Origin of the sequence: Effusibacillus lacus, from assembly GCF_002335525.1 — a bacterium.
Lineage (GTDB): Bacteria > Bacillota > Bacilli > Tumebacillales > Effusibacillaceae > Effusibacillus > Effusibacillus lacus.
On the sequence record NZ_BDUF01000086.1, the window covers coordinates 114,000 to 169,436 of the forward strand.

Genomic DNA, 55,437 nt, shown 5'->3' on the forward strand with positions numbered 1-55,437 from the left:
GGAGTGGGCCCGAGTTCCCCATTTTTACAATGCGTTCTATGTGTACAAATACGCTACCGGTTTCTCAGCCGCGACCGCCCTGTCCCAACAGATTCTGAAGGAGGGCAAGCCCGCTGTTGAACGCTACATTAATTTCCTGAAGAGCGGCAGTTCCGATTCCTCCATCAACCTGCTGAAAAATGCCGGTGTGGATATGACCTCGCCAAAGCCAGTCCGTGACGCCCTGGAGGTGTTCAAAAAGCTCCTGGATGAGATGGAGCAATTGGCGGATCGGGCATAAAGGGCATGAAGTTTCTAACTAATATCCCGTACCACTTTAGGAGAGGTGCGGGATTTTTATTTTGGGTTGAAGGTCATGAAAAAATATTTTTCGACTTCTACAAATTTCGACAACATAGTAACGAGGTTTATAGTATGATCGTATCAGATAGTAGAGTTTAATGAATATATATAATTAAACTCTATTTTATCTTAAAAAATTACATATTGTGGGGATAAAGGGGTGAAAGGAAATGAAAAAGGCAATTGGTTTTGCAATTCTGGCAACGATGTTTGCTATGAGTGCGGTTTCCATGTTTAAGATTACAGGTAGCAGTATCCGCTTCTTCTAAAGAAGAATTTCTTCCAGAAGGCCGGGGAAACCCGGCTTTACAACTGTGAGGAGTGAATGAATATTTGATGAACGACGGCTTTATTATTGGGATCCTAGTTGCGTTGTTTCGAGGTGGAAAACTGAGAGACTTGTTAGATGTAAAACTAAACTCCTTGTGGTTAATTGTGCTGGCATTTACCGTACAATATGCTATTATTAATCTATATCCATTTTATCTATTTATGGGGGTAATAGTAAGCTATTTTTCACTCTTGCTCTTTTGCTTATTCAATCGTAAACAGCCAGGCTTTTATATAATGATGGCGGGAATTGCTATGAATCTGCTGGTAATGATTTCAAATGGCGGTAGAATGCCCGTTGACATTGAAATCATTAGACAAATTGCACCTAATCAAGTTGAACAACTGGTTGCAGGGACTATCGGAAAACATGTGGCTATGACAGAACAAACAAATTTGAATTTGCTTGGAGATATTTTTTATCTTCATGCTCCGTATCCAAGGGAAGCATTAGTGAGTTTGGGGGACATATTGTTTAGCGTAGGGGTGTTTTACTTTATCCAAAAGACCATGGTCAAGAGGAGATCTCCCATTCAAGGGAGTGTCATCCATGAAGTTTAATCAAAAGACCTTGTTAAATATTTATGTTATTAGTTGCTTCATGTCTTTGGTGTACCTGTTCTATGACAATTTCAGGCCATTAAATAAACACGAGTGGGTGACAATTGTTACATTAGCTGGCATTGCCACCCTATTTGAGTTGAGATCATTTATCTTACCTTCCGGTGAGTCTTTCACATTAGTAGCACCGCTAATACTTACTGTTGGTATTCTCTATGGTAACCTACCGGTTATTTGCTTTATCTTTCTGTTAGGTGTTGCTTTATTACTCCAACGTCCAAAGAATTGGTATGTTCACCTATTTAACATCAGTCAGTATGGATTAACTGGGTACCTTGCCTTGCTGGCCTATAAAGCAACTGGAGGTTCTTATGGTGAACTTAATTTGGAAGATTCTGCAGGCTATTTAGCTTTTGTTATAAGCTTTTTTTTGGCAAATGTTATATTTGTCAGCGCTTATATGTCAATTCGGGGTAAAATTTCTCTTTTTTCGACATTAAAGGTACTCTTGGATCGGCAAGCAACGCTGATTTATGTTACAGTGATGGGATTTGGGCTTATATTAGCCATCGTCCTACAGGCTGAAGGTTTGGCTGGAGCCATTTTATTTTGCGCAATATTATGGTTTCTAGGGGAAACATATCGACATTACTACGAAATGTATAACCACTTCCGCTCTCTTTCGATTAAAGACGAACTGACCGGGCTTTATAACCATCGATATTTTCAAGAGAAGCTGCAGGAATTGACCGCCAAAGGCGAAACGCTTTCGCTTTTGTTGCTGGATCTGGACCATTTTAAGATTTACAACGATATGTACGGGCACCCGCAAGGTGACAAGCTCTTGCAGGAACTTGCCAAAGTGATTTCCGGAAACATTCCCGAACAGGGGACCGTATACCGGTATGGCGGGGAGGAATTTGCCGTACTGCTTCCGGGGACCGATTCGGAGACCGCTTTGACCGTTGCGGAAAGCATCCGCAAGGCGGTTTCGGAACACGAATTCGAAGGCATGAAACACATGCCTGCCAAGCGGATTACTGTGTCCATCGGGGTTTCCACTTTCCCGCACATGGCGACAAGCAAGGAAAATCTGCTGATGTTGGCTGACGAAGCCTTGTATAAAATCAAGTACACAAGCCGCAACAAGGTTCAACTGTACACTTCCGTAGTGGATGAACTGAAATCCCATTTTGATTTCGGTTCCAGGGAAATGGAACTGATTCAAATGATCAAGACGTTCCTGACCATTATCAACTCCAAAGATCGGTACACTTATGGACATACTGAAAGGGATATGGAATATGCCGAAGCATTGGCCCGCAAGATCGGCCTGCCGGAGGACGAGATCAAAATCATCCGTTACGGTGCCTTGCTGCACGATATCGGCAAAGTGGAAGTCCCTACGGAAATCCTGAACAAGAAGACGAAATTGACCGAACAAGAATGGGAAACAATGAAAATGCACGTCATCTGGGGAGAAGAAATTGTCAAGCCCATCAAGGAATTGGCGCCTTGTCTCCCCATCATCCGCCATCATCATGAGCGCTATGATGGCAAAGGATACCCGGACGGTCTGCAAGGGACCGCTATTCCATTAGCAGCCCGCATCCTGACCATTGTTGACAGTTTTGACGCCATGACGACAAACCGTCCCTATCAAAAGACCAAGACGATTCCGCAAGCGATCGAAGAGATCCGGAGATGCTCCGGAACCCAATTTGACCCTCACCTGGTGGAACCTTTTATCGAAGTGATAAAAGAAATCCGCAACGCCAAAATTCAGCAGGATGTGTCCTAACCCCGTTGAAGTTCCGCAAGTGGGGTTTTTTTTATTTGTGTGTCTCATGATATAATGTCTCAAACGGAACGACAGTGGAGCAACAGGGTGAAATCTGCATGAGAATAAGAGGCAAGCAGAAGAAGCGTCAACGATTTCGCGAAATGCAGGGTGAGTTTGTTCAAAAGCCTCAGGAATACAAAGGCCATTGGAATGAGAAATACTTCAAGCGTTCCGCTCCGCTGCATATAGAAATCGGTACAGGACGGGGGCAATTCCTGGCAACAATGGCCAGCCTTCATCCGGAAATCAATTACGTTGGAATTGAGAAATTCCCGGAGGTGATTATCCGGGCCCATGAGAAGAAGGTCGCCCAAAATGCCTCCAATGAAGCACTGGTCTGTTTTGATGCAACGAACATTCTGGAGATATTCGGGGAGAGTGAGGTCGACCGGATTTACCTCAACTTCAGCGATCCATGGCCGAAGAAGAAACATGCCGACCAAAGGCTCACTTCCAGAGTGTTTTTGGCAAAGTACCGGCAGATCTTGAAGCCTGGCGGTGAGATTCATTTCAAAACCGACAACAGGCAGTTGTTCGAGTTCTCGTTGAACACGTTTGCTGAAATGGATTGGAAGCTCCGCAACGTTACGTTGGACTTGCATAACAGCGGTTTTGAAGGAAATGTAATGACTGAATACGAAGCCAAATTCGCGGAACAGGGCCTGCCAATCTACCGGTTGGAGGCTTTGCGCAGATAAGATCTAAATCATGCCTGACTAAACCGGGTCCTCAAAAGGGGATACAACAGCCAAGGCGGGGTGTCTGAGATGAAGTTTGTCGACCAACTGTACGAGTTGTATAAGAACCAGCTGACTGGCGATGAAGAAGACGTAGTCATTATCGTTTCAGGCATTTTATCCGAGTTGAACCGTGACGAAATGTTGTCGTTGATCAATGATATGGAGCAGGAAGAGATCTATCAGATGCTCGGTTCCTATATGGTCGACAAGTTGCGAGTCAAACTGATTGAAAAAGGGGCCGGGGTACCCGCGGAAGCGCCCCCTCCCGACGGATACACTCATTGATTCAGCCAGTTGCTTTAGGCATGTCTTGCAGAAGACATGCTTTATTATTTTTGTCACAAAGTACACAGTTTTGTCATTTTTATACCCCGTAGGGTATTGTAAGATGAAGGTGTAAAGATCATTTCTATAATCCACTGGAGGGATAGAGTATGGAAAATCAACATGCGCAGAAGATGTCGGTAATTCTTATTTCGCCGGATCTGGAGAAACTTCACGCGGGGGCGCTGGTCGGTTCCGTTGCGGCAGCGGCCGGCATGGAGGTCAACTTGTTCGTCACCATGGGGGCACTTCAAAGCTTCCTCAAAACTGCGGTTGCGAACAAAAACTTCACCCGGGGTTCCATCGGGCAAACCATGCTGGACAAGGAAGTTCCTCTCTTTTACAACCTGCTGCAGGACGGGAAAGACATAGGAGAGCTTAGTGTCTATGCCTGTGCCATGGCGATGGATCTGATGGAATGGGAGAAAGGGGATCTGCTGGAGATTGTAGACGATGTGATCGGGATTACGGCGTTTTTGAACATGTCTCAAAACAGCCAGGTTATCGTAATGTAATAAAAATTGGCTTGGGGAGGAGTAAAAAATGGAAGATGTCAAAGTTGACAAAACCGTAGACGCTCGAGGTTCCTTTTGCCCGGGACCGCTGATGGAATTAATCAAGGCTGTGAAAGCACAGCCGGTAGGGGCAGTCATCGAAGTACTGTCCAGCGACAAGGGATCAGCCAACGACATACCTGTATGGGCAAAGAAAGTCGGGCATGAATTGATATACAGCGACCAAGTCGGCGATCATTGGAAGATAGCGATCCGGAAGACGAAATGATTTCGGGCAGGAGAGATCATCATGGATAAAAGAGTAGTGGTGCTCGGCGGCGGTGTAGGCGGTACAATGGTTGCCAACAGCCTTGCCCGTTCAATTCCCGATGAAGTGCGCCGCGGCAATGTCAAAATTACGCTGTTGAGCAACGAAGAAAAGCATACCTACCAGCCCGGTTTTCTCTTTATGGCATTGAACGAGGGCAGGTTGGAGCAGTTCCAACGGAAAGAAAAAACTATGTTGCACCCGGGGGTTGACCTGGTATTGGACAACATCGTAAAGATTGATCGGGATGGAAAACGGCTGATCGGTGAAAAAGGCACCGTATATCCCTACGATTTCCTGGTCATTTCCACCGGTTCATTCCCCGACTTTGATTCGGTTCCCGGGCTGGCGGAAGGAAGCTATAACTTCTATACAGCCGAGGGAGCGGTCAAACTGCGGGAGGCACTCGCCAATTTTCGGAGAGGCAGAATCTTGATCACAATTGACGTTCCTCACAAGTGCCCGGCTGCACCCCTGGAAATGACATTGATGCTGGACGATTATTTCAGGACAAGAGAACTGCGCGATCAGGTGGATATTCTCTATACGTATCCGATAGGTCGGGTGCATGCACTGCAGTCGATAGCAGATTGGGCCCAGGAGGAGTTTGAGAGTCGAGACATAAAATATGAAACTTTTTTCAATCTGACGGAGGTGAACCCTCAACTCAAGGTTGCCACCAGCCTGGAAGGTTCGGAAGTGCAGTATGATCTGTTGATTTCCGTCCCGGCACACAAAGGAGCCCAAGTGATCCGGGACTCGGGATTTGGCGACGAGCAAGGGTTTATCCCCACCGACCGACATTCACTGAAAATGCTTGGTGAAGATTCGATATTCGTCCTGGGTGACGCCACCAATCTTCCGATCAGCAAAGCGGGTTCCACTGCCCACTACCAAGCGGATGTTGTGGTGCAGAATCTGATCTCTGAATTGAACGGACTGCCTTCGACCGCCATGTATGACGGCAAAGTGTTCTGTTTTGTCGAATCGAGCATGAATCAGGCGAGTTACGTGGAGTTTAACTACACACATCCGCCTCAACCGGCCGAGCCATCCAAAATGCTTCACTGGTTCAAACTGGCGTACAACGAAGTCTATTGGCTGTCTGCCCGTGGGCTGTTGTAGGGGGTGAGGAATGTGGAAGATGCAATCAGCAAACCGGATGCAGCAGATCTATTGCAAGAATTAACAAAGGTAAACGAACGGCTAGCCCAATTGTCCGACAGGCTGGAAAAATTGGAGTCAAACGGAACCTTGGAAACTTTGGCTGAGCTTGCGGGTGTAATAAAAGCGGCCAAGGATTCAATGACAGCCTCTGTGACAGCGAAAAGCCTCAAAACAGGAGTCAGTGCCATCAGCTTGCTGGATGAAATGGTTCAATGGGAAGGGGACAGACTGATGTCTGTCATCCTTAGGGCATCATATGAAACCAGGGAAGAGATGCGAAAGCTTGACCATGCTTCGGACAGGATCAATCTTTGGAAATTGAGACGACTGGTCAAAAACCCGGACATGCAAAAGAGCCTGTGGTTCATGGTGTTGATGACAAAAAAACTCTCCAGATACCTGGAGGAGTAAAACATGGAAGGTAAGGTGTGCAGTCATTTGCGCGCCTTTTTGTATGCTGGTAATTTATTGATGGAGGCAATGGATTCCGCTATAATATAAACCTGAATTGTCAGAAAAAGAAACGTGAGGGGTATTCTATGGCAACCATCGAAGATTTTTTGAAATTGGACATTCGGATTGGGACGGTGATTGCAGCGGAACCCTTCCCGGAAGCGCGGGTTCCGGCCATCAAGCTCAAAATTGATTTTGGCCCTGTAGGAATCAAACGTTCCAGCGCCCAAATCACAAAGCGGTATACTCCGGAAGACCTGATAGGGAGGCAAGTGGTGGCTGTGGTCAATTTTCCGCCGCGCAGAATTGCAGGCTTTGAGTCAGAGGTTCTGGTGCTGGGAGGGGTGCCGGATCAAGGAGACGTGATTCTGTTGAAACCCGATACAGAGACCCCCAATGGAACTTCCATCGCCTAGGGGAAATCAATCCGAACCAACTTCGGGAACTTGCATCCGGAAACTGGGTTATTGTCCATGACCCAGACAATCTGTTGGCTGTGGTGTCCAATCCTGCAATTACGAAGACACCTATGACCGGAGGTTGCGGAGATCGCTGATGGAAACAGACCGTACCGAGTTGGAAGAATTGCGCTTCGGAGCTGATCGGGCATCCCGGATAGAGACTTGGCATCAATTCCTGCTTTGCTTTGAGAGAGGGGCCCGTGAGTTATGCAAGCAATATCGGTTGGTTTTTCCCGAGGAGTTTTTCAACCGGGTAGGATATGTATGTGGAGATGAAGCGTGAACATGTTTGATCCAACGATATTTGACAATCTCAAGACCGTCTTGGAGGGCGGTCTTTACGATTTGGACCGGGAGAACCGGATTCGGATTACCGGCAGACAGGATCTGTTGGATTTGGCCGCCATGTCCCGGGCATTCCGGATGGAATTCGTTTTGACAAACGGGCAAGATGGAATTACAGAAATTGAACTGTCAAGTGAATTGTCCGATTTTGCTGCGGAGTTGTCCCGAATCCGAATTGTCGAACAGGAGCCGCCAGGCTGCCGGATCCGAATCCGACATCATTTTCCCGACTGGGAGAGTGTTGAGGCGCACTTGGACACTGTCCGGGCCTCTCTCCGAGAATTGTGGGGGGAAGAAGTTCATATCAAGCAGGTTATTGAGATCGTTCTTGGTGAAGAGCCCGCTCAGCAGAACCTTGGCAAACAATTTACTGCCGAATTGACCTTTCTCAGGAAGATTGATGAACGTCACATTGGAGAACTGCCAAGGTTGCTGATGCATACGGTCCGCTCATTTGAAAAGTTAAGGAATCTGCTGAGATAATTGGATGAATCCAACAAAACGCTGGTGATATCGATCTGCGTGCTGTCAAAAAAAGTTCATTAAATTGTAAAATTTTAAAGCCCCTCCTGCGGTTTCATAAAACTGCAATTTTTTATCGACAAAATTCTGCTGGAAGAGGACACCTGTCGAACGTTGACGAAATAGATTAATGCCTATGTATTGGGAGGGAGTTTTCAAACCATGAGATACGTGCCAATCGATTCAGTCGAACCGGGAAATGTTCTCGCCAGAAGCATCTATACAAGCGACGGCATGGCTTTGCTCAATGCAGGGGTGCAGCTGACAATCGGCATGCTTTCAAATCTTCGCAGACTTGGGGTAACGGCAGTTTACATCCAAGACGAACGGTTTTCGGATGTCGTTGTGGAAGAGGTTGTTTCCGAACAAACCAGAAGAGAGGCGTTATCTTCATTTTCCATGACGGTGCAATGCATTCAGACGGGAAAAAATGTTTCTTCCAAGTCCATCTATGATTCCACCTCCAATCTGATTGACGAGATTACCCGTAATCAAAAGGTGTTGTTGAACCTGACGGATATTCGGACCAAAGACAACGCCATGTTCATCCATGCCCTTCAAGTATGCACATTGTCTGCGGTTATCGGGGTCAAGCTGGGACTTCCCAAAGTCCAGCTTCAGGAGTTGGCCATCGGTGCCCTGCTGCATGATATTGGAAAATGTGATGTGCCTGAGAAGGAAAAAAAGCAGGAAGACACAGAACTGGAAGGAAATCTGAACGACTATAACCAACATACCTGGCGCGGGTACAAACGACTGCGAAAGATCAAGGAGTTCAGTATCACAATTCCGCATGTGGCCCTGCAGCATCATGAGAACGTGGATGGAACGGGGTTTCCCAGGCAATTGCAGGGGGAAGATATCCATCGCTACGCAAAAATCGTTGCCGTTGCCAATTTTTTTGACAATCTGGTTGCAGGTTCGGGGTTTAACGGAAAGCGGTTGCTCCCACATGAAGCGACAGAGTGTCTCATGGGGTTTTCAGGCAAAAGGTTTGACCTGGAAACGGTGATTACGTTCCTCAAATGTATTGCTATCTATCCAAACGGAACTTCGGTGAAACTGAACACCGGCCAAATAGGGGTGGTTGTGGGGCAGCATTCCGGGCTGCCTGCCCGTCCCATAGTCCGTCTGTTTAAAAAAGACTGGGATGAACACAACGTTCGAGAGGTGGATCTGGCTAAGGAAACAACTGTGTTTATCACACAGGTTCTCAATGAGTAACCGTGTCAAAAGCCCACTTTTCCGCATATAGAATCGAGAGAGCTATTTGAGGAGGGTGGATATGAGAACCGTCAGTTTGAAAAATGGCGAAACCGTGACGATTCGTCGTTGGGAAGAGCAAGACATTCCAAAACTGTATCAACTTATGGACGAAGTAGGCAAGGAAGGCCAGGTTATGCTTGGCGCTAAACTTCCTTTTGGCATGGAACAACTGTATCAACAATATTTCTACAACGTGTCCGGCAACCATTTGACATTGGTGGCCGTCAAACCGAACGGAAATGTTTGCGGTTGGATTCGCTGCGACCGTTCCATGGTGCCATGGATGGGCCATAATGCAACAATCTGGATGGGCATCGATCCGGCTCACCGCGGTCAAGGGATCGGGCAAAACTTAATTCGGGAAGCGTTTCAATGGGCGGCGGAACAAGGGATTGAAAGGGTCGAACTGGGTGTCAGAGGATCCAACAAGCCGGCGCTGGCACTCTATCAAAAAATGGGGTTCCATGAAGAAGGACGCAAGCTGAGAGCTATTAAATCGGAACAGGGTTATGACGACGATATCTGGATGGGGGTCTTTCTTGACAAAAACGGTCAACCCAAGCGACTCAAACAAGCGGTGAAAACGAAAAAACGCAGCTTGAAATCAAAAGTGTCCCGAATCTAGCGGTTGTTAAAAATTGTCGAGCCTGCTGTCGAATTGGCGTAATTTGTCGACAAAATACTGTGCGGACAGCACTTGCAATAAGGCCTTGAAAATACAGGAGTTGTCAAGTTTACCTTACAACTAAGACGGTATTTTTAAGGCTTTTTTGGTGCGTGGAAATTAAAATATCCGATAACGGTAAATGAAAATTAACTTCTGGAAAATAGGTGTTGATAATTTAAAAAATTATGATGTAAGATGTTGAGCATAGACAATGTTTGCCTTTGGAGTGGGGGTAAGACCATGAAACAGGAAGAACCTGTGAGGGGGTATTCAGTCGAGATCAAAACAGCCAATCTTACATACGAGTTAGAAGCACTAAAGAACCTGTTGGCCGGTTGGGACAGGCAATTCGGTTGCCTGCTCCAGGAGAGTTCAAACTCCATCACGCTCATTGCGGGGAAATCATGCGGATTGCAGTTGGTTCTCCACGGGAGAAAGGGCAGGAAGTATGCATCCTTTCAATCGGCCGAGGTGCTTGGACAAAGCTTGGATGAAGAGAGACTGCTTGATTTCTTGGCCTGCATTTGCAGCTTGCAGACACATCCGTGTGCCACAATTGGGGTCATCTTACAAAAAGAAGGCCATCACCCCAGGCCCCTTGTCATCAGAAACGGAGAGTTCTACGACGAGGGACGGATGATGGACATCTTGTGGAACCATTACTCGGCTACTCGTGTAAGGGAATCAAAGCGAATGGAAGATATTTATTACTTTTTGCGCGATGTTCCCCAAGGGTGGTAGTCGTTGTCTGTCATTTGTGTCCGCGTGAACGATAGGAGATTCTTTGCTCCTGGATGCAGCGGATAAGAATTGGCAAGGGAACCCGGTAAGTATCACCAAACTTCAACGCCGGAAATTCTCCTTTTGCCGCTTTCCTTAGAACAGTTGAATAGACCATGGGACCAATCTTTTCGGCGAGGAGATCCCGTACCTCGTACAATGTAAGGAACGGCGTGTCCAGATCGATCTGCATGGGTTCGGGCGTGGTCTTGTGAAGATTCACCACTTCCGACAGTACATACCGGTTAAATTTTTTGACTTGAGGATGATTCTTCGCGTCTTGATGAAGCATCCCCAGCAGCGACGAGTAATCAACCTTGAACAAAGCGGATAGTTGCTCAATCGTACAATAAACCGGAGTCATCATTTACCCCTCCAGATTTCAGCTATGACAAGTCTTTGCGCAGGATTTCGGTTGGAATATAGTAGGTGCCGCCAAGATTGTAAGCCTTGATTTGTCCGCTTTGCACCCATCGTTTTAACGTTCTCTGCTCGATTTCGATCCCATACTCCCTTAAAATTTCAAGAGCTCCTTGGACCTTCACAAACTGCGGCTTGATCGGGCGCTTGCAACCCCTGTACAAGGACCATTCCGGAATGCGGAAGTCCCAGCAGCGGTTCGCTTCCAGATAATTTTCAAAGTCTGTTGTCGAAACGGCCATTTTACCATTCCGCAGGGTGGAAGGCATTTCGCCAATCCGGATCTTTTGCCGGAGTGCGGCATCTGTAATTCCTAAAACCGTTGCAAGTTCCACCACATTGTAATACTCCATTCAATCGACCTCTTTACAGGAATACGATTTTAGAACCATATTTTTGTCTTATCTTAAGTATATCGAATGCTTAAGAAAAGCGCCAGAAAGGGGTGAGAAAAAATATATTGCATATACAACGATATTTATGTATATTATTTAGTAGACTATCGTATCGAAACTGGAGGGGACCCAATGTTAAAGCAACTTTGGAAAACCGCGTTATTGGCTTTACTTGCCGGCGGGGTCATGATTGGATTTGCTTCAGCCAATCCGAACGGCGCTTTCATCCTGAAGGCGAAAACAGTTATCTCCAAAGGACAGGTGTTGACGGAAGAAATGTTTGAAACCGTTGAGGTGAACCGGGAAGAAGCATGGATGATCAAAGCTGGCACAGACATCAAGGGGCTCATTGCAAAGCATGAGATTGCTCCCAACGAATACCTGTCAAAGCAGGATCTGACCTCGAAGAAAGTGATCACCTTTGAGCCGGCAGACAGAGAATTCACTGTACAGACCGACTTGAGCCGCTGTGTAGGGGGTGACCTGAAAGAGGGGGATCTGGCAGACATTCTTTTTTTCGATAAGAGTACATTTCAGGCACACCCCTTGTTTACCGCAGTCATACTCGAAGTAATGAACCGTACGGGACACAACATCCGTGACAAAGAGGCCCGGGATACCGTTCCTGCGACTGTCAAGATTAAAGTCACAACGGAACAAGCCGCTGAACTACTTGAATTTGAACAAAAAGGGCTGGTAGCCTTCGCCAAGGTTCCGGAAGATGTGGCATCCAAGGTGATGGATCAATGAAAAAAACAGTCTTGGTGGCAATGGGCAATCCAAATGAGTTTCGCGGTTTAGTTGAGTTCCTGGAGAATGCCGAGTCCGACACTGAACTCGAGATCAGCCAGAACATTGGAAGCCAGGCAATGCTTTTGTACTTTCTTCCCAAGATCAAACCTCATGCAGTCGTGCTGGGTGAAGATTTGCAAGGAGAACTGTCCCAGGAAGATCTCATTGCCAGATGCAAAGAATTGTCCCCGGAAACCGAACTCATTGTGTATCAGGGCGATTTGGAAGCAATAGGCGACAGTCTGGTCGGCAAGCGCGAACTGTTGGGAAAGATTGTGGCTGTCTGGTCACCCAGCGGCGGGGTCGGTAAAACGGAAATTGCCAAAAATCTGGCCCTGACGGCAGGGCAAACATACAGAGTGATCCTGTTGGACGCGAATCTGTGCAATCCGGATATTGCAGAACATTTGGGACTTTATTATGAACAAGGGAAAACTTTATCTGCCGCTCTGCAACTGTGGAATGAAAAAAGGCTCACTCCAGGCGCTTTAAGGAAGATCTTACAGCCGTACCAAAAGATCTCAGTCCTGGTCGGCAGTGAAGACACTATCGAACAGACAGACTACAGCCCCGTTTTTTTCCGTGACCTGTTGCGAACACTGTCGCAGCTTGCGGACTTCGTGATTGCGGATATGGATTCGGATATTACGAGTCCGGCTGGCATCAGCATCCTCTTGGCCTCCCATCATGTAATTACCCCATTTAGTACCGTTCCCTCCACTTTGGGCCATGGAAAAGTCTACATGGATTTGCTCAAGGAAAGCTATCAGATGAATCCCCATAAATTTGATCCTGTCCTGAATCGGGCGGGGGAAGGAGGAAGTGTATCGGAAACGGATATTGAAATCTGTATGAAGCGACCTGTGATCGCTACCATTCCCTACAGGAAGGAATATTTGCAATCTGCATGCAAAGGGTCTCCGTTGGTGCTGGAGAAACGGCTCTTGTCAAAAAAATTGAGCCGGACCTTGCAAAACGTGGTTCGAAAATATGCACAAAAGGACGTGAGCCTTGGATGAGACAATCGGTCCGCGTTCATTTGCGGGAATTGAAACAGAACTTGCACCAAACAGATCTTACCGGGAATGGACGATATTCCGAGTACGTGAAGATTGTTTTGCTGGAATTGGCCCACAACCCCGCCGGGATCGAGCGAACAAAGGAAAAATCGGCCCTGCTGCGTCAACGGGTTGCACAGATTATCGACGAGCATAAGCTGTACTTGCCGGGAGTCCCCCGTGACCTGCTGATTGAATCCTATTGTGATGCGTACATTGGCTATGGGATCCTCCACCCTTTCATCCTTGATCCAACTGTAACGGACATAACGGTTCGCGGATTCGACCGAATTCACATCAAACGGAAAGGGAGGTGGGAACGGGTGCAAAGCGTTGCTTTTGAATCGGATCGGGAACTGCACTCTTATATCATGCAAAGGTTCAGTTTGCTTGGGAGCAAACTGAATTTTCAACATCCGTTTGCAGATGCCGCAGACGATACATGGAAGCTGCGGTTGAACGCATCGGTTGCCGACATCAATCTGACCGGTCCCGCTTTAACCATCCGCAAACACCGGGAAGAAAAGTTCTCGGTGGAAGAATTAAGACAATCGGGGGCATTCGACAAGAGAATCCAGCAGCTGATTCATTGTTATGTTCAATCCCTCCACAACATCGGGTGGATTGGCCCTGCAGGTTCCGGTAAGACCACCCTCTTCTCGGCATTTGCTGAAATGATCCCGGAGGACTACCAAACGGTTTCTTTCGAAGATACCTCTGAACTAAACATCAGGAGAAAGAATCATCTTTCTCACCTAACCCGTCCGGAAACCGGTGAAGGCGGTGCAGCGGTAACGATGGACATGCTGGCCCGAAACCTGTTGCGTGAATCGGGAGACATTCCTCTGGTGGGGGAGATACGGGACGGTGTGGCGCTTACACTCCTAAAGCTGTTTGGAATCGGACACGACGGTGGACAGTTCACCATGCATGCCAATAATTGCCAGGATGCGGTCAAGAGGTACGCGGATTTGGCAATGGAAGCCCGATCCCGTTATTCCCTGACCGAATTGCGGGAACTGTTTGCCGAAAGAATTCATTTGTTTGTATACATGCGAAAGCGGAAAGTGCTGGATCTTTACGAAGTGTTGGGATGGGATTCCCGTCAGAAGAAAGAAATCCTCCATCCTGTTTGTGTGTTCTCGGTCGAAGAGGAAACAAAGGACAGCATTCAAGGGAGCTGGAATCTCTACCGCCCGAGCCAAAGGTTTTTTGACAGGTGCAAGTGGCATGGTGTGGAAATCCCGAGTTTCCTGGGGGAATTGAAAGCATGAGCGGGAGACTGTTGATTCTATGGTGTCTTGCAAGTCTTGGTTTCTATTTGGCAATGGATTGGATCCGTCGGCAGGTTGAACGTCAAGGTATCGTTGACCGCCGTTCCAACAGGTTTCTTGCCTACTATTATTCTGCAAGGATTCCCCTGCGGGCGGAGACATTCTGCTTTACAGTTCTGTTTGCAGCCGCAGGGGCAGCCATAATAGGTTCCAAATTATTGGGACACTGGATTCTTGGCGGCCTTACAGGCGGCATCCTGGTTGGCATTGTGCTGCAAACTGTCTGGAGCCGGAGTGTCGATCAAAGCCGGAAACTGGATCTTGAACTGCCGCATTTTATTATCCTGATTCGCAACGCCTTTACCGCAACCAACGGAAATGAACGGTTTGCCCTGCAATACGCTGTCAATCATGCTTCTATGCCGGCCCTTAGGAACCCGTTTGCAATCTTGATGCAGAGGTGGGAACGGGGGGCGGATCTGCAGGCAGAAGCGGAGAAAACGAAACAGTTTTTCCGCAATCCGGTTGTTTGGCATCTGCTTGATGCGATTGTGCAGGAACATTACGGCGGCGGCTCTTTCTTGCGGGATCTGGATCGCTTGGCGGAACAGGCAAGGGACCGTTTTCGTCTGTCTGAAATGAGAAAGGTGGCGACGGCGGGAAGCATTTATGCTCTTTACGGGGTCATATCGCTCAACCTCTTGCTGGTAGTTGTGCTGGCGATTGCAGATCCGGCAGGAGTCAAGCTGTTTCGGGAAACTGTGCTGGGCAGGTTGATTGTCGGGGTTTCCATGACTGGTTATTTTGGCATCCTGTTCCTTGCCTTCCGGTTGATCCGATTGGGGGATGATTGGGCATGAAACTGGCTGCTGTGTATCTGCTGATCTTCGGGGGAGTTGCGCTTCTTTACAGCATCCTCTCGTACGTCGGCAAATTGACCAAGTGGAAGGAATTAAAGGCGGTCCGCGGAGGGAAAAGATATGCTGCAGGAGGCCGGGATTCCCGTTGGATTACGGGGCTGGGCAGACGCTGCATGTCACTTCTGTCCGAGAAAAGCCAGGCAAAGATCAGACATCTCCTGATCTGGAGCGGGACTGACAATCTGGGCCGGGTCGACCGGTTTCTGGGCGTTTGTCTCATGGTCTTTGCAATGGCTATGGCAGCCGCTCTTGCCACTTGTATTGCGTCATTCAAACTGGAGAAGCCTGCATTGTCTTTTGTCGGAGTTACAGTGGCCTTGATGCTGGCGGGTGTGCCGTTTGTGGCGATAATCAGTTCTAGGTCCAAACGGGCAGACAGCATAGTAAGGGAAACGCCTTTTCTGTCCCTTTGCATTCGGCGGGAACTGGTTCGCGGATCCACCTATATAGAAGCTTTCCAATATGTCGAAAAAGAATTGGTTGGTGTTCTGAAGGAAGAGATTCGTATTGTAAATGATTACGCAAAATCAACAAAAGGGGATCTGCGCACCGCGCTGGAAGAGTTCAGACGGAGATGCGGACATAAAGCGGTGGAACTTTTTTGCGTGACAGTCATTCAGGGAATGGACACGGATCGAGCGATTGACGGGTTGAAAGAGCTGGATTTGCAAATGACGGGGATGCTGAAGGACAGGGTTCAAAAGCAAACGGAGAAACGCAACATGATGGTGTTTTTGGGGACTTTGGCGGCGGCTTCGATTCTGATTCTGCAAGGGGGGTTCTATGGTCTTGTCAAGTTGAGGGAACAAATCAGCGGTTTGCCTTTTTAAAAACAAATTATCTATAAGAGGAGAGAATTCCATGGAAGTTATTAAATGGTTGGCTGTAAGTGTATTCGGGATCGCGTTGATTGCGGTAGTAGCCATTGCCGCCTGGCCCACATTGCAAACTGCGGGGGGGAATATGGTGACCGAAATTACCACACAGGTAGGCCGGTTGACCAACCTTCAATGAGCAGGGGGGCCCGTCCAAAAGGAGTCTCTTGCCGCATTCTGCAGGATGAGCGCGGCAGTATGGATATACTGGCGCTGCTCTACAGTTTGTTGGTAACGGTATTGGTGGTTTGGACCCTGTTTCTAGGCTATCAGATGTTTCTGACCCAGCAGGCGCTTTCTGAAGTTGCCCGGCGAGGCATCCTGATGATGGAGATGGCTGGAGGATTGACTGTCGATATCCAAAACCGCCTTGCGGAAGATTTGGTTGCCCGGGGGTTGGAACGAACGCAAATCACCGGCACTCCGGCACCTGTTGCCTTTCGGGGTGATATCCAATTGCGTCTGCAATACCCCTACCGATTTTTTGGGACAAGTATCTCGCCTTTTGAAATTGAAGTTCCGTTGGGCGGGATCCGCAATTCCATCAGCTTGAAAAACCCGAGGTGAAAGAACATGCTCCGGCTTATCAAGGACGAGCGGGGTGCCTATGCGGTTCCCGCTATGTATGCCGTGATCGCATTGCTGTCACTGTCGTTGGCTGTTTACGGCATATCCTGGTATTGGTTGGGAGTGCTTCAGGAAAATATCCAGACCAAACTGGATATGAGCAACTGGGCGTGTTACCCAAGCCTCCATCTTGAAAATCTGGCCAACACCGCTTCCGTTGCTCTGGTGGAAACAGAAGCCAGAAAAACTTTTGAATTGATGCTTGCCAGACAGTTGAATCTGGATGAAACCACACTCCAAGCTCCATCTGGCAGTTCCTTGCAGCAGTTGAAAATCGATACTTTTAAGATTTATGGGCGCAACGAAGTACCGGCCACTCTTCAGGGAGGCCGAATAATACTTCACTCCCCCGCGATCGAGTCGCAAATAACCGCCTTCGTGCGGATCCCCTTTATCGATCGCTCCTTTCCCTTCACTTTTCGCTCCGTAACAGAGCTCCCCCAGACTCCGTAGTGTGTCCGCCTTGCCCCTTGCGGGCACACTGCGGTTTTCCTCCCCCATAAGAATCCTATAGTGCTTGGATGGTTGGAATGCTATAATGGATTCACACTATCGAGCGGAACAAACGTCTTTTATCATGCACTGAGAGGAGACTTGACAAAATGGAAGAAATGCTTTCAACCATCCTGTCCGAGATGAGGGGTGGTTTTGCACAGGTGTATGAACGGTTGGACAAGATCGAGACCAGAATCGACAAGATTGAAGCCAGAATCGACAAGATTGAAGCCAGAATGTACGAAATTGAAAGACAGCTTCATTCACATCAAAAAATGATAGCTTCCAACACCGAAACACTTGATCAAATAAAGGCTATTGTACAAAATCACAGTCTGGATATCACAATGATCAAGAAAGTTTTGTGTGCGTAGGGCCCGGTTCAACCGGGTCTTTTTTTAGTGATACGAATCCAGGCATGATTGGTATAATAAGGGAGATACAGAAAGGACGGACTTCAAAGTGGGACAGCAACCAGTTCGCAATAAAAGCGCTCAACAAAGGTCAGTTAAAACTTCCATACGTCTGAAGCCGGGAGAAGTTGTCACGATGGATGTCAACCGGCTGGGTATCAACGGTGAAGGTATCGGCTATGTGGAACGGCAGGTTGTGTTTGTAGATGGGGCGTTGCCCGGTGAGAAAGTCGCTGCCAGAATCACTCAGGTGGAGCCCAATTTTGCAAGGGCCAAACTGCTTCGCATTATAAAAAAAGCAAAGCAACGAATCAACCCTCCCTGTCCGGTGTATGAACAATGTGGAGGTTGTACATTGCAGCATCTGGAATACCAGTCGCAGTTGGAATGGAAGCGGGAGCTGGTTCGGGAATCGTTTGCCAGATACACAGGGCAAAGCCATTGGCCAATTCAACCGACAGTCGGAATGAACCACCCCTGGGAGTACAGAAACAAAGCCCAGTTGCCGGTGGCAGTTGTCGGCGGTGAAGTGGTGGCAGGTCTCTATTCTCCCGGCACACACAAACTGGTCGACGTCTCTGCCTGTCCCATCCAACACCCGACCACAAACGAGATCGTCCGGACGGTTCGGGATCTTCTGCAAGAACTGGGGATTCCCATTTATAACGAGAAAAAACATACGGGGTCTGTTCGCACAATTGTTCCCCGAATCGGGTTTGAAACAGGGGAAGTGCAACTTACGCTGGTTACACGAACGGAGGAACTTCCAAGGAAAAAAGAATTGATTCAGCGCTTGCGGGAACGGTTGCCTTATCTGACCAGCATCATGCAAAATATCAATCCGGCCAGGACATCCCTGGTGTTTGGGGAGAAAACGGTTCCTCTCTGGGGCAAGGAAAAGATTGAAGAACGTCTTGGCGAGGTCAGGTTTACTCTGTCTTCCCGGGCTTTTTTTCAATTAAACCCGGAACAGACGACAAAACTGTATAACCTGGTTGCCGAGGCGGCTGCTCTGACAGGCGAGGAAACGGTTGTCGACGCTTATTGCGGCGTGGGTACAATCGGGTTGTGGCTGGCACCAAAAGCGAAGGAAGTATTAGGGATCGACGTGATTCCGGAGGCAATTGCAGATGCGCGCGAGAATGCGGTTCGATCCGGAATTCGCAACGCCCGTTTTGAGGTCGGGAAAGTGGAGAGGCTCCTTGTTGAACGTGTGAAAAAAGGGTTCCGTCCCGACGTGGTGGTGGTCGATCCGCCGAGAACCGGGTGCGATGAGGAGTTGCTAAGAGCCATGCTCACAGCGAAGCCGAAACGGATTGTGTATGTTTCATGCAACCCTTCAACCCTTGCAAAGGATTGCAATATCCTTTTGGAAAAGTACGAAATCCAGAATATCCAACCTGTCGATATGTTTCCGCAAACCGCCCATGTGGAGTGCGTAACCTTACTAACCTTGAAATAACAGGATTTTTCGGATTGAAAAAATGTGTCTGTCCACAATTTTGACCACAATTACTTCCGGCGAATATTTCAGCGCATCACTGAATTTTTGGGCCGCTGACTCCTGCATGTCCGGGAGAACGTGGGAGTAAATATCCAAAGTCATTTGTACGGATGAGTGGCCCAATCTTTCGCTGACCACCTTCGGGTTTACCCCAACTTCAATAGCAAGGTTGCATGAGTGTGCCGTAGATCATGTATACGGATTTGTGGAACCCCGGCATTTTTGGCGATCCGGTTGTATACATAGCAAGTTGGCGTGGATGAATTGGCCTGCCATCCTCGCGACAAAATACAAGCCCGTGATCCTCATAGCTTGAACCTAGTGCCAGTTTAAGTTTTTTTTGCCTGGACTTGTATTTTCGCAGCTCGTCACAGTCAGATTTGTCAATTGCAACCTGTCGTTTTGAACTGTTGGACTTTGGTTCGTTAAACCGGAATCCCTCATCATCGTAGACAAGAGTGCTGACCACATTGATTTTCCCGTTTTCTAAGTCAACATCTTTCCATTTCAAAGCTAACGAGGACCGGCATTTTCTCCGGTCCTTCCTTTTCACTAGCGATTAATAGGTTCCAGGAACGAGCAGAATAAACAGTACGAAGATAATCAGGAATACTACTGCCCAACGAGTAAAACCCCCAAATACTCCATCCATCATAGCTTCCCTCCTTGTCGCTTGATACATTTACAGTTAATTCAGGTTAGCAAATTGTCGCAACTGACAAGTGCCGTAAGTTATCAGTCTATTGTGAATAGGTTTCTAGAAAAATCCTCAAAAGCGGAAAGCTCGGTCGCATATTGTTTCATATAATCTCAGTAAGGAAGAAGGAACACCACTGCCTGACGGGTGTATTATTCAAGCCTTCCTTAAAAAGACGCCTCTCTGCTGAGGCGTCTTTTTAATCATCCTTCATAAAAAGCACTATGATCAGTATTTGTCTATTTTTCCGGATTTCTTTAAATATCAGCACAAGCGGAAAGATGGGACGTTGGAACATCCATAGGATAATAGTGAATTTAAGCAAAAGGAGGGGGGATACAATGGCGGTTTCCTATCATTATGCGAAACAATTTGTTGGTCGGTCAGTATGTGCACATTGTATTGATGGCAGTAAATACTACGGTATCGTTCGGGGAGTAAGACCAGACGGAATTTGGCTGGATGTCCCTGAAAGAGGGGTGCTAGCTGGAGGGGATTTTGAGAAGTTAAAAACAATCACAGCGGATCGACCTGAAGAAAATAAAGTGGAAACTGTACAATTTGGGTTTAGACGATTTTTCTTTCCTTTCTTCTTTTTATTGGCATTGACACCGTTTTTCTTCAGAAGACGATTTTTCATTTAGTAAATATCGGAAGTTGGAAAAAGATGACCTCCTACCCTTCGAGGTGGGAGGTTTTTGTTTTATTCACACTTTATGCACATTAAATTGTGAACGGCTACAATTTTCGCCATATTTCGCCAAAGGATTCGACAAGGCCCATCAAGAAGTAAGCGGGTGAGGTGGAGAAGTTATGTTTATTAAACAACCATTTGACGAATTCTTGGGACTGCAATACGAACGAGTTAGTGACAACCGAGTGAAAATTCGTTTGCCTTTAAAACCTTTGTTTATCAATAGCTTAGGGTATGTGCATGGAGGCATTATTTCTTCGTTAGCTGACGTTGCGATGAGTAATATTCTGCAGCCAGATGAGAACGGCATTCAAACGGCAGTTACGGTTGACCTTAAAACCTCCTTTCTAAAACCTGCCCAAGGAACCGTTTTGGTAGCGGATGCTCATACGTTTAAAATCGGAAAGAATCTGATGCATGCTGAATGCCATATTTTTGATGATCAAAATGAAATTGTAGCAAAATCCAACGGCATCTTTTTTAGAATCAAGGAAAAATAGGAGTTGGCCTGGGGTGAGGTGGGGGATGTGAAGTGTCGATTGAAGGTTATTCTTGCGGAGAAGGGTTTAAAATCAAAGTGGTTAGCTGAAAAGGCGGGTATTCAAAACGCCACATTGAGCCGAATCATAAATGGGAAAACCATTCCAACTTTAGATGTAGCTTTTCGTATTGCCGAAGCCTTAGGCATGAGCATACATGATATTTGGGAGCGTGAATAGCGCTCTTTTTATTTTCAGAAACAAAAAATTGTTTTATAAGTCATCCTTTTGTGGCTTGCTAAATAAGATATACCATCAACCGAAAGGAGGATGTTCATGAAAGAGTTGGTCAAATTATGGCTCGTTGTGAAGGTGGCCGGAGAGATCCCAGACCTGAAGTTTGGGGATACTTACCGAGTTCCAGATAACATCTTTTGGAAGTACCTTAACGAAGGGAAGATTTTTTACCGAAAGAAGAAATAATTGTGATATTAACTACTCAACTTTCGCATCTCCAAAAACTTGTTTCACCCTTAATGTTACAGGGATTTTCAGCTAATTATTTGCCTGCTTGACAGCAAAAAACACCCTTCTCGTTTGGTACAGTGGAAGTGTCCAGCTTACCATTCCAAACAGAAAGGTGTGTAACTTTATGGTACACCACAACTCTCTGTCCGAAAAGTACGAAGAACGTTTTTCAGTGATTTTCTCAACCTTACAAATCGGCCATTTGCTTCGTAAGGCCGGCATTCGTTAATCTTTCGGTATGTCAGCTTTAGCCGTATTTCAACTCATTTTCACTCTCGTATTTCAGGGACGCAATTGGTTTCTCCGGAAAAAAAGAGGTTCTTGTTTCAAAGGCGGCTCATAGCAGAGCTGCTTTTTGTTTTTTGAATCAAAAATTATTTGTTCAATCATAACGAAAACATTTGAATGCAACCAGAAAGACGCATTTCACGTTTTGTTTAAGACTTGTTTTTCTATTTCAGGTTCAGACGATTCTGTTAAAAAGGTGAAATGTTGGGAAATAGAACGAAAAAGCAATATACCGGCAGTTAATACGGGATAATCGGTAATTTTAGCTGATTATCAGGAATGACATCAGTTAGAATGTCTAGAATAATAAAAATTGTATAAACAATATATCATATATGATATAAGAATGGAGAGAGAGTCATGCCATTTATCGAAGTGATCTTGCAGGACAAGAAGTTGTCAAGGGAACAGAAACAGAATTTGGTTGAGGTTTTGGCTGGTGTTATGAAACAGGTAGTGAATTCAAGAACGGAACAAATACGAATTGTTTTACATGAGATTTCTGAAGAAAACTTGTTTGACGGTTCATCCGGTAGATTAGAGGAACCAGGCGATTAATCATAACGGGAGCGCTCAGAATTTAAAATCAGGAGGTTTCGAAGGATGGATAAAAGCGCTGTAGCGACAGCGATCCTTCAGTGCCGCAGACAGTTGAGGGATCGGGGATCTTTTGAGAATGAACAACCTCTGTCGCTCGAGGACGCATATCAGATACAGAGTGAGTTGGCGAGTAGCAGGGAGGCGGAGGGGGACTCCATTATTGGATACAAACTTGGACTCATCAGCCCGGCCAAGCAGAAACAAATGGGTGTATCGGAACCAATCATAGGTCATTTACACCGTTCGATGCTCGTCCAACCAGGCGAACCGATTGTACGGAGTCGTTTCATCCAGCCCCGTGTGGAGCCGGAACTGGCAGTCGTGTTTGGTCGCAAACCTCCGGAGGATGCGCGTACCAGCGATCTGCTTTCATGCATTGCCTATGTACAACTGGTCGTTGATGTGTTAGACAGCATCTATTCCGAATATCGTTTTACGGCTTCTGATGTCGTAGCCGATAATGCTTCGGGTGGTGCAATTGTTCTGAGTGGACGTCCACTACCCCCGGAAGTGCTTTGGCGGCAGGAAGGGCAGTTACGACTTTCCTTGGATGCAGGGAAATGGGTTGAGGGTTCGTTAACGGAACTGGGAGACCCTATTACTTTGATCACATGGGCCGCTGAGCAAATCCGGCGAATTGGACGATGGATTCGGGAGGGGGACATGATTTTGCTTGGAGCTCCCTGTTCTGCCGTACTTATTGGAGAAGCAAGAATGTTGTCGGTTGAGGGGCCGGCCGGATCGAAGTTGGTAGCACCAATAATCTGATGAAATTGATCACGAGGAGGAACCGATTGTGCAATATGAAGTTCAACATTTTATTAATGGAAAATTCGTAAACGGTGGTGATCGGTTCGAAGTGTATTATCCTGCAACAGGTGAAGTGCTCGGAACGGCTCCTGACGGAGGACAGGCGGAAGTAAACGCGGCAGTCGAAGCGGCGAAACAAGCGTTTGAAAAGTGGTCTCGTACGAAGCCATCGGAAAGAAGACAAATTTTGAATCGGTTTGCCGATTTAATTCGTAAGCACTCCGACGAACTCGCCCGGATTGAGACTCTCGATGTGGGCCGTCCAATTTCCGAGAACAGTCGTCACTATCTTGAGCGTGTGGCCGCCAATATTAGCTTTTTTGCTGATTTTGTCACCATGATAGGATCAGAAAGTTACCCGATGGAAAACGGTTACATTAACTATGTGCTCCGTCAACCTGTTGGCGTTGCGGCCCTCATTACCCCCTGGAATGTTCCCCTTTTGCTCGAAACCTGGAAAATTGGTCCTGCACTGGCTTTTGGGAATACGGTCGTGTTGAAACCTGCAGAATGGACTCCTCTTGGAGCCTGGAAGCTGGCTCAAATTGCGCAAGAAGCGGACCTTCCGCCCGGTGTCTTCAATGTGGTGCACGGTCACGGACCTAACAGTGCCGGTGAATTTCTTACAACACATCCTGATGTTGCTCTTGTCTCTTTTACCGGGGAAACCACTACCGGACAAACGATCATGCGTGCCGGAGCGGCTACTCTTAAGCGATATTCGTTTGAGTTGGGTGGCAAGGGAGCCAATATTATTTTTGAGGATGCGGATATTGCGCGTGCGTTGGAGATTGCGAAAAAGGCGGCTTTCTTTAATCAAGGGGAATTTTGTTTGGCGGGTTCGCGTATCTTCGTCCAAAAATCCATCTATGATCGATTTGTGTCTGAGTTTATTGAACTGACGAAGAAGATAAAAGTTGATGATCCAATGGATCCAAAGACCGAAATGGGTGCTTTGATTGCGCCTGAACATCTTGACCGGGTACTGGGTTTTGTTCAAGCCGCGAAACAAGATGGCAACGAGGTACTTGTTGGCGGGGAACAACTGATACTCCCGGGTTCTCTGAGTAAGGGAAATTACATGATGCCAACAGTCATAGCTGCCGGATTTCAAGACAAGATTTGTCTGGACGAAGTTTTTGGTCCTGTGGTGACGGTTACACCCTTTGAGACCGAAGAAGAAGTCATCGAATGGGCCAATGGAACCCGTTACGGGTTGAGTGGAGTGGTGCAGACACGCGATGTCAGCAGGGCCCACCGAGTGGCCGCAGCCATGAAAGTCGGTACGGTATGGGTAAATGATTTCTTTGTTCGCGATCTGCGGGTCCCCTTTGGTGGCATGAAATATAGTGGAATCGGGCGGGAAGGCGGCCACTATAGCATGGAATTCTACACTGAGCTGGTAAATATCTGCGTTGCTATCTAACAAGATTTTGACCATACTGGGGGACTTAATATGGATAAACGGGAATTGCGATACTGCTTTGGTCGTTTTGCGACCGGTGTCACCGTGGTGACGTACGCTGCAGAGGGAGAACGATATGGGATAACGGTGAACTCGTTCACTTCAGTATCATTGGATCCGCCGTTGTTATTGGTTTCGATTGATCGGCAGGCCAAGGCTTGCAATAAACTCGAAGGGAAACCCTTTGTGGTGAACATTCTTTCGGTCGGACAGGAGGATCTTGCAATGCATTTTGCCGGTCGCCCGAAGGAAGGAGTTGATATAAAGTGGCAGGATGGAGAGGATTCGCCCAGATTGGACAATATCCTGGCTTGGTTCGAGTGTAAACCATGGCAGACTTATGACGGTGGTGATCATGTCCTCTATCTTGGAGAAATCCAAAACTTCCACTATCGGGACGGTCAGCCTTTGGTTTTCTACACCGGTAAGTTCACCAGCCTGCCACTTGCTAAGGAGGGGCTGGCATGACACTACCGATTGATGAGATTGCCAGTCGTTTGGAACAGGCCTGGCAAACACGCGTGCCTATTCAACCACTTAGCGAAGAGTCTGGACTTTGTACGGTAGAGGACGCCTACGCGATCCAGCAATCCTGGGTACGTCGCCGTTTGGCAACCGGAGACCGTATAACGGGTAGAAAAATCGGCTTAACCAGCAAAGCTATGCAGCAAATGATGGGGGTTGATGAGCCGGACTATGGTGTGCTGTTAAACAGTTTTTCCATACCCGTAACACGTGGTGTCGGAGAGGTAGATATGAGTCGCTTGCTCCAACCTCGTGTAGAGGGAGAGATTGCCTTTTTAATGAAAAAGCCGCTTCGAGGTCCGGGGGTAACGATAAATGATGTTTTCAACGCCACCGAAGCTGTGGCGGCAGCAGTCGAGATTGTCGACAGTCGTATTCGGGATTGGAAAATTAAGCTGGTTGATACAGTAGCTGACAATGCATCTTCAGGAGCTTATGCGCTTGGGTCATGGCACACGCGTTGGCAGGATCTGGATTTGGCGCTTGCGGGAATGGTGCTTTATGTTGACGGACGCATTCAGTCGGTAGGTGCCGGGGCAGCGGCCCTTGGGCATCCAGCTGTATGTGTATCTTGGTTGGCAAATAAACTTGGTGAGATGGGAGAAGGAATTGAAGCAGGGGACATTGTCCTTTCAGGTGCGTTGGCCGGTGCTGTATCCGTACAACCAGGCCAAAACGTGTGTTTGCAGATTGCCGGTCTTGACGCAATCATGTTGCAGTTTCCTTCCATACAAGAACAAAGGTGAGTGAACGGTAATGGTAAAAGTGGGGATTATTGGATCCGGAAATATCGGAACTGACCTAATGTACAAAATACTTCGAAGTTCATCGTTGGAACTGTCCCTAATGGCGGGTGTTGATCCTGATTCAGAAGGTCTGTCGAGGGCACGGTCAATGGGGATTCCAACCAGTACCGAATCGATCGATGCCATTTTGGCCGATAAAGAGATTCAGATTGTCTTTGATGCCACTTCAGCCAAGGCACATTTAACTCACGCTCCTCTACTTAAAGAGGCAGGCAAGATTGCTATTGATCTTACTCCAGCTTCAGTAGGGGATCCGGTTGTGCCTGTTGTCAATCTCAACGCCGATCTTCCTCTGGATAACATCAGTCTGATTACTTGCGGTGCACAGGCTACAGTACCTATGGTTTACGCTGTCAGTAGGGTGGCAGAAGTGAATTACGCCGAGATAGTGGCAACCGTATCTTCGAGAAGTGCAGGTCCCGGAACGCGGGCAAATATTGATGAATTTACTCGGGCAACGGCCCGGTCTCTCGAGCAGGTTGGCGGTGCTAAACGCGGAAAAGCATTGATTATTCTCAATCCGGCGGAGCCTCCTATCATGATGACGAACACCATCTACGTGAATGTCCTGAAGGGGGTGGAGGCAACCATTGTGAATTCGGTCAATGAGATGGTAGCAGAAGTTCAAAAATATGTTCCGGGATACAAATTAAAAGTTCCGCCGCTTGTTGAACATTCTCCCACGGGGGAAGGAATCATGGTTACCATCATGGTCGAAGTTGAGGGAGCTGGCGATTACCTGCCCAAGTATGCAGGCAATCTCGATATCATAACCTCTGCGGCAGTACGGGTTGCGGAGAAACTTGGCAAAGAGCGTGTAACGGTTTCCTGATAAGGAGTGGAAAAACAGTATGACAACAAATCGCAAAATCACACTTGTAGATGTCTCGCTTCGTGATGGCAGCCACGCTGTACGTCATCAGTTCACCTCAGAACAGGTGGGTGAAGTGGCAGCTGCTCTCGCGAATGCCAAAGTCCCGGTGTTTGAGGTAACCCATGGTGACGGACTGGGCGGCTCCTCGCTGCAGTTTGGATTTTCGAAAGAGCCGGAGTTGAACTGGATCCGAACGGCCGTTGAGAAAGCTGGTGAATCCAGTGTTTCCGTCCTCCTGTTGCCGGGAGTTGGCACTCAAGAAGAATTGAGACGTGCTCGTGAAGTTGGAGCATCGGTTGTCCGAGTGGCAACTCACTGCACTGAGGCGGATATTGCTCCTCAACACATTGCCATGGGAAAAGAACTGGGAATGACCGTTTGTGGTTTTCTCATGATGTCCCATATGATAACGTCTTCCGATCTGGTGAAACAGGCACGGATCTTGGAGGATGCAGGTGCTGATGTTGTGTATGTGGTGGATTCTGCCGGTGCATTGTTGCCTGATCAGGTTCGTGATCGAGTTCGGGCACTCCGTGAATCTTTAACCTGTGAGGTGGGGTTTCACGGTCATAACAACCTTGGCTTAGGGGTGGCGAATACCCTTGTAGCTATGGAGGAAGGAGCTAGTTGGCTGGACGGTTCTCTTTGCAGTCTGGGTGCAGGCGCGGGCAATACACAACTTGAGGTGCTTGTTGCGGTATTGGATCGAATGGGGGTTGAGACCGGAGTAGATCTTTATGCAGCTATGGATGCTGCTGAAGAGGTGGTAAAACCGCTTTTGCCTCGTCCCATTGTAATCGATCGGGATGCACTGGTGATAGGGTATGCGGGAGTGTACTCAACATTCTTGCTCCATGCCCGGCGGGCCGCTGAAAAGTTCGGTGTTGAGTCCAGGGATATTCTGATTGAACTTGGAAGGCGTAAGGCTGTGGGAGGTCAAGAAGATCAAATTATCCGGGTGGCTTACGAATTGGCCCACCAGTAAAAATCATTCACAAAGTAGGTGGGAGTTATGATTATTGTTCGAGTTCATATGTTGCGGGGTCGTAGCACGGAGTTAAAACACCAATTGTTGCGTCAACTAACGGAACAAACAGCTACCACTCTCGGCGTTGAACGTCAGTCGATTCGAGTTTTTATTGTTGAACTAGAGCCGGATCATTGGGGAATTGCGGGGGAACCTGCCAGTAAAATAAACGGACGGTCGCTTTCCGGCAGTCAGAGTTCTGCTGAGGAAGTGGAACCAAGGAATCATATTGTGGATTCTCGCAATTAGACACAAGGTTTATAAGAGTTGCTGAATCTTTCATGTATTATCGGAAAATGGTTCGAACTCCTGTTGGAGGTGGTTTTATGTAAGCCATAGCTTCCGGGACGCGTTGTTTGTTGGTTCAGAATCTTTCAACTATTTTGTGCGTTGTGTTGAATTACAAAACATAGGGAACAGGAGGATGTTTTATGGCATTGAGTAAAACGATGAATCGACCGATGACTGGTGAAGAGTATTTAGACAGCTTGAGGGATGGGCGGGAAATCTGGATCTATGGCGAACGGGTGAAAGATGTGACCATTCATCCAGCCTTCCGCAACTCAGCCCGAATGATCGCTCGTATGTACGATGCTCTCCACGATCCCAATCAACAGGATGTTCTTCTTACAGATACTGACACAGGGAACGGAGGAAAAACGCATCCATTTTTTAAAGCACCCAAAAGTGCTCAGGATTTGATTGCTTCTCGCGATGCAATTAAGGCATGGCAACGGATTGCTTATGGTTGGATGGGGCGCAGCCCGGACTATAAAGCCAGCTTTATCGCGACGCTGGGTGCCAATTCAGAATTTTACAAGCCGTTTCATGAAAATGCAATGAGATGGTATCAGCGTGCCCAAGAGCAAGTGCTTTTCTTGAACCATGCTATCGTGAATCCGCCCGTGGATCGGAACAAGCCCCCGCATGAAGTAAGTGATGTATTCATGCATGTTACAAAAGAAACGGATGGCGGAATCTTTGTAAGCGGTGCCAAAGTTGTAGCCACAGGATCCGCTTTGACTCACGCGAACTTTATGGCTCATTACGGACCATTGCCAATTCAGAAAGAAGAATTCGCATTGATTCTTATTATCCCTATGGATGCTCCTGGGGTCAAGTTGATCTGCCGGCCTTCGTACGAATATAACGCTGCAGTCATGGGAAGTCCGTTTGATTACCCATTGTCGAGCCGCCTTGATGAGAACGACGCGGTTTTGGTCTTCGACAATGTTTTCGTTCCGTGGGAGAATGTCTTGGTCTACCGTGATCTGGATAAAGTGAACAACTTTTTCCCGCTTTCTGGATTTATCCCGCGGTTTACGTTCCATGGTTGCAACCGTTTTGTGGTAAAACTCGAGTTTATTGCCGGATTGCTCATCAAAGCACTGGAGTCGACAGGATCGAAAGACTTCCGAGGTGTTCAGTCGCGCTTAGGCGAGGTCATTGCCTGGCGTAATCTGTTCAATGCAATCTCTGAAGCTATGACACACGCCCCGGTTCCCTGGGTGGGCGAATATGTCAACCCTGATGTCCGCCATGGCTTAGCCTATCGCGTTTTTGCTCCGTTGGCTTACCCGCGGATTAAAGAGATCATTGAGACGGACGTTGCCAGCGCCTTAATCTACATGAACTCCAACGCCGTTGACTTCAAGACGCCCGAAATCCGCCCGTATCTGGACAAGTATTTACGTGGGTCGAACGGCTATGACGCGGAAGCGAAGATGAAAGTCATGAAAGCGCTTTGGGACGCTGTAGGAAGCGAGTTTGGCGGACGGCATGAACTCTATGAACGAAACTATGCGGGTAACTATGAAAACATCCGAATTGAAACTTTATTTACGGCGCAGGCTATGGGAGATATCGATAGTTTCGTAGGAATTGCAGAGAGTATGATGGGCGAGTATGACCTTGACGGTTGGAAGGTGGATGACCTGATTTCACCTGAAGATGTCAATATTCATTTTCAGAAAAGGCCTAAGTAAAGTAACAGTCCGTTTCTGCAAGGAGGGTAGCTATGGAACAGTTTCGTGTAGTTAAAAGCATAACATTGGAACTTGCAGAGGCTATGTTGGATCAAGCGGTTACTAAAGCGCGAGAGCTTGGTGTCTCCGTAAATATTGCGATCATGGATGAGGCAGGGAATCTTAAATCGTTCCGACGTATGGACGGGGCTCCATTGCTGTCCATAGGCATTGCCCAGCGTAAAGCGTACAGCGCCGCCGCTTTTCGCATTCCAACGGGGGATTGGTATGACCTTATCAAGGAGAATCCGCGACTATTGCATGGGATTCCCCATACGCCTGATCTTGCGATCTTTGGCGGTGGTTTTCCCATCAAGGTCGAAGGGGAGGTGATCGGTGCGATAGGCGTCAGTGGTGCATCGGAGGAGCAGGATGAGGAAATCTGCCGGGCTGCATTGGAAGTAGTCAAGAACTAAATGCAAGCCTTTGCATACGCGGCGGATTTTCGACTATCCGGAAAGGGCAGGCCATTCAAATGAACAAGAGTATCTTGATCCACATTGAACCACATGAAGTGGAGGTAAGCGGACAGGCGAGTGAGACGGTTTTACAGGCGCTGATGGGACAGTTTTATGGTCGAGGCGGACGCCCTGCGTTTTACGGTTGTCGACGTGGTGGTTGTGGTGCTTGCAAGATGAAGTTATTGGCCGGATATGTCGACCATAATGAAACCTATTCCCAAACTGCGCTTTCCAATGAGGAACGTTCAGAGGGGTATATTCTGGCTTGCAAGTCGTACCCCGGTTCAGATCTTACGATCCGAATCCCGGAGCGGGATGACCCGCTGGCCCGATATCTTCGGACTGATAGGATGCAAGGCATATTTTAGAAGGGAGGATTCAATATGGGTGAAGGAATCATGCGTTTGGGGTTTGTGCAAGTTCGTGTAACGGATTTGGAGGGGGCTCGCAAACATTACGTTGAAATTATGGGTTTGCAGGAAACGGCCCGTACTGAAGATGCGGTCTATTTGAAAGGGTGGGATGAATACGACCACCATTCGATCGTGTTACGCAAGTCGGATCGTGCGGGTTTGGAAAAGATGGCTTTCAAGGTTCACACATTCGAGGATTTGGATAAACTGGAGAAAAATCTTCAACATTACGGAGCTTCGATCAAACGTGTTTCAAAAAATGAGAACTTCAAAGTGGGAGAAGGTGTACAGTTCAAGCTGCCTTCGGGACACACGATGGAGTTATTCGTTGATATGGAGTATGAGGGCAAAGCGCTGCCACAGGTCAACCCGGCACCGTGGCCGGATGGGCTGTTGGGAGTAGGCGCTCCGCGGATCGATCACCTGTTGATCTCGGCGGAAAAACCGCATGAAACCATCGATTTTTTGATGAAAGCGCTTAACTTCCACATGAGTGAGAAAGTGGTTGAGAACGAGAAATCAGAAACGCCTATTGCTGCCTGGCTTTTCCGGAGCTATACCCCACATGATATTGCAATCATTCCGGGAAAAGACGAAGGGCTTCATCACTTTGCCTTCTGGCTGGATGAATTTAATGATTTGCGTAAAGCCGGCGATGTGTTTTCAAAAAACGATGTACCGGTTGATGTTGGGATCGAACGCCACGGCATTACCCGCGGTCAAACCATCTACTACTTTGATCCCGCAGGGAACCGCAATGAAGTCTTTACAGGGGGATATATCGCGTATCCCGACATGCCGGTTGTGAAATGGACAGTGGACCAGTTGGCACGGGGCATCTTTTACTTCAATCACCGTCAAGAATGGATCGAAGGTTTCACTGGCGTCACGACCTGATCGATGGTTGGGGAGAGCTTGAGAATGAGAGACCCCGCATAGATTTCCAGCTTGTGGGGTCTTCAAAAGTATAAAGGTCTCTGATAATAATTCTGAATTTATGGTTTTTTATGAATTAAATGAAATGAAAGTTAAAAATTAATTTTTGGAGTTTTGAGATAAAAATCATCATCTTACGGAGGGGAGTTTTATGCCGAAACTTGATCGGAGTGCCTATTATGACCTTACTCGGGATATGAACTGGCGGTTGCGTTATGTCTCCGAAAAGGAGGTTTTTCCCGAGGAGCAGGTTTGCGACTACGGGGTGCCGGGGGAAGCGTGGTGGGAGTGGGATGAGCCGTACAAAGTGACGTACAGGGAATACGTGTACAACCAGTCAGACAAGGACAGCTCGACGTACTCCGTCAAGGCAGCCATCGCACGATCCAAGCTCTTTGACCAGGTGGATGCCGGCTGGAAGTCGGCGATTACCGCCCACTACGGTGCCATTGCGCTGGGTGAGTACCTGGCTTCCATTGGTGAGGCAAGGATGGCGCGGTTCGGCCGGGCTGCTGCATGGCGGAACATGGCTACCTACGGCACTCTGGATGAACAGCGTCACGGACAGATTCAGCTCTACTTCCCATACGGGTTGTTGGGCAAACACCCGCAGCTCGACTGGGCACATAAAGCGTATCACACCAATGAGTGGGGAGCCATTGCCGCCCGACACCTGTTTGATGACATGTTTACCGCCAACGACGCGCTGGGTACCGCCATCCAGCTTACCTATACGTTCGAAACCGGATTCACCAACCTCCAGTTCCTGGGGATGGCCGCAGATGCCCTGGACGTAGGCGATGTGGAGTTCGGTTCGCTCATCTCCAGCATTCAGACTGACGAATCGCGCCATGCCCAGCAGGGAGAACCCACCCTTCGGATTCTGCTCCGCAACGGGAAAAAGGACGAGGCCCAGCGGCTGATCGACGTCATGTTCTGGCGTTCGTGGAAACTCTTTGCCCTGTTGACGGGGTTCTCCATGGACTATTATACCCCGCTGGAGCACCGCTCCATGTCGTTCAAGGAGTTTATGGAGGAATGGATCATCAAGCAGTTTATCGATCAGTTCCGGGATTTCGGCCTGGAGCGCCCGTGGTACTGGGACATTTTCCTGGATGAACTCAACTGGGTCCATCATGCGGACCACTTGGGCGTCTGGTTCTGGCGGCCAACCGTCTGGTGGAATCCCGATGCCGGTGTTTCCCCCGAAGAACGGGAGTGGCTGGAGGCCAAGTACCCGGGTTGGAACGACAATTTCGGCCGGCACTGGGACGTGATTGCGGAAAATGTCCGGCAGGGGCGTATTGAGAAAACGCTGCCGCAGACCCTGCCTATGGTATGCAACATGTGCCAGATTCCCATTTGTACTCCTTCTGACCCGAAACAAAGGCATCTCGCGCCGTATGTTTCCGAGCACAATGGCCGTCGCTATCACTTCTGCTCCGAGCCGTGCAAGTGGGTCTTTGATATCAACACGGAACGTTACGCCGGTCACCTGAACATTGTCGACCGTTTCCTTGCCGGGCACATCCAGCCGCCGACACCTGAAGGGGCTTACGCCTATATGGGGCTTACGCCTGAAGTTTGGGGCCAGGATGCCGACAACTTCGCCTGGGCTTTCAAACAGTCCGGGAGTGGTAAAATAGCCGCTGTTTGAATCAGACTGTCAAGGACGCCAACCGGGCGCTCCGTTGGGCGCACGGTTGGCAAATCATAAGGAGGGAGAGGATCATTATGGCAATGTTGCCGCTGACGGCTGCTCACAAAGAGGACTTTGTTGTTCTGTTGGTACCGGTGGAAGACACGGATACGATTGCCCAAGTGGCGGAAAAAGTGGCTGCCCACACCGTGGGTGTGCGGGTAGCGTCGCGCAATGCACCTTTGCGAATCCGATGCAGGGGGCAGGTCCAGCCCGATCATTTGACTGTCGCGGAGGTTGGTTTGGAGCCGATGGATTTTGTTGAGGTGTTTTATGATGAATGAGGTGAAAGCGATCCGTTGGTTTCCTGTTTTAACCCTGGATGATCTTTGGGAAGGTGAAATGATCGATGTGGATGTGGAAGGCGAGAAAGTTTTGTTAATTCATCTCGCCGGGGAAAAAATTGTGGCATATCAAGGGATCTGTCCACACCAAGAGATTCTGCTTGCCGATGGAGAGTTGAAAGACGACATTCTTACCTGTACTGCCCATCGCTGGCAGTTTGATGCCGGCACGGGAGAAGGTGTGAACCCGAAAAATTGTCAGCTCTACCGGTATGAGGTAAAGGTTGAAGATGAACAAGTGTTCGTCGGGTTTCCGGAAGGGGAAACCCGACGATACAATCGGTGTACTGCTCAGTAAAGGCTGCACGAACATACTGGAACAGGGGGTCGTTTACATGCCTCATGAACAAGTAAAATTAGTGGGACCTATTGTTCGGGATCCTGAGTTGGCCGAGGCGCTTATAACCGCCATTGAGGTCGACAACCCGGGTGTCGAGGTAATGGTTGATAACAGGGGCGGGTATATCCGTATCCATACTCCGCAACGCTGTCGCATTACCCGCAGCAGTTTGCAAGAAGCGCTTGGTCGCTCAATCTCCCTTACTCAGATTGAGCCCGATCTCGTATCATTTGCCGGTCGAATCCGCTATGACGAAGATGAGTTACTTTTCTATTTGGAAAGGGAGGATTAAGCGATGGCACAAATTAGTGAAAAGCGCCGTAAGAAAGCGTGGAGCATGTGGTCGGAACGTCGAATCCCAAGCGAGTATGAGGCGGTCAGTCATCGGCTGCATTTCCATTTTCGCCGCTCCCCTGCTCCTTTTGAGCTGGATCCGGATATCCCGCTCAACCGGTGGTACAAACAGTACCGGGAAGGGTCACAGTTTCAGGTGGAAGATTGGGAGGGGTTCCGTGACCCGGACCGCTTGACGTACCGGGATTATGTCCAGTTGCAAAAAGAGCGGGAGGTGTATCTGGACAACCTGATCGACGAGTTCGAAAGACAGGATCATTATGCCAACCTCTCAAGACCTTGGGTGGATTTGCTCGAACAACTGTACATCCCGAGCCGTTTTTCGGGACATGTTCTGCAAATGGTCGCCTTGTATATGGCACAGATGGCACCGTCTTCCTACATCACCAATGCAGGGTATTTCCAGGGTGCGGATGAGATGCGGCGCGTGCAGCGTTGTGCGTATCTTGCGAAGGCATTGTCGCTGGATCATGGAGAAAGTTTGGCTGACTCGCAACGGACGAGGGAGATCTGGGAAGACGATCCTCATTGGCAGCCGCTGCGGGAGGTCCTCGAGAAGCTGTTGATTGCTTACGACTGGGGTGAATCATTTGCCGCCCTGAATCTTGTTGTAAAACCGGTGTATGATTCGTTGTTCAACGACCAGTTTGCAAACTTGGCCCGTCACAATGGGGACACGCTGCTGGCTTTACTGCATGATGACTTTACTCTCGATAGCCAACGCAGTCGACGCTGGGCGCTGGATTTGGTCAACTATGCGGTGGAACGCGAGCCCGGGCATCGCAAATTGCTGAAGAAATGGGTGGAAATATGGAGTGAACCGGCCTATCGGGCCGTCGAAGGTTTGGCCCCTTTGTTTGCAAAAGCACGGGAGCCGAAGCAACCTCAGGAGGTGGTTGAGGCAGTCCGCACTGCTCATAAGGAATTTTTAGAGCGGATAGGTCTCGATTGAAAATGGAGGAATATGTCGTTACGGTCAAACCTTCGGGTATCACTTTTCCAGTTCAGCATGGCGAGACCATTCTCAATGCAGCAAGAAAAAGGGGCATCTGGTTGCCGTTTGAATGCGGATGGGGGAGCTGCGGCACGTGCAAAGCAACGTTGATCGAAGGTCAGGTGAAGTGTCTTTTGCCTGAGGCCCCCTCTCTATCGGAACGGGATCGAAGACGCCGTCGCATCATTTTGTGCCAAAGCGTGCCGGAAAGCGATGTGGTTCTGGAGACACGTGTACTGGAAGGACCACCGGAAAATCTTGCAATATCCGATTACCAAGCGGTGGTCGCGGATGTGGAAATACTTGCTCCCGAAGTGGCGCGCTTTCGTCTGCAGCTGGACCGAATCCTCTTTTATCAACCGGGACAATATGCCATTCTCAATCTTGGCGACGGATTGCGGCGGACTTACTCGATGGCCAATTTGCCGGGAACCCGTGAAGTGGAGTTTATCGCCAGACGGTATCCCAATGGTGTGGGAAGCCAAAAACTGTTCAGCCTATCCCCCGGTATGGAGCTAACGCTGGAATTGCCGTACGGGGCTACCTATCTCCGAGAGACGTTGCGACCCTTAGTGTTTATCGCTGGCGGAACGGGAATTGCACCGATCCTTGCCATGGCGCGGCAGTTGGTATCGAATGGAAATCGAGAGGGAAGTGGATGTACAGTTTTTTACGGTGCTCGTACACCGGGAGATCTGGTCTGTTTGGACGAATTGCAGCAGCTATTGGGTTCGTCAACACAGGGGAAAGTGATTCCGGTCGTCAATGAGGGCGGTACTGGGGAATGGAATGGAGAAATTGGGTTCGTGACTGATGCGCTGGTCCGTCGTCTCAAAGAACCATGGGAAAAGTATGAATTTTATATAGCCGGGCCGCCTGTGATGGTTCAGGCGGTGCTCAGGTTGCTTGAGGAGCAAGGAGTGCCCATTACCCAGGTGCACTATGATAGCTTTGGATAAGAAAATCGTTCGGATATCCAAAGACTTGCCGCCCATGCTTACAGGTCTACCTAAACGCATGGGGAAGTCTCCTCGAATTGATATTCGCTATCCTTGTTTGCAATTGGAAGACACTGCACAGCAGAATCTTCGGGAAGAACTGCTTCGCTCGGCGAAACGTTTGGCTGGAGTTGTGGTACAACCGACGGAACTCTCAGTTCCTGCTATGGCGCTGGTGATGGACGAAGCGTTGGCGGAAGGGCAGCCGGAAGCATTTATTCGGGGCCGGGAATTTACACTTATCCGAACGGATGGGAGCGTCCATTTGCCGCTTATGCCGGAATGGGGGGAGCAGGTTCTCAAAACAGGCTGGGCTTGTATTCATCCGCTTGTGCGCTATATGGCGGGGGCGTTACCACCCCAAAATCTTATCGTTTATGCTCCAAGGGATGAACAGGAACTCGAAGTAGTGTGGCGTATTGTGCAGGCGTCCTATTGTTTTGCACGTGGCTGGATTGTAAATCTGGACAACAGGGGGGAACCCGTATAATGAAAGCCGTTGTCTATTATGGACCCCGAGACGTGCGGGTCGATACTGTGGAAAACCCGCGCATTCAGGCTGAACACGAGATACTGGTGAAAGTGCGTGCCACGTCAATCTGTGGATCGGATTTGCACATCTATCGTGGAACGCTGGACGGAATTATGGAGCGGGCAAAATCACGCCTTGGGCACGAGCTTTCCGGCGAAGTGGTCGAAGTGGGCAAAGCGGTAGGCAACTATAAGCCGGGTGATCGGGTAACCATGGCCTATTCGGCCTCCTGCGGCGAGTGTTACTTGTGTCGGGTAGGCCAGACGGCCCATTGTACTACCACCAATAAAGCGGTGTATGGCTTTGGAAACGCTTTTGGAGACTTGAACGGCACGCAAGCCGAGTATATGGTGATTCCTTACGCCGATGCGCATGCTGTGAGAGTGGACGGAGCGTTGACCGACGAACAGGTGCTCACGCTATCATGCAATTTGCCTTCTGCCCTTATAGCGAATCGCTTGGCGGATGTGCATCTTGGCGAATCGGTGGCCGTCGTTGGATTGGGTCCTACCGGGATCATGTCGCTGGAATTGGCTCTCCACCGCGGTCCAGGTCGGGTGTATGCTTTTGATCCGGTATCCCATCGAACAGATTATGTGAAACAACGGTACGGGGTTGAGGTGGTTAATCCAAACGATCCTGGGGCAATCGACCTGATTCGCCAAGAAACGGGAGGGCATGGGGTCGACAAAGTAATTGAGATTGTTGGCACACCGGAAAGCCTCCAACTTTCCCTTGACCTCGTACGCCCCGGGGGATCGATAGCTGCGATCGGGGTGTTCACCAGCAATTCTTTTAATCTAAATCTAGCCGATGTCTTTCTGCGAGATTTGACGGTTCACATGAATGGTTTTGCCAACGTTCAGCCATATATGTGGGAATCTCACCGATTGCTGGTGGAGGGGGTGATTGATCCCCGTCCGCTGTTTACTCATCAATTTCCCCTTGAACAGGCGGGAGAAGCGTATCGGGTATTTGCAGAGAAATCGGATGGAGCGATGAAGGTTTTGATCCGGCCTTGATTCAATCTTGGAAATCCTGATTTGCTTTTAAGGAGGGGATCCCGTGTATAGTCCCATGGAGCCTGCTGCTTTGTCGTTGCAACAGGCTGCGGAAGAGAGAGGATTTACTGTTGGATGGGCACCAGTCGATTTACCCCCCTCCGTTTTAAACCGGTATCACCAATGGATTGTGAACGGACGACAGGCAGGCATGGGGCAACTCGCACGAAATGTTGAAGTTCGTCTTGCCCCTCGAACGAGATTGGCTTGGGCTCGCAGTGTCCTTGTTCTGGCGGCTTCCCACGCCTTTCCCGATCCTGGGAAGCCTCGTGGTGGCATGCGCATCGGGCGGGTGGGTCGAGTTTTTTGGATACGTGAACAAGATTACATTCAACGACGGGTACAACCCCATCTGGAAGAACTGAAAGAGATTTGTCACCACTTGGGCGGGCGTTGCCGGGATTATGTTGAGCAGGGTCCTCTTTCTTTCAGAAGTTACGGGGAGTTGGCCGGATTGGGGTGGATCGGTCGAAACGGGATGCTCATTCATCCGCAGAGAGGGTCGTTCTTTACGTTGGCAGTATTGCTCACGAGTTTTGATGTGGAGGCTGCACCGGAACATCCGTTTCGGTGCGGCCACTGTATAAATTGCATCTCCCAGTGTCCGACAGGGGCTTTACTTGAAGATGGAGTAGTCGATGCCAATCGTTGCGTTTCCTATTGGACAACTCAACATTTGGATCTGATCCCCGTCGAGGTGTGGGAAGGTATGGGTAGGTGGGTGGCAGGTTGTGATGAATGTCAGGACGTGTGCCCATGGACTCCGAAAGAGCGGAAGTTTTGGGAAGGGTATGAACCGGATCCGGAGTTAGCTTATCCTGACCTGTCCGATTTTCTGACGTTGTCAACCCAGCATTTTTTAAATAAGTATGCGCAGAGCGCTTTTGAACGGGTAGGCCGCCCCAGAATGGCTCGCAACGCCCTGATTGTGCTGGCCAACACCCGGGATTCAAGTTACCTGCCCCTTGTCCGGCAGGGATGCGTTGACCCAAGTCCTTTGGTCCGTGCTACTACCGCTCGGGCGCTTGTTCGGATCGGAGGAAGGAAAGAGGTAGAACGGCTATTGTCAGACCCTGAGCCATTGGTTTGTGAAGAGGCTCGCCAAGCCCTCGAATACGAGTGAAGAAGGAAGTTGATGAAGATGCGTTCACATCCGGCCAACACGCTGGCGCTCCCTGCATCTGTGGTAACGGTGGGGGCATTCGATGGCGTACACCTTGGACATTTGTCACGCAGTGCTGAGTCGTTTATTGAAGAATTACTGACGTTAAATCCGGTTGAGGTCCGGGTGGGAAATGATTTTCGGTTTGGGCATGGTCGACGGGGAGGCGTTCACGAGTTATCGAGTGTCTTTCAAGTCCGTGTGGTTGACCCTATTTGCTGCACGGGTGGCGAAGTAATTTCTTCGTCTCGGATACGATCTCTCATTGCCTGTGGACGGCGGGAGGAAGCCCGAGAGCTTTTGGGTTATTTTTGATCAGACGACTTAATCGCTTCAAATCACTTGCATATTGACCGTGTTTATAATCAATCCATCCCACTATCCAATTGGCGCAAGATTGCGATATTATATGATATAGAATATATCGCGTATTTATCTAAAAACCAAATGCAATGAAGGATAGGAGGCCATATGGATGGTACAGATCCCGACAACTCGTTCGGAGTGGGTATATGAAAGACTAAAGGAAGCAATCCTTTCCGGGAAGATTGCTCCAGAAGAGCGTATTGTGGTTGATCAGATTGCACGGGAATTTGGCACCAGTGCGATACCGGTACGAGAAGCAATTCGTCGGTTAGAGGCCGAAGGTTGGGTTGAGAATAAACCTTTTGTCGGGGCGCGGGTAGCGCCAGTGCGGATCGAAGAATTGGAAGAGCTTTTGTCGATTCGGCTCGCTTTGGAGCCGATTTTGGCACGTACGGCGGTACTAGGAGCCACAAATGAAACAATTGATCGATTGGAACAACTTGTTGAAGAAATGGATAAGTGTATCGATCACAACGATACTGTGCAGTACAGCCGACTGAATTATGAATTTCATCGTTTACTGTACGAACTTTCTCCTTGGAAAGAACTTTTCCGGATCGTAATAAGCGTTTGGGAGCGTTCCGCACGTTCGCGCTGGATTTTTGTTCAGACTCCAGATTCCATGCTTGCCTCCCAGCAAGAACACCGGGCCATGATGGAAGCCTTTCGCAATCGGGATGCGAAGGAGCTTGAACGCCAGATGCGACTGCAAAAGGAGCGATCTTTTGACCTATACATGTCCTATATCAAAAATAAAATGAACGAATGTGCCAGTGAAGATTCGTAATCTGTATTCAGCAATTCTTTTGGCGTTCGGTTGAATATCCCCATTGAATCACCGATCAGTTGCATTTTTTGGCTGGAGCAGTGTGCGAGACAAATTCGCTGGGATTCCTGGTTAAAAAATTTTTTATTAGTAGAGTTGGGATAGGTGGTAATCGTATGAAAGAGGTGACGAGCACTTGTATCAAAACCGGTACTTATGAGACTTGTCTCTACCGTGCCGGTATGGGAAACAGTGAAGCGATTCTCTTTATTCATGGTTCTGGTCCAGGCGCAACGGCTTGGTCAAACTGGCAGTATGCTTTGCCTTATTTCAGTGAAAAGGGATTTGATTGTGTAGCACCAGACTTGATCGGTTTCGGGATGTCCGAGCACCCTTCGCAGCTGCCGAATGGCATACGATCTTGGATGAGGTTGTGGGTTGATCAGCTGAAACATCTTCTCGATGAATTAGAGATTGAGCGAACCCATTTGGTAGGCAATTCCTTGGGCGGGGCAATTGCTCTTCATTTGTTGGCAGAGGCGTCCGAACGAATAAACCGTGTTGTGTTGATGGGTCCGGCGGGTGCTCCATTTCGATTAACTCCTGAGCTTGACCGTATCTGGGGATTTTATGAGGATCCTTCCGCAGAAGCGATGTCGCAAATCATTCGCTGGTTTGCTTATGACGAAAGTTTCATAGCAGATCAACTTGACAAAATTAGTAAGATGCGCTTTGAGGCAGCAATGGACCCAGCTGTGCGGCGTTCATTCGAAGCAATGTTTCCTCAACCTCGCCAGCGGATTGTAGATGATCTCGTTCTACCCGGCGCAACTCTGCGTCGCATCCAACAACAAGTTTTACTGGTCCATGGGTTAAATGATCCGATTGTCCCTGTTGAAACCAGTTATTTTCTTGCACAACACCTCCCGCGGGTAAAAATGATGATTTACGGCCAGTGCAGTCACTGGACGCAAGTTGAGCACCGGGATAGTTTTCACTCCTTGCTTGTTAATTTTTTCAACAGTACAGTTTGAGAAGTTTGAGAATATCTTTGGTTACTTGAGATAATAATTCAGGTTTTTCGGCGTGTGAACAAAGTTCCGAAGAGAGGAGGTGAATAAAATTGGCTGAAATTAAAATCTTGGATAACGGTCCTTTAGTCGCTAGCGGGGTAACTTTAGTTGATGGAGAAGGTAAGCAATTAGAAACAAAAGACCAAGTTTATCTCTGTCGTTGCGGTCTTTCAGGAAACAAGCCGTTTTGTGATGGATCACACAAAGGCAAATTTGAAAGTAATGTAAGAGCTTAAATTTTAAAGAAAAGAAATGGACAGTAAAACACTGTCCATTCAGACTGTTGAGAAACCTCAGCGGTCTTTTTTTGACTTCTAATTTTCAATTGGATGAACAGGGGGTATTTTCAACAATCTGTGGTTCCCGTAGAGGGAACTCCTTCTCCTCACGCCTCCATATGGAAGATTGTATAGTGGAAAAAAGACGACAGCCCGATTATAAAATTGTAATGTAGTAACTGTATAACAAACTAACGTGAAATGATCGAAAAATTTAGTGTTAGAACGGGGCATTCCGGTGCAAGCACGGCGTTACAACCGGAATGAAATTGAATCGATTCTTGCGCGAATCCGGTATAATTTCCAGCAGCAGGCAAATATGAATGGAGAAGGTACTTATTAGGGAGGATGGCAGATGCAAGGAGTAATTATCGGAAGTATGTTATCTGCTTTGGCAACGGGTGCCGGTGCTTTGCCCGTTCTTTTTTTCCGGGATGTCACCCATCGTTGGCGGGACATTCTTCTGGCTTTGACAGCCGGAATCATGGTGGCCGCGTCCACTTTCAGCCTGATTCCGCCTGCTTTGGAGGTTTCCAATTTGGTTGTTGTTTGCTTCGGTGTGCTTCTGGGAACTTTCGTCCTGATGTTGCTCGAGAGAGCCGTACCCCATATTGACCTGGAACACACCCGTATGAACATTTCGATGGACACCCAGTCCACTTTAATTCTTGCCGCCATAACACTGCACAATCTGCCGGAAGGGTTGTCTGTCGGGGTCAGTTACGGAAGCGAACAGACGGGACTGGGCGGGCTGATTGCTTTGGCCATCGGATTTCAGAATGCACCTGAAGGATTTCTGGTGGCGCTGTTCGCTTTCTCCTTTATTGTGGGACTCCTGATCATGATTAGCCTGATAGAAGTATTCAGTTTGTGTTCATACAATTATTTGCTTGGATCGACTATAATGGAAAGGAAAAACCTTTCAGGCATCGAAATATGCAGATAGTATGCTTGCATCGAACTGGCGGGGGAGGAAGCCATTTTGAAACAAAAGAGAAGATACAAGTTCAGTTTGACCAAAAAAATGGTCCTGGGAATTATGGCTCTGGCGACTGTTACTTATACCACAAGCGGCATTTTTATATTCGTACTTAAAGATCTGATAGCTCCGCAGATGTCCGAGGTTCTGTTCGTATCCGGAACATTGATGCTCGGGATCATCTGGTGCGGCATTTTGGGGTACATAGCTGCCAAGTTTATTACAAAGCCGCTGGTTTTGCTGGAGGAAGCCGCCCGTTTGGCTGCCACGGGGGATTTGCGGCAAAATATACAAGTGGTGAAATCGGACGATGAGATCCGGGCCTTGGGACTTGCATTCAATTTAATGCTAGACAACCTTCGTTCCATTATCAAGAACATAGACGAGAATTTTCAACGGACACAGGCACAGGTTCACGAGCTTACAAACGCTTCGGAGGTTGTGGCCAACAGTTCGGAAATCGTTGCCCGCACGATGGAGGAAATCGCATCCGGAGCGGAGCAGCAACATAAACTTACAAATCAGACGGCGGAGACGATACAGAAGGCTACGGAACTGGCGGGGAAGGTGAATGAATGCGTTCATGAATCCTCCGCTCTTTCCAACAGAATGGTGGAAACGCTCAATCAAGGAACGGCCATCGTCAGAAGCCTTGTTGCCGGTATGCAAACCATAGCTGCAGCCAACCAGGAGTCGATGGAGATTGTTAACAGGCTGGAGGAAAACGCCAAACAGGTTGGAGATATTATTGTGGTCGTAGGAGAAATCGCGAATCAGACAAACCTGTTGGCCCTTAACGCTTCCATAGAAGCGGCGAGAGCCGGGGAGCATGGCCGGGGATTTGCTGTAGTGGCGGAAGAGGTGCGTAAGCTGGCTGACCAAAGCCGAACCGCAGTGGAACAGATCACCGAATTGATTAGCGATATGCAAAAAGAAGTGCAGGAGGTTGTAAGTCAGATTTCTCGTCAAGCGGAGATGGCAGCAGGCGAATCGGAGAAAGGCGAAGAGACGACGCATGCCATTCAGCAAATGAGTGATTCGGTCAATTTGGTGGTGAATTCCATAGAGGAAATCGGTCGTTTGATGAACCAGCAGATCCAAACCATGGAGGAAACCATCGAACAAGCCCGGAACGTCTCCAAGATTGCGCAGGAAACTTCTGCCGGTTCCCGGCAAATCTCTTCTTCGATCCAGGATCAAACTGCCTCCATGGAAGAGATTGCGGCATCGGCCAATATCTTGCGGGAATCTTCCGAGGATTTAAGGCAGCAAATCTCCACTTTCAAAGCTTAAAACCATCTCAAACCGGAATGAAATTTTAATAAAATTTAACTTGATTCCTATAAGAGCCTCCTTTAAACTGACAGTACAAGTCTATAGACGAACTGAGGAACGCGGAGAACGGCCACTCTTATATGGGACTTAAGTGACCGGGAACAAGTCGTGCAACCGGCCGGTTCATGGATCTGCCATGAAGAGGCCCTTTGTTTTTTAGATGCCTTTTATCCGGGGTGGATCATGCAGCAAGGGCTTGAGCAGAAGGACAGAAAACCGATGTTGTTGTTCAATATGCTGTATAACGAGTCTCTCGAACTGGCGGCTCAGCCAATCGTCAATCTCGATTCGGGAAAGGTGGAAGCGGTTGAGATTCTCAGCCGATTTCCCGACAACCAGCTCCTGCCGGATGAAATGTTCCGCTTGGCCCGTGCTTACGGAATTCTTGACCAGCTCACGCTTCTATCCTGCAAGAAACTGACCCAGACGATCCATACACTCAAACCGTTCGTGCCCAAAGGGGTGTTCTTCAACGTGGAGGCGGACGTTTCAGAAGCGACTCTGCAGCAAGTGATGAAGATTTTTGATTTTGCCAATGAAACAACAGTTGTTCTGGAGGTTACCGAACACCAGCGGGCCGTTTTTCCATGGCCAAACTTTGTTGACAGGGAAGGATTCGAAGTGGCCATGGACGATCTGGGAAAGGGCAACTCCAACCTTGTTGAATTGCTTTCCATCAAGCCTCACTATATCAAGATCTGCATGGAAATCGTGGCCGATCTTCACAAGTGCAGTACCAAATCAATCATCATTGAGGCTTTCAAGCGCATCGGCGACTCGCTAGACTCGCAGGTGATTGCGGAAGGAATCGAAACGGCGGAGGATCTTAAGCAGCTCCGGGAAGCGGGGATCAAATACGGGCAGGGCTATTACTTTTCTCCTCCCCGGAATCTAAAGGAGGTTCCGGTAAAAGAATGGGAAGAGGGCTTCAAACACAAGATCTTATATAAATAAGGGTGCTTTGTGCACCCTTTTTGCATGAGTGATTTTCGTGAAAATTGTTTCTTTATGAACCAAAAAAACATTTGATATAATAAGTGAGGAACCTTCCCGTTGTCAACTGACGGGATTTTCACAAATAACCAAGCCTTGTGAGAACAGAGTCTATCCAATAGCTACCAGATCAATTATTTGGAGGAAGTGGGGGCAAACCATGCAACAATTTAAAGAGAGTATGCTCAAGTTAATTATTGACACATCTACCAATCTGCCTTCTGATGTGAGGAAGGCCATTTCCGCAGCGCGACTGCAGGAGGAAATGGGAACCCGGTCTGCGCTGGCCCTGTCTACTATTGGCAAGAACATTAAGATGGCGGAAGAAGCGGAAGGACCTATTTGCCAGGACACTGGTATGCCCACATTCGTAATTCACTGTCCCGTTGGGGCCAATCAAATCGAGATGAAAAAGGCGATTCTCGAAGCGGTGGCGGAAGCGACCAAGCTGGGGAAGCTCCGTCCAAACTCGGTGGATTCGATCACGGGCAAAAATTCAGGCGACAACCTGGGACCTGGAACACCGGTCATTCATTTTGAACAGTGGGAAAAGGACTATATTGACGTACGCCTGATTCTGAAAGGCGGCGGTTGTGAAAACAAAAACATCCAATACTCCCTTCCTTGCGAACTGGAAGGACTTGGGAAAGCGGGACGCGATTTGGACGGCATCCGCAAATGCATTATGCATGCGGTTTACCAGGCACAGGGACAGGGGTGCTCGGCAGGATTTATCGGCGTTGGAATCGGTGGCGACAGGACCTCCGGTTACTCCCTTGCAAAGGAACAATTGTTCCGCAGGGTAGATGATGTGAACCCCAACGAAGACCTACGCAAACTCGAAGAATATGTGATGGAGAACGCCAACAAACTGTCGATTGGCACCATGGGCTTCGGGGGAAATGTATCGCTGCTGGGCTGCAAGATTGGTGTCATGAACCGCCTCCCCGCATCCTTCTTTGTATCTGTAGCTTACAACTGCTGGGCGTTCCGCCGGCAGGGCGTAGAGATCGATCCGGCAACGGGTGGCATCTCCAACTGGATTTATAAAGAGAACTACACGGAAACAGAGGTGCAGGAACCATCCGAAGAAACCGGAGATTCCCGGAAACTGGTTCTGCAGGCGCCAATAACGGAAGAGCAGATCCGCAGCCTGAAAGTGGGCGACGTGGTCATCATTAACGGAGCAATTCATACGGGACGTGACGCGCTGCACAAATATCTGATGGACAATGATTCACCTGTTGACCTGAACGGTGGGGTCATTTACCATTGCGGTCCTGTCATGCTGAAGGACGAACAAGGCAAGTGGCATGTGAAAGCGGCGGGTCCCACCACTTCCATTCGGGAAGAACCGTATCAGGCGGACATCATCAAGAAGTTTGGCATTCGTGCGATCATCGGGAAAGGCGGGATGGGAGCCAAGACATTGGCCGGCCTGAAGGAGCACGGTGCCGTCTATCTGAATGCCATTGGGGGAGCTGCCCAGTATTATGCGCAATGTGTAAAAGACGTGGAAGGTGTCGACTTCCTGGAGGAGTTTGGCATACCGGAAGCAATGTGGCACCTGCAGGTGGAAGGATTTGCGGCCATCGTAACAATGGACGCCCATGGCAATTCCCTGCATGCGGATGTGGAACGGGAATCCCTGAAAAAATTGGCTGATTTCAAAGAACCCGTTTTCGTTTAAAATTGAACACATCTTATTGCAGGAATTCCCGCTAAAAAATCGGAGTTGTTCATATGCGCAAAGTTGGAACACTCACAAGCGCTCTCACCCTGCTGGTACTTGGGATCATACTGCTGGTTGACCAGGTGGCGCACAAGCCGGTTTTGTCCCAGGTGCTGCCTTTCTGGCCGCTTATTATTCTGGGGTTGGGTATCGAGCTTTTGTGGAGTCTGTATTCCGTCAAGAAACAAAAAGTGAACGAAGAGATCCGGATCGATGCCCGCAGCATTGCGCTGCTTTGTCTGGTTGGGATTTTCTCCATCACTTTGATTTCCCAGCAAAGTATGCAGGGGTTTGTACAGACAAGTCTGGGCAGCGTCCGGGATGCATTGTCCGACAAGACTGTCGATTTGCCGGAAGCCTCCTTTGACCCGAAAGACATTCAGCGGTTGGAAGTGTTCAGCCGGACGGGTACCATCAAAGTGAACAAATCCAATTCTTCTTCCATCGTGGTTAAGACCAAAGTCCACGTCAGGAACCTGAACTCACAGCAGGCGAACGAAGAAGCGAAGAACGGGATGCCTCGAGTGACCACGGGGTCCACTCTCCGTATTGAAGTGGATCCGTCGCTCAATGCTACTTCGAAAATAACGGGAGTCGATCTGGAAATTCTTATACCTGTTAAGCTGGCCCTCCAGATTCTTACTCATACAGGAAATGTCACCGTTCAGGATCATGCCGGGGATTTGGTTGTAAGCACGGAGTTGGGCAGAGTGGAAGTGGAACGGATCAAAGGCAAAGCCATCATCGCAGATGACAACGGGGAAATTGTCGCCAGAAACATTGAAGGCGATTTGGAAGTGAAAACGAAAGCCGGCACCTTGGAAGTGGATCAAGTGAAGGGGAAAGCGATCCTCGAGAATACTTTCGGCCAAATCCGGGCAAGCCATATTGACGAATCACTGCGTATCTTCTGCAAAAACGGAAGAATCCAGATTGATTCGGTGCAGGGGGATGTGGAAGCGCGAATTGAAAACGGCCCCATTCAGGCGGCGAATGTCAAGAAGGGGTTGACTTTGTCCTCGGGAACCGGAGGCATCACGGTGGAAAGTGAGGTCGGAGGGCCGTGGATGTTGAATTCATCCCGTGGTATGGTATCGCTGCGCATACCTGCAGGATCCCATATTGAGTTTGCCGGTGAATCCAACCGTGGATTGGTAAAGGGACCGACCAAGTCCGATTCAACGGCGGAGGGTTCCAAGGTAACGGAAAAAATGGGGAAAGGCACCTATCCTGTACTCGTCCGTACAGACGATGGGGCCATCACTCTGAACGCAAATCTGTAAAGTCTGGCTTGCTGAAAAGAAGGCACGGGGAAGTCCCCGTGCCTCTTCGTTCATGATGAACGATCCCGCGTTGTTGCCATGGACGGCAACATTTTGAACGGGGGTCCCTCTACTTGATGGCATTAAGCACTTCTTCTGCCATCTCGCCCATTCCCTGATTGTTCATGTTCATGTTGCTGCGCAGGTTGCCCATGGCATTGTTGCGGCGCATTATTTCCCATGCAGCAATTCCGATGCCGGCTCCCACCAGCATGGCGGTTGCCGTGTTCATGCCGCGGTTGCGGCGTCCCATCATCCGGGTTGCCGCCGGAACCATGTTCGATACCATCTCCCACATAGAACCACCCCCTGAAGTTATTTTGCGCCAAGGATGCGGATCGATGTGAGGAAATTAGTAACTGCCCGAAATTAGTAACTGATTAGGGCTGCCATCAGCAGTCCCGTTGCCACACTAAGCCTCGATGCGAAGATTCCCACCGACACGTTTCCTTTGGGAATTTCGGAGACCACACGAAACGGGGTAACCAATTCAAACAGATAGAATACGAGCACCTGGAACAACGTACCAATAATTCCCCAAACTACAAGGTCAAGCAAATTAACGGAATTATAGACGGCAGAGGCGAGGACAATGGACAGACCGATTATTTTTCCGCCCAGATCGTGGGCTGCCGCTTTGGCTGCAGCGGCTTTTTGCGGATCATTGGTGTCCGCTCCATCGCGAATCAACTTATATTCTCTGTAGGGAGTGGTGATCATAAAAACAAAGATGCCCAAAGCCAGAATGGGCAAGGTAACTCCCAGATACATCAAGAAATTCATGATATTCGGCCACTGTGTAAACATGCTAACGTCTCCTCTCATAGTCGCTCTCTTTATAATCAGGTAAGTCCGACAGGCAAATAAAACGACAGGTTTCCGGTGATTTTCCCGCCGACACGGGCAACAATGGCGGATGCTTTCCCGCCGACAAGAAAGGATCCCCACAGCAAGTTACCGGTATAGAGTCCCTTTACCGTTTCGACTTCAACGGTTTCCAACTCTGCGAGCTGTTGGTAGATCATCGGCTGCTCCCAATAATCGTTCTCCAGATCCCTGGCAATCAGTTCCCCGTCTTTGCCAAACAGGGTGACTCCACCACCCTCGCGGCCAAATATCGGTTTGCTGACGAAGGGGGAGGTTCCCAGAAACCGGTTTTCCATGTAGGTAGGAAGCATGTAGGTCTCAATGACACGATGCTCATTGTCAGTGAAAAACTCTTTCGATTCATGGAGATTCCAGATCAGTGCCTGCAAAGCCTTGGTTTGTGCAAGAAACCCTGACGGCGGGTTGATGACCGCCAGCTTGTTCCGGGCGATCAGGTCGAGTACATGGGCTCCTGTTGGGTACCCGTCGGCGTCCTGCTCCTCGGCCATTTTTTCCAGAGCGTGCAGGCGATAAAGCACATCAATGGGAATATACTGTTCCTGTTCCAGGTAATGCAATGAATCCTCATATACTCTTAGATCTTCCAGTGGCACAAACAAACCTTCCAGTTGAGATACATTCAACAGGTACTTGGCGGTTCCCTTGTCTTCTTCATGCCAATCCAAAGCACTGAAAACAATCCGTTTGGTCTCAAAGCCCTTCTGATTATAGCGAAGCACCAGTTGCTGAAATCCGTCCCGCAAGTGACCGGCCATTCCCAGATTTGGATCTTTAACACCATAGGATTGGCACACTCTTCCGTTCACGTGGTAGGCTTCTACGATACTGGTCGGGGTGTCGGAATTGAATTCCAGCATTTTCAGCCCCTCAGGAGTCTGGGCAAAATCAAACCGCCCGATTAAAGTGGGGATTTCAGGCCAAACGGAAAGTCGTACAGCCCCCAGCGCCTGTTTGGGAATGCCCAGTTCCACCAGCAATTCATCAGGGCCCTGCTGCAGGACAGGGATCACTTTGGAAAAAATGAGTCCCAGTTGCTCGGTCGCATAAGCGATTTCCTTGCGGAATTCCTCGTCAATCATATGAAGGGAAGCCAGTGCATATTCTTCACCGTACATATGGTCCCAGGTAAAAATCCCTTCTTCCCTGAGGGGGCCATATAGGGTGCTGCGCCTTTGCTCATAGGATAAGTTCATGTGTATTCGCCCACTTATTCTGTTAGCTGGTGCTGGATCCGCCGGAACTTCCGATGCCGCCTTTGGAACTGGAACCCGAAGAACCGCTGGTGATTCCGGACGAAGAAGAGCCGGTGGATGGCTTGGAAACAGACCCGGAAGTTACTCCGGATTTTATTTTTTTGTAGTACTTTTTGCCGTTTTTGTATATGAAAGAATCGTCGTCGTCAATGGGAGTTCCATCTTGATCGCAATATCCGTCATTGTTTTCGTCCGTGCACTCGTAGTCGTCATCGACAACTGCAGGCTGGGCTGATGAACAGCCGGCCGAAATCGTGAGTGCGGTTGCGGCAAACAACCCGACCAAACGGGAAGTTTTATTCTGCATTTTCAGTTACCTCCTAAGTAGTCGGTTGGGCATAGAATACATAGACCTTCCGGTCCTCATCCACTTCGGTCGAAGTCTTCATCCATTCCCGCCCATAAAGGTAAAGATAGTCGCTTTGCAAATGAAGCAGGGCATCGTCATCGTCAAGAAAATCATAAGTGTGAATTATGGGGTAGAAGGCCGTTCCTTCACGGAATTCCCGGACTTCGATCCGGATGCCGCCCCAGCGGGGAGCCGACAGTACGCCCGGATCCACAACCTGTTCATCCTCCGCGGGCTTAACATAGATAATGTAATTGGGAAGTTCGATCGCACAGGAAGTCTTCTCGTACACGACCTTGTCTTTGACAAAGTAGTCACAGGCAAAGCGCAGGGAGATCTCATCCTTATCGATCATGTCATAATAATACAGAACCGGAAATCCTTTGTCCTCATCCAACAGCCGGTACTCAAGTCTTGGCATGGCCGTTCCTCCTATGATAGCAGGGTACATGGAGTATTACGGGTATATTATTAGAAGGTTTCAATCCTGGTGAAAGTTAATTTGTTCCAAGGGACGGACCCATGTTTCTGTTGACGGCTTGGGTTCACCTCGCAAATCTGCCTTGATTCGCTACTACCAATATATCAGAGTAGGATGCCGGAGTCTCTTCGAAGTTTCATGGTTTGTCAGTCCGCTGCTTCTGCACTTGTGTGGCTCTTTATACCCACTCACTGGTACATACGCGCATCCTAAGGTACAATAAGTATGTTTGAATAAGGACGAATATGCAGAGGGGGCAGAATCGATGTTGGATCCGAGGCTTTCAAAGCTGGCTGATGTTCTGGTAAATTATTCAACCAGAGTGCAAAAGGGCGAAAACGTGTTAATCGAAGCGTTCGGAATCGATCCGGCGCTTGTAAAGGAACTGGTGAAAGCGGTACATAAGGCGGGCGGGAATCCGTTTGTCAATCTGCGCGACCAATCGGTCATCCGCCAGCTGGTACTGGAAGGAACAGAAGAGCAGATGCGGACCTGGGCCGAGTTTGACAGGTTCCAAATGGAAAAAATGCAGGCTTATATCGGAATTCGCGGCGGGTACAATATCTCCGAAATGTCCGATGTGCCCGATGACAAGATGAGGCTTTACAGTTCGCTCTATAACCATGTCGTGCACAGCAGCACCCGTGTCAAGAAAACCAGATGGGTGGTTCTTCGCTACCCGAATCCGTCCATGGCCCAGCTGGCCAACATGAGCACGGAAGCGTTCGAAAACTTCTACTTTGACGTATGCACCATGGATTACGCAAAAATGTCAAAAGCGATGGACCCGTTGAAGGAATTGATGGACAAGACGGACCGGGTGAAAATTACCGGACCCGGAACAGAGCTAACCTTCTCCATCAAAGGAATCGGATCGGTCAAGTGCGATGGCGGCCTGAACATACCGGACGGAGAAGTGTACTCCGCGCCTGTCCGCAATTCGGTCAACGGCGTAATTTCTTTCAACACACCCACTCCTTACCAAGGGTTCACTTTTGAGAACGTCCGTCTGGAATTCAAAGACGGTAAAATCGTCAATGCAACCGCCAACGATACGGAGCGGATCAACAAGATTCTGGATACGGACGAAGGCGCTCGTTACATTGGGGAATTTGCCATTGGGTTCAATCCCTACATCCGCGAGCCCATGAAAGACATTTTGTTTGACGAGAAAATTGACGGCAGCTTCCACTTCACGCCGGGACAATGCTATGACGACGCGTTCAACGGAAACCAATCGGCCATTCACTGGGATATGGTGATGATCCAACGTCCTGAATACGGCGGCGGTGAAATCTGGTTTGATGACCGGTTGATCCGTAAAGACGGACGTTTCGTAATTCCGGAGCTGGAAGGACTCAATCCGGAAAACTTGAAGTAGGACACTCCGGTTTAATGGGGGAACCGGTAAGGAAGGACTGAAGAACCAAACGGAGGTATGTGTATGCTGTCAACTCGCGAGGTAATCGAACAAACAGAGAAATTTGGCGCGCGGAATTATCATCCTCTGCAGATAGTAATTTCCAAGGCGGAAGGTGTATGGGTGGAGGATCCCGAAGGCAATCGCTACATGGATATGCTGAGCGCTTATTCTGCCCTCAACCAGGGTCACCGCCATCCGCGAATCATTCAGGCGTTAAAGGATCAGGCGGATAAGGTCACTTTGACCTCCCGCGCTTTTCACAATGATCAATTGAACCGGTTCTATGAAAAATTGGCCCGGGTAACCGGCAAGTCCATGATCCTGCCGATGAATACCGGTGCGGAAGCGGTGGAGACTGCAATCAAAGCGGCTCGCCGTTGGGGCTACAATGTGAAAAAGATCCCTGACAGCCAGGCGGAAATTATCACTTTTACCGGAAACTTTCACGGGCGGACAACCACCATCATTTCGTTTTCTTCCGATGAGGCATACAAGCGTGGATTCGGCCCGCTTACACCCGGGTTCAAAATTGTACAATACGGGGACATCGAAGCTCTGAAGCAGGCCATTTCACCGAACACGGCGGCTGTTTTGATGGAGCCGATCCAAGGAGAAGCGGGGATTGTGATTCCACCTGTAGGATACCTGAGCCAGGTGCACGACATATGCAAGCAAAACAATATACTGTTTATAGCGGATGAGATCCAGACCGGTCTCGGACGAACCGGCAAGATGTTTGCCTGCGATTGGGAAGGAGTCAAGCCGGACATGTATGTGCTTGGAAAGGCCCTTGGCGGCGGCGTCATGCCCGTCTCGGCCGTTGCGGCTGACAAGGAAGTGCTGGGCGTGTTCGAACCGGGCTCCCACGGGTCGACATTTGGCGGCAACCCGCTGGCTTGCGCCGTCGCCTCGGCGGCTCTGGACGTAATTGAGGATGAAGGTCTCGTTGCCAAATCGGCGGAACTGGGCGAATACTTTCTGAACCAGCTGCGGGAAATCCGCAATCCGGTTGTTAAGGAAATCCGGGGACGCGGATTGTTCATCGGGGTTGAGATGCGCACAAAGGCAAGACCTTACTGCGAGAAACTGAAGGAATTGGGCCTTTTGTGCAAGGAAACGCACGAGACCACGATCCGCTTCGCGCCTCCTTTGGTAATCCGCAGGGAAGAACTCGACTGGGCACTTGAAAGGATTAAACAGGTCTTGAGCTAATGGATAATGCAGAGTAGGTAACACTCAGCTAAATAACGGATTTTTGACACTTTATTGAGCAGCAAAAAAGCCCATTTTTTACGTAACGGATTTTCGATTCCTTATTCAGGTTTTTTGGAGATCGCTTCATCCCAAAATCCTGAATAAGGTCCTCTATCCGTTATCTGTAAAATGGGCTATTTTCGTAATCACCATTAAGGCCTGGGATGCTCTTTTTCGGGAAACAACTGTTTCCCTTCTATCCCGCTCAGGTGAAACCCGTACCGGACCCACATCCACCCAATGCACTGGAGCCGCCACAACCAAAGGAACCGTTGGTTCCTGCGGAACCTGCAACAGGCCCCTTTACCGCCCCGGCTTTGAAAAGCTGCTGCTTTTCTTTGCTGCCGCACTTCGGACAAGCCACTTTCTCCCTCTCCGAGAAAGCCACCCGTTCCTCATATTCATGGCTGCAGGCAAGACAGCGAAAATCATAATTCGGCAATCCCCGTCACCTCCATGGTACCTTTTTCTAAGGCTCTCTCAATATACCCCTATTAGTATTTTACGTCCCGTTGTTTGCTTTGGCAACCTGTCCATTTTTGTAATCAAAACTTAACTTTTCCCGATCAAGCCTGCCTTATATACTGAAGTTGACTGGATTACGAGCGCACACGAGGTGGTAGCATGGGGTTGGCGGGCTGGAATAAATTTTGGGAAACTTTTTACAACTGGTACGGTGCTTACAAATGGCCTGCTTTGATCGGTGTGGTTGCTGTTTTTTTGGTTTGGTCTTTTCTGAAGGAAAAGGCCTGAAAACAGCGTGGCGTGGAAACTTTTCCCGGCATAGATTGAGTTAAAGGCGCAATATCAGGCTTCCGCCCCAAGCACTATGTGTCTTTGCTTTGTATTGCCGAAGGAGGAGTCAGAGGTGGATAAGTATTACTTGCTGTTCAAGATCCCTTTCCTGCAGGAGACAGAACACAGCGAATTTCAAACGGAAATCGATATGGTTGCCCAGGGGGCCGATCAAGCGGCAGCCCCGGTTGGATTGCCGATTGCTTCTGGTATGGGCCGCCCGGTAAGAGACTTGGCGGCCGGCTCCGATAAGAATATGACTGCCATGCCTGGCAACCGCTATGGCCTGTGGCGGTAGACTCAAACTATGCAAGTCCCTTTTCCCTAACATATAATGGAGGGAGAAAGGGGCTTTTTTTATCATGCTTGAGGTAAGCTATCAGGAGGCTGTGGAGGTCGGAAGGCGGCTCCTGCGTTGGTATATGGAAAACAAACGGGATCTTCCGTGGCGGAGAACCAAGGATCCCTACAAGATTTGGGTTTCTGAAGTCATGCTGCAGCAAACAAGAGTCGAAACGGTCATCCCCTACTGGAATCGCTTTATGGAGCGATATCCCACCGTGGAAGCGCTGGCGACAGCTCCGGAAGAAGAAGTGCTGAAACTGTGGGAGGGGCTGGGCTACTACTCCCGGGTCCGCAACTT

Annotated in this window: 70 protein-coding genes and 2 pseudogenes (2 of these 72 running past the window's edge); 63 read left to right on the forward strand and 9 right to left on the reverse strand. The window is 48.8% G+C overall.

Annotated features, from left to right (window positions below):
• The 14 genes from pepF to EFBL_RS15430 all read left to right on the forward strand — a co-directional run.
• Positions 1–280, forward strand: partial view of an oligoendopeptidase F gene (gene pepF / locus EFBL_RS15360; RefSeq protein WP_096182957.1) — the end only. 1,541 nt of this gene lie to the left of the window's left edge; 280 of the gene's 1,821 nt are visible here — the last part of the coding sequence; the start codon falls outside the window, past its left edge; it ends in the stop codon at positions 278–280.
• Between the two features lie 398 nt (positions 281–678).
• Positions 679–1,233: a DUF5317 domain-containing protein gene (locus tag EFBL_RS15365; protein WP_172899725.1), complete on the forward strand. Its 555-nt coding sequence runs from the start codon at positions 679–681 to the stop codon at positions 1,231–1,233.
• 658 nt (positions 1,234–1,891) lie between these two features.
• Positions 1,892–3,034 (forward strand): diguanylate cyclase, encoded by a 1,143-nt coding sequence (locus EFBL_RS20665; protein ID WP_165912419.1) that lies wholly within the window; start codon positions 1,892–1,894, stop codon positions 3,032–3,034.
• Positions 3,035–3,132: 98 nt separating this feature from the next.
• Positions 3,133–3,774 carry a tRNA (guanosine(46)-N7)-methyltransferase TrmB gene (trmB, locus tag EFBL_RS15375; protein ID WP_096182960.1) on the forward strand — a complete coding sequence of 214 codons (642 nt, stop codon included), beginning with the start codon at positions 3,133–3,135 and terminating at the stop codon, positions 3,772–3,774.
• 69 nt (positions 3,775–3,843) lie between these two features.
• The gene (locus tag EFBL_RS15380) at positions 3,844–4,101 is read left to right on the forward strand and encodes a DUF6154 family protein (protein ID WP_096182961.1); all 258 of its coding nucleotides are present in this window, start codon (positions 3,844–3,846) and stop codon (positions 4,099–4,101) included.
• A gap of 149 nt (positions 4,102–4,250) precedes the next feature.
• A complete protein-coding gene (locus EFBL_RS15385; protein WP_096182962.1) occupies positions 4,251–4,655 on the forward strand; it encodes a DsrE/DsrF/DrsH-like family protein in 405 nt (134 codons plus the stop codon).
• A gap of 28 nt (positions 4,656–4,683) precedes the next feature.
• A complete protein-coding gene (locus tag EFBL_RS15390) occupies positions 4,684–4,923 on the forward strand; it encodes a sulfurtransferase TusA family protein (protein WP_096182963.1) in 240 nt (79 codons plus the stop codon).
• A gap of 21 nt (positions 4,924–4,944) precedes the next feature.
• Positions 4,945–6,087, forward strand: a complete 1,143-nt coding sequence (locus EFBL_RS15395; RefSeq protein ID WP_096182964.1) for an NAD(P)/FAD-dependent oxidoreductase — start codon at positions 4,945–4,947, stop codon at positions 6,085–6,087.
• A 12-nt stretch (positions 6,088–6,099) separates the two neighbouring features.
• Positions 6,100–6,540 carry a hypothetical protein gene (locus EFBL_RS15400; RefSeq protein WP_096182965.1) on the forward strand — a complete coding sequence of 147 codons (441 nt, stop codon included), beginning with the start codon at positions 6,100–6,102 and terminating at the stop codon, positions 6,538–6,540.
• A gap of 128 nt (positions 6,541–6,668) precedes the next feature.
• Entirely contained in the window at positions 6,669–6,998 is a 330-nt protein-coding gene (csaA, locus tag EFBL_RS15405) for a chaperone CsaA (RefSeq protein ID WP_096182966.1), read from the forward strand.
• Between the two features lie 324 nt (positions 6,999–7,322).
• Positions 7,323–7,871: a hypothetical protein gene (locus EFBL_RS15415; protein WP_096182968.1), complete on the forward strand. Its 549-nt coding sequence runs from the start codon at positions 7,323–7,325 to the stop codon at positions 7,869–7,871.
• Between the two features lie 201 nt (positions 7,872–8,072).
• Entirely contained in the window at positions 8,073–9,134 is a 1,062-nt protein-coding gene (locus EFBL_RS15420) for an HD-GYP domain-containing protein (RefSeq protein ID WP_096182969.1), read from the forward strand.
• Positions 9,135–9,195: 61 nt separating this feature from the next.
• Positions 9,196–9,801, forward strand: a complete 606-nt coding sequence (locus EFBL_RS15425) for a GNAT family N-acetyltransferase (RefSeq protein ID WP_096182970.1) — start codon at positions 9,196–9,198, stop codon at positions 9,799–9,801.
• 282 nt (positions 9,802–10,083) lie between these two features.
• Complete coding sequence (locus tag EFBL_RS15430) at positions 10,084–10,584, forward strand: hypothetical protein (protein ID WP_096182971.1); 501 nt, start codon at positions 10,084–10,086, stop codon at positions 10,582–10,584.
• A 10-nt stretch (positions 10,585–10,594) separates the two neighbouring features.
• On the opposite strand, the gene EFBL_RS15435 is transcribed toward EFBL_RS15430, so the two are convergent.
• Both EFBL_RS15435 and EFBL_RS15440 read right to left on the reverse strand, forming a co-directional pair.
• Entirely contained in the window at positions 10,595–10,990 is a 396-nt protein-coding gene (locus tag EFBL_RS15435; RefSeq protein WP_231705827.1) for a DNA-binding protein, read from the reverse strand.
• A 19-nt stretch (positions 10,991–11,009) separates the two neighbouring features.
• Positions 11,010–11,396, reverse strand: coding sequence for a helix-turn-helix domain-containing protein (locus tag EFBL_RS15440; protein WP_096182973.1), 387 nt, complete (start codon positions 11,394–11,396; stop codon positions 11,010–11,012).
• A gap of 174 nt (positions 11,397–11,570) precedes the next feature.
• Between EFBL_RS15440 and EFBL_RS15445 the strand changes: the two genes are divergently transcribed.
• The 10 genes from EFBL_RS15445 to rlmD all read left to right on the forward strand — a co-directional run bounded on the left by EFBL_RS15445 (position 11,571) and on the right by rlmD (position 19,354).
• Positions 11,571–12,188 (forward strand): CpaB family protein, encoded by a 618-nt coding sequence (locus tag EFBL_RS15445; RefSeq protein WP_096182974.1) that lies wholly within the window; start codon positions 11,571–11,573, stop codon positions 12,186–12,188.
• Positions 12,185–13,249 (forward strand): CpaE/TadZ family protein, encoded by a 1,065-nt coding sequence (locus EFBL_RS15450; protein WP_096182975.1) that lies wholly within the window; start codon positions 12,185–12,187, stop codon positions 13,247–13,249. The genes EFBL_RS15445 and EFBL_RS15450 overlap by 4 nt, the downstream gene beginning before the upstream one ends.
• A complete protein-coding gene (locus EFBL_RS15455) occupies positions 13,246–14,562 on the forward strand; it encodes an ATPase, T2SS/T4P/T4SS family (RefSeq protein ID WP_165912420.1) in 1,317 nt (438 codons plus the stop codon). The genes EFBL_RS15450 and EFBL_RS15455 overlap by 4 nt, the downstream gene beginning before the upstream one ends.
• Positions 14,559–15,422, forward strand: a complete 864-nt coding sequence (locus EFBL_RS15460; protein ID WP_096182977.1) for a type II secretion system F family protein — start codon at positions 14,559–14,561, stop codon at positions 15,420–15,422. The genes EFBL_RS15455 and EFBL_RS15460 overlap by 4 nt, the downstream gene beginning before the upstream one ends.
• Positions 15,419–16,312 carry a type II secretion system F family protein gene (locus EFBL_RS15465; RefSeq protein ID WP_096182978.1) on the forward strand — a complete coding sequence of 298 codons (894 nt, stop codon included), beginning with the start codon at positions 15,419–15,421 and terminating at the stop codon, positions 16,310–16,312. Before EFBL_RS15460 ends, EFBL_RS15465 begins: the two co-directional genes overlap by 4 nt.
• Positions 16,313–16,343: 31 nt before the next feature.
• Positions 16,344–16,496, forward strand: a complete 153-nt coding sequence (locus EFBL_RS20670) for a hypothetical protein (RefSeq protein ID WP_165912421.1) — start codon at positions 16,344–16,346, stop codon at positions 16,494–16,496.
• A gap of 59 nt (positions 16,497–16,555) precedes the next feature.
• Positions 16,556–16,924 carry a hypothetical protein gene (locus tag EFBL_RS15470; RefSeq protein ID WP_096182979.1) on the forward strand — a complete coding sequence of 123 codons (369 nt, stop codon included), beginning with the start codon at positions 16,556–16,558 and terminating at the stop codon, positions 16,922–16,924.
• Between the two features lie 6 nt (positions 16,925–16,930).
• Positions 16,931–17,437, forward strand: a complete 507-nt coding sequence (locus tag EFBL_RS15475; RefSeq protein ID WP_096182980.1) for a hypothetical protein — start codon at positions 16,931–16,933, stop codon at positions 17,435–17,437.
• Positions 17,438–17,586: 149 nt separating this feature from the next.
• A complete protein-coding gene (locus EFBL_RS15480; RefSeq protein ID WP_096182981.1) occupies positions 17,587–17,853 on the forward strand; it encodes a hypothetical protein in 267 nt (88 codons plus the stop codon).
• An 88-nt stretch (positions 17,854–17,941) separates the two neighbouring features.
• Entirely contained in the window at positions 17,942–19,354 is a 1,413-nt protein-coding gene (rlmD, locus tag EFBL_RS15485) for a 23S rRNA (uracil(1939)-C(5))-methyltransferase RlmD (protein ID WP_231705828.1), read from the forward strand.
• A 66-nt stretch (positions 19,355–19,420) separates the two neighbouring features.
• Here the strand turns inward: rlmD and EFBL_RS21945 are convergent.
• Positions 19,421–19,913, reverse strand: a pseudogene (locus EFBL_RS21945) (site-specific integrase); the annotation flags it as partial.
• A 521-nt stretch (positions 19,914–20,434) separates the two neighbouring features.
• Here EFBL_RS21945 and EFBL_RS15495 point away from each other — a divergent pair.
• The 35 genes and pseudogenes from EFBL_RS15495 (at position 20,435) to EFBL_RS15655 (ending at position 48,312) form a co-directional block, all read left to right on the forward strand.
• The gene (locus EFBL_RS15495) at positions 20,435–20,737 is read left to right on the forward strand and encodes a hypothetical protein (protein WP_096182983.1); all 303 of its coding nucleotides are present in this window, start codon (positions 20,435–20,437) and stop codon (positions 20,735–20,737) included.
• Between the two features lie 169 nt (positions 20,738–20,906).
• A complete protein-coding gene (locus tag EFBL_RS15500; protein WP_096182984.1) occupies positions 20,907–21,287 on the forward strand; it encodes a PaaI family thioesterase in 381 nt (126 codons plus the stop codon).
• A gap of 39 nt (positions 21,288–21,326) precedes the next feature.
• Entirely contained in the window at positions 21,327–21,506 is a 180-nt protein-coding gene (locus EFBL_RS15505; protein ID WP_424955023.1) for a helix-turn-helix transcriptional regulator, read from the forward strand.
• A 96-nt stretch (positions 21,507–21,602) separates the two neighbouring features.
• On the forward strand, positions 21,603–21,749 hold the full coding sequence (locus EFBL_RS20675) for a hypothetical protein (protein WP_165912422.1): 147 nt from the start codon (positions 21,603–21,605) through the stop codon (positions 21,747–21,749).
• Between the two features lie 169 nt (positions 21,750–21,918).
• Positions 21,919–22,095: pseudogene (locus EFBL_RS22110) on the forward strand (IS4 family transposase); the annotation flags it as partial.
• A 347-nt stretch (positions 22,096–22,442) separates the two neighbouring features.
• A complete protein-coding gene (locus tag EFBL_RS15510; RefSeq protein WP_096182985.1) occupies positions 22,443–22,640 on the forward strand; it encodes a tautomerase family protein in 198 nt (65 codons plus the stop codon).
• Between the two features lie 45 nt (positions 22,641–22,685).
• Positions 22,686–23,450, forward strand: coding sequence for a 2-keto-4-pentenoate hydratase (locus tag EFBL_RS15515; protein WP_096182986.1), 765 nt, complete (start codon positions 22,686–22,688; stop codon positions 23,448–23,450).
• Between the two features lie 28 nt (positions 23,451–23,478).
• Positions 23,479–24,918 carry an aldehyde dehydrogenase gene (locus EFBL_RS15520; protein ID WP_231705829.1) on the forward strand — a complete coding sequence of 480 codons (1,440 nt, stop codon included), beginning with the start codon at positions 23,479–23,481 and terminating at the stop codon, positions 24,916–24,918.
• A 30-nt stretch (positions 24,919–24,948) separates the two neighbouring features.
• Positions 24,949–25,425, forward strand: coding sequence for a flavin reductase family protein (locus tag EFBL_RS15525; protein WP_096182988.1), 477 nt, complete (start codon positions 24,949–24,951; stop codon positions 25,423–25,425).
• On the forward strand, positions 25,422–26,228 hold the full coding sequence (locus EFBL_RS15530; protein WP_096182989.1) for a 2-keto-4-pentenoate hydratase: 807 nt from the start codon (positions 25,422–25,424) through the stop codon (positions 26,226–26,228). Before EFBL_RS15525 ends, EFBL_RS15530 begins: the two co-directional genes overlap by 4 nt.
• A 10-nt stretch (positions 26,229–26,238) precedes the next feature.
• A complete protein-coding gene (locus EFBL_RS15535; protein ID WP_096182990.1) occupies positions 26,239–27,120 on the forward strand; it encodes an acetaldehyde dehydrogenase (acetylating) in 882 nt (293 codons plus the stop codon).
• A gap of 19 nt (positions 27,121–27,139) precedes the next feature.
• Positions 27,140–28,147, forward strand: coding sequence for a 4-hydroxy-2-oxovalerate aldolase (gene dmpG, locus EFBL_RS15540; RefSeq protein ID WP_096182991.1), 1,008 nt, complete (start codon positions 27,140–27,142; stop codon positions 28,145–28,147).
• A 27-nt stretch (positions 28,148–28,174) separates the two neighbouring features.
• The gene (locus tag EFBL_RS15545; RefSeq protein WP_096182992.1) at positions 28,175–28,438 is read left to right on the forward strand and encodes a tautomerase family protein; all 264 of its coding nucleotides are present in this window, start codon (positions 28,175–28,177) and stop codon (positions 28,436–28,438) included.
• Between the two features lie 182 nt (positions 28,439–28,620).
• Positions 28,621–30,174 (forward strand): 4-hydroxyphenylacetate 3-hydroxylase family protein, encoded by a 1,554-nt coding sequence (locus tag EFBL_RS15550; protein ID WP_096182993.1) that lies wholly within the window; start codon positions 28,621–28,623, stop codon positions 30,172–30,174.
• A 32-nt stretch (positions 30,175–30,206) separates the two neighbouring features.
• Complete coding sequence (locus EFBL_RS15555) at positions 30,207–30,629, forward strand: GlcG/HbpS family heme-binding protein (RefSeq protein WP_096182994.1); 423 nt, start codon at positions 30,207–30,209, stop codon at positions 30,627–30,629.
• A gap of 59 nt (positions 30,630–30,688) precedes the next feature.
• Positions 30,689–31,042: a 2Fe-2S iron-sulfur cluster-binding protein gene (locus tag EFBL_RS15560; protein WP_096182995.1), complete on the forward strand. Its 354-nt coding sequence runs from the start codon at positions 30,689–30,691 to the stop codon at positions 31,040–31,042.
• A gap of 15 nt (positions 31,043–31,057) precedes the next feature.
• Positions 31,058–31,984, forward strand: a complete 927-nt coding sequence (locus EFBL_RS15565) for a catechol 2,3-dioxygenase (protein WP_096182996.1) — start codon at positions 31,058–31,060, stop codon at positions 31,982–31,984.
• A 190-nt stretch (positions 31,985–32,174) separates the two neighbouring features.
• Positions 32,175–33,680, forward strand: a complete 1,506-nt coding sequence (locus EFBL_RS15570) for an aromatic/alkene/methane monooxygenase hydroxylase/oxygenase subunit alpha (protein WP_096182997.1) — start codon at positions 32,175–32,177, stop codon at positions 33,678–33,680.
• 77 nt (positions 33,681–33,757) lie between these two features.
• Positions 33,758–34,006, forward strand: coding sequence for a toluene-4-monooxygenase system B family protein (locus tag EFBL_RS15575; protein ID WP_096182998.1), 249 nt, complete (start codon positions 33,758–33,760; stop codon positions 34,004–34,006).
• Positions 33,996–34,364, forward strand: a complete 369-nt coding sequence (locus EFBL_RS15580; RefSeq protein WP_096182999.1) for a Rieske 2Fe-2S domain-containing protein — start codon at positions 33,996–33,998, stop codon at positions 34,362–34,364. Before EFBL_RS15575 ends, EFBL_RS15580 begins: the two co-directional genes overlap by 11 nt.
• A 37-nt stretch (positions 34,365–34,401) precedes the next feature.
• Positions 34,402–34,698, forward strand: a complete 297-nt coding sequence (locus tag EFBL_RS15585) for an MmoB/DmpM family protein (protein WP_096183000.1) — start codon at positions 34,402–34,404, stop codon at positions 34,696–34,698.
• Between the two features lie 3 nt (positions 34,699–34,701).
• The gene (locus EFBL_RS15590) at positions 34,702–35,712 is read left to right on the forward strand and encodes an aromatic/alkene monooxygenase hydroxylase subunit beta (protein ID WP_096183001.1); all 1,011 of its coding nucleotides are present in this window, start codon (positions 34,702–34,704) and stop codon (positions 35,710–35,712) included.
• Positions 35,713–35,714: 2 nt separating this feature from the next.
• Entirely contained in the window at positions 35,715–36,713 is a 999-nt protein-coding gene (locus EFBL_RS15595; RefSeq protein ID WP_131927630.1) for a 2Fe-2S iron-sulfur cluster binding domain-containing protein, read from the forward strand.
• The gene (locus EFBL_RS15600) at positions 36,706–37,242 is read left to right on the forward strand and encodes a luciferase domain-containing protein (RefSeq protein ID WP_165912423.1); all 537 of its coding nucleotides are present in this window, start codon (positions 36,706–36,708) and stop codon (positions 37,240–37,242) included. Before EFBL_RS15595 ends, EFBL_RS15600 begins: the two co-directional genes overlap by 8 nt.
• Positions 37,242–38,306, forward strand: a complete 1,065-nt coding sequence (locus EFBL_RS15605) for an alcohol dehydrogenase (protein ID WP_096183004.1) — start codon at positions 37,242–37,244, stop codon at positions 38,304–38,306. Before EFBL_RS15600 ends, EFBL_RS15605 begins: the two co-directional genes overlap by 1 nt.
• A gap of 43 nt (positions 38,307–38,349) precedes the next feature.
• The gene (gene queG, locus EFBL_RS15610) at positions 38,350–39,468 is read left to right on the forward strand and encodes a tRNA epoxyqueuosine(34) reductase QueG (protein WP_096183005.1); all 1,119 of its coding nucleotides are present in this window, start codon (positions 38,350–38,352) and stop codon (positions 39,466–39,468) included.
• A gap of 12 nt (positions 39,469–39,480) precedes the next feature.
• The gene (locus EFBL_RS15615) at positions 39,481–39,822 is read left to right on the forward strand and encodes a nucleotidyl transferase family protein (RefSeq protein ID WP_231705830.1); all 342 of its coding nucleotides are present in this window, start codon (positions 39,481–39,483) and stop codon (positions 39,820–39,822) included.
• A 160-nt stretch (positions 39,823–39,982) separates the two neighbouring features.
• The gene (locus EFBL_RS15620; RefSeq protein WP_096183006.1) at positions 39,983–40,660 is read left to right on the forward strand and encodes a GntR family transcriptional regulator; all 678 of its coding nucleotides are present in this window, start codon (positions 39,983–39,985) and stop codon (positions 40,658–40,660) included.
• A 155-nt stretch (positions 40,661–40,815) separates the two neighbouring features.
• Entirely contained in the window at positions 40,816–41,673 is an 858-nt protein-coding gene (locus EFBL_RS15625; RefSeq protein WP_096183007.1) for an alpha/beta fold hydrolase, read from the forward strand.
• 83 nt (positions 41,674–41,756) lie between these two features.
• Positions 41,757–41,948 (forward strand): CDGSH iron-sulfur domain-containing protein, encoded by a 192-nt coding sequence (locus EFBL_RS15630; protein WP_096183008.1) that lies wholly within the window; start codon positions 41,757–41,759, stop codon positions 41,946–41,948.
• Positions 41,949–42,345: 397 nt separating this feature from the next.
• Entirely contained in the window at positions 42,346–42,936 is a 591-nt protein-coding gene (locus EFBL_RS15635) for a ZIP family metal transporter (RefSeq protein ID WP_231705831.1), read from the forward strand.
• Positions 42,937–42,972: 36 nt separating this feature from the next.
• Complete coding sequence (locus tag EFBL_RS15640) at positions 42,973–44,262, forward strand: methyl-accepting chemotaxis protein (protein ID WP_096183009.1); 1,290 nt, start codon at positions 42,973–42,975, stop codon at positions 44,260–44,262.
• A gap of 225 nt (positions 44,263–44,487) precedes the next feature.
• Positions 44,488–45,258 (forward strand): EAL domain-containing protein, encoded by a 771-nt coding sequence (locus tag EFBL_RS15645; RefSeq protein ID WP_096183057.1) that lies wholly within the window; start codon positions 44,488–44,490, stop codon positions 45,256–45,258.
• A gap of 199 nt (positions 45,259–45,457) precedes the next feature.
• Entirely contained in the window at positions 45,458–46,987 is a 1,530-nt protein-coding gene (locus tag EFBL_RS15650) for a fumarate hydratase (protein ID WP_096183010.1), read from the forward strand.
• Positions 46,988–47,040: 53 nt separating this feature from the next.
• Complete coding sequence (locus EFBL_RS15655) at positions 47,041–48,312, forward strand: DUF4097 family beta strand repeat-containing protein (RefSeq protein WP_096183011.1); 1,272 nt, start codon at positions 47,041–47,043, stop codon at positions 48,310–48,312.
• A 109-nt stretch (positions 48,313–48,421) separates the two neighbouring features.
• Here EFBL_RS15655 and EFBL_RS15660 read toward each other — a convergent pair whose 3' ends face one another.
• The 5 genes from EFBL_RS15660 to EFBL_RS15680 all read right to left on the reverse strand — a co-directional run bounded on the left by EFBL_RS15660 (position 48,422) and on the right by EFBL_RS15680 (position 51,262).
• Entirely contained in the window at positions 48,422–48,649 is a 228-nt protein-coding gene (locus EFBL_RS15660) for a hypothetical protein (protein WP_096183012.1), read from the reverse strand.
• A gap of 71 nt (positions 48,650–48,720) precedes the next feature.
• Positions 48,721–49,158: a DUF350 domain-containing protein gene (locus EFBL_RS15665; protein ID WP_096183013.1), complete on the reverse strand. Its 438-nt coding sequence runs from the start codon at positions 49,156–49,158 to the stop codon at positions 48,721–48,723.
• Between the two features lie 35 nt (positions 49,159–49,193).
• Positions 49,194–50,432, reverse strand: a complete 1,239-nt coding sequence (locus tag EFBL_RS15670) for a glutathionylspermidine synthase family protein (RefSeq protein ID WP_096183014.1) — start codon at positions 50,430–50,432, stop codon at positions 49,194–49,196.
• A 22-nt stretch (positions 50,433–50,454) separates the two neighbouring features.
• On the reverse strand, positions 50,455–50,799 hold the full coding sequence (locus tag EFBL_RS15675) for a hypothetical protein (protein WP_096183015.1): 345 nt from the start codon (positions 50,797–50,799) through the stop codon (positions 50,455–50,457).
• 13 nt (positions 50,800–50,812) lie between these two features.
• A complete protein-coding gene (locus EFBL_RS15680) occupies positions 50,813–51,262 on the reverse strand; it encodes a hypothetical protein (protein WP_096183016.1) in 450 nt (149 codons plus the stop codon).
• A gap of 325 nt (positions 51,263–51,587) precedes the next feature.
• On the opposite strand from EFBL_RS15680, the gene EFBL_RS15685 reads away from it, so the two are divergent.
• Both EFBL_RS15685 and EFBL_RS15690 read left to right on the forward strand, forming a co-directional pair.
• Complete coding sequence (locus tag EFBL_RS15685; protein WP_096183017.1) at positions 51,588–52,703, forward strand: aminopeptidase; 1,116 nt, start codon at positions 51,588–51,590, stop codon at positions 52,701–52,703.
• Positions 52,704–52,766: 63 nt separating this feature from the next.
• Positions 52,767–53,957, forward strand: coding sequence for an ornithine--oxo-acid transaminase (locus EFBL_RS15690; protein ID WP_096183018.1), 1,191 nt, complete (start codon positions 52,767–52,769; stop codon positions 53,955–53,957).
• 247 nt (positions 53,958–54,204) lie between these two features.
• On the opposite strand, the gene EFBL_RS15695 is transcribed toward EFBL_RS15690, so the two are convergent.
• Positions 54,205–54,441, reverse strand: a complete 237-nt coding sequence (locus tag EFBL_RS15695) for an FmdB family zinc ribbon protein (RefSeq protein ID WP_096183019.1) — start codon at positions 54,439–54,441, stop codon at positions 54,205–54,207.
• A gap of 426 nt (positions 54,442–54,867) precedes the next feature.
• Here EFBL_RS15695 and EFBL_RS15700 point away from each other — a divergent pair, with 426 nt between their 5' ends.
• Complete coding sequence (locus EFBL_RS15700; RefSeq protein WP_096183020.1) at positions 54,868–55,092, forward strand: hypothetical protein; 225 nt, start codon at positions 54,868–54,870, stop codon at positions 55,090–55,092.
• A 64-nt stretch (positions 55,093–55,156) separates the two neighbouring features.
• A protein-coding gene (gene mutY / locus EFBL_RS15705) for an A/G-specific adenine glycosylase (RefSeq protein WP_096183021.1) crosses the window boundary here: on the forward strand, positions 55,157–55,437 show its 5' end (the start). Its footprint extends 799 nt past the window's final position; only the first 281 of its 1,080 coding nucleotides appear in the window; it begins with the start codon at positions 55,157–55,159; its stop codon lies off the right edge, out of view.

Coding starts and splice junctions, on each gene's coding strand:
- EFBL_RS15365 (WP_172899725.1), top strand. CDS start 679: ATGAACGACGGCTTTATTATTGGGATCCTAGTTGCGTTGTTTCGAGGT.
- EFBL_RS20665 (WP_165912419.1), top strand. CDS start 1,892: ATGTATAACCACTTCCGCTCTCTTTCGATTAAAGACGAACTGACCGGG.
- trmB (WP_096182960.1), top strand. CDS start 3,133: ATGAGAATAAGAGGCAAGCAGAAGAAGCGTCAACGATTTCGCGAAATG.
- EFBL_RS15380 (WP_096182961.1), top strand. CDS start 3,844: ATGAAGTTTGTCGACCAACTGTACGAGTTGTATAAGAACCAGCTGACT.
- EFBL_RS15385 (WP_096182962.1), top strand. CDS start 4,251: ATGGAAAATCAACATGCGCAGAAGATGTCGGTAATTCTTATTTCGCCG.
- EFBL_RS15390 (WP_096182963.1), top strand. CDS start 4,684: ATGGAAGATGTCAAAGTTGACAAAACCGTAGACGCTCGAGGTTCCTTT.
- EFBL_RS15395 (WP_096182964.1), top strand. CDS start 4,945: ATGGATAAAAGAGTAGTGGTGCTCGGCGGCGGTGTAGGCGGTACAATG.
- csaA (WP_096182966.1), top strand. CDS start 6,669: ATGGCAACCATCGAAGATTTTTTGAAATTGGACATTCGGATTGGGACG.
- EFBL_RS15420 (WP_096182969.1), top strand. CDS start 8,073: ATGAGATACGTGCCAATCGATTCAGTCGAACCGGGAAATGTTCTCGCC.
- EFBL_RS15425 (WP_096182970.1), top strand. CDS start 9,196: ATGAGAACCGTCAGTTTGAAAAATGGCGAAACCGTGACGATTCGTCGT.
- EFBL_RS15430 (WP_096182971.1), top strand. CDS start 10,084: ATGAAACAGGAAGAACCTGTGAGGGGGTATTCAGTCGAGATCAAAACA.
- EFBL_RS15435 (WP_231705827.1), bottom strand. CDS start 10,990: ATGATGACTCCGGTTTATTGTACGATTGAGCAACTATCCGCTTTGTTC.
- EFBL_RS15440 (WP_096182973.1), bottom strand. CDS start 11,396: ATGGAGTATTACAATGTGGTGGAACTTGCAACGGTTTTAGGAATTACA.
- EFBL_RS15445 (WP_096182974.1), top strand. CDS start 11,571: ATGTTAAAGCAACTTTGGAAAACCGCGTTATTGGCTTTACTTGCCGGC.
- EFBL_RS15450 (WP_096182975.1), top strand. CDS start 12,185: ATGAAAAAAACAGTCTTGGTGGCAATGGGCAATCCAAATGAGTTTCGC.
- EFBL_RS15455 (WP_165912420.1), top strand. CDS start 13,246: ATGAGACAATCGGTCCGCGTTCATTTGCGGGAATTGAAACAGAACTTG.
- EFBL_RS15460 (WP_096182977.1), top strand. CDS start 14,559: ATGAGCGGGAGACTGTTGATTCTATGGTGTCTTGCAAGTCTTGGTTTC.
- EFBL_RS15465 (WP_096182978.1), top strand. CDS start 15,419: ATGAAACTGGCTGCTGTGTATCTGCTGATCTTCGGGGGAGTTGCGCTT.
- EFBL_RS20670 (WP_165912421.1), top strand. CDS start 16,344: ATGGAAGTTATTAAATGGTTGGCTGTAAGTGTATTCGGGATCGCGTTG.
- EFBL_RS15470 (WP_096182979.1), top strand. CDS start 16,556: ATGGATATACTGGCGCTGCTCTACAGTTTGTTGGTAACGGTATTGGTG.
- EFBL_RS15475 (WP_096182980.1), top strand. CDS start 16,931: ATGCTCCGGCTTATCAAGGACGAGCGGGGTGCCTATGCGGTTCCCGCT.
- EFBL_RS15480 (WP_096182981.1), top strand. CDS start 17,587: ATGGAAGAAATGCTTTCAACCATCCTGTCCGAGATGAGGGGTGGTTTT.
- EFBL_RS15495 (WP_096182983.1), top strand. CDS start 20,435: ATGGCGGTTTCCTATCATTATGCGAAACAATTTGTTGGTCGGTCAGTA.
- EFBL_RS15500 (WP_096182984.1), top strand. CDS start 20,907: ATGTTTATTAAACAACCATTTGACGAATTCTTGGGACTGCAATACGAA.
- EFBL_RS20675 (WP_165912422.1), top strand. CDS start 21,603: ATGAAAGAGTTGGTCAAATTATGGCTCGTTGTGAAGGTGGCCGGAGAG.
- EFBL_RS15510 (WP_096182985.1), top strand. CDS start 22,443: ATGCCATTTATCGAAGTGATCTTGCAGGACAAGAAGTTGTCAAGGGAA.
- EFBL_RS15515 (WP_096182986.1), top strand. CDS start 22,686: ATGGATAAAAGCGCTGTAGCGACAGCGATCCTTCAGTGCCGCAGACAG.
- EFBL_RS15525 (WP_096182988.1), top strand. CDS start 24,949: ATGGATAAACGGGAATTGCGATACTGCTTTGGTCGTTTTGCGACCGGT.
- EFBL_RS15530 (WP_096182989.1), top strand. CDS start 25,422: ATGACACTACCGATTGATGAGATTGCCAGTCGTTTGGAACAGGCCTGG.
- EFBL_RS15535 (WP_096182990.1), top strand. CDS start 26,239: ATGGTAAAAGTGGGGATTATTGGATCCGGAAATATCGGAACTGACCTA.
- dmpG (WP_096182991.1), top strand. CDS start 27,140: ATGACAACAAATCGCAAAATCACACTTGTAGATGTCTCGCTTCGTGAT.
- EFBL_RS15545 (WP_096182992.1), top strand. CDS start 28,175: ATGATTATTGTTCGAGTTCATATGTTGCGGGGTCGTAGCACGGAGTTA.
- EFBL_RS15550 (WP_096182993.1), top strand. CDS start 28,621: ATGGCATTGAGTAAAACGATGAATCGACCGATGACTGGTGAAGAGTAT.
- EFBL_RS15555 (WP_096182994.1), top strand. CDS start 30,207: ATGGAACAGTTTCGTGTAGTTAAAAGCATAACATTGGAACTTGCAGAG.
- EFBL_RS15560 (WP_096182995.1), top strand. CDS start 30,689: ATGAACAAGAGTATCTTGATCCACATTGAACCACATGAAGTGGAGGTA.
- EFBL_RS15565 (WP_096182996.1), top strand. CDS start 31,058: ATGGGTGAAGGAATCATGCGTTTGGGGTTTGTGCAAGTTCGTGTAACG.
- EFBL_RS15570 (WP_096182997.1), top strand. CDS start 32,175: ATGCCGAAACTTGATCGGAGTGCCTATTATGACCTTACTCGGGATATG.
- EFBL_RS15575 (WP_096182998.1), top strand. CDS start 33,758: ATGGCAATGTTGCCGCTGACGGCTGCTCACAAAGAGGACTTTGTTGTT.
- EFBL_RS15580 (WP_096182999.1), top strand. CDS start 33,996: ATGATGAATGAGGTGAAAGCGATCCGTTGGTTTCCTGTTTTAACCCTG.
- EFBL_RS15585 (WP_096183000.1), top strand. CDS start 34,402: ATGCCTCATGAACAAGTAAAATTAGTGGGACCTATTGTTCGGGATCCT.
- EFBL_RS15590 (WP_096183001.1), top strand. CDS start 34,702: ATGGCACAAATTAGTGAAAAGCGCCGTAAGAAAGCGTGGAGCATGTGG.
- EFBL_RS15595 (WP_131927630.1), top strand. CDS start 35,715: ATGGAGGAATATGTCGTTACGGTCAAACCTTCGGGTATCACTTTTCCA.
- EFBL_RS15605 (WP_096183004.1), top strand. CDS start 37,242: ATGAAAGCCGTTGTCTATTATGGACCCCGAGACGTGCGGGTCGATACT.
- EFBL_RS15615 (WP_231705830.1), top strand. CDS start 39,481: ATGAAGATGCGTTCACATCCGGCCAACACGCTGGCGCTCCCTGCATCT.
- EFBL_RS15620 (WP_096183006.1), top strand. CDS start 39,983: ATGGTACAGATCCCGACAACTCGTTCGGAGTGGGTATATGAAAGACTA.
- EFBL_RS15625 (WP_096183007.1), top strand. CDS start 40,816: ATGAAAGAGGTGACGAGCACTTGTATCAAAACCGGTACTTATGAGACT.
- EFBL_RS15635 (WP_231705831.1), top strand. CDS start 42,346: ATGCAAGGAGTAATTATCGGAAGTATGTTATCTGCTTTGGCAACGGGT.
- EFBL_RS15645 (WP_096183057.1), top strand. CDS start 44,488: ATGCAGCAAGGGCTTGAGCAGAAGGACAGAAAACCGATGTTGTTGTTC.
- EFBL_RS15650 (WP_096183010.1), top strand. CDS start 45,458: ATGCAACAATTTAAAGAGAGTATGCTCAAGTTAATTATTGACACATCT.
- EFBL_RS15655 (WP_096183011.1), top strand. CDS start 47,041: ATGCGCAAAGTTGGAACACTCACAAGCGCTCTCACCCTGCTGGTACTT.
- EFBL_RS15660 (WP_096183012.1), bottom strand. CDS start 48,649: ATGTGGGAGATGGTATCGAACATGGTTCCGGCGGCAACCCGGATGATG.
- EFBL_RS15665 (WP_096183013.1), bottom strand. CDS start 49,158: ATGTTTACACAGTGGCCGAATATCATGAATTTCTTGATGTATCTGGGA.
- EFBL_RS15670 (WP_096183014.1), bottom strand. CDS start 50,432: ATGAACTTATCCTATGAGCAAAGGCGCAGCACCCTATATGGCCCCCTC.
- EFBL_RS15675 (WP_096183015.1), bottom strand. CDS start 50,799: ATGCAGAATAAAACTTCCCGTTTGGTCGGGTTGTTTGCCGCAACCGCA.
- EFBL_RS15680 (WP_096183016.1), bottom strand. CDS start 51,262: ATGCCAAGACTTGAGTACCGGCTGTTGGATGAGGACAAAGGATTTCCG.
- EFBL_RS15685 (WP_096183017.1), top strand. CDS start 51,588: ATGTTGGATCCGAGGCTTTCAAAGCTGGCTGATGTTCTGGTAAATTAT.
- EFBL_RS15690 (WP_096183018.1), top strand. CDS start 52,767: ATGCTGTCAACTCGCGAGGTAATCGAACAAACAGAGAAATTTGGCGCG.